The sequence below is a fragment of the Streptomyces sp. NPDC107765 genome, assembly GCF_055657085.1.
Window position 1 is genome coordinate 56,445 of sequence record NZ_JBVKBL010000011.1, and the last position, 57,671, is coordinate 114,115.

The 57,671-nt window shown below is 72.4% G+C and carries 42 protein-coding genes and 3 pseudogenes (1 of these 45 only partly in view); 26 read left to right on the plus strand and 19 right to left on the minus strand.

Annotation, left to right across the window (positions count from 1 at the left end; translation table 11 throughout):
- Positions 1 to 179: 179 nt before the first annotated feature.
- Together ACZ7MX_RS25330 and ACZ7MX_RS25335 are read right to left on the minus strand one after the other, a co-directional pair.
- On the minus strand, positions 180 to 1,385 hold the full coding sequence (locus ACZ7MX_RS25330; RefSeq protein WP_472135522.1) for a cytochrome P450: 1,206 nt from the start codon (positions 1,383 to 1,385) through the stop codon (positions 180 to 182).
- Between the two features lie 215 nt (positions 1,386 to 1,600).
- A complete protein-coding gene (locus tag ACZ7MX_RS25335; protein WP_472135523.1) occupies positions 1,601 to 3,547 on the minus strand; it encodes a B12-binding domain-containing radical SAM protein in 1,947 nt (648 codons plus the stop codon).
- Between the two features lie 246 nt (positions 3,548 to 3,793).
- Here ACZ7MX_RS25335 and ACZ7MX_RS25340 point away from each other — a divergent pair, with 246 nt between their 5' ends.
- Entirely contained in the window at positions 3,794 to 4,990 is a 1,197-nt protein-coding gene (locus ACZ7MX_RS25340) for an MFS transporter (protein WP_472135524.1), read from the plus strand.
- A gap of 58 nt (positions 4,991 to 5,048) precedes the next feature.
- On the opposite strand, the gene ACZ7MX_RS25345 is transcribed toward ACZ7MX_RS25340, so the two are convergent.
- The 5 genes from ACZ7MX_RS25345 to ACZ7MX_RS25365 form a co-directional block, all read right to left on the minus strand.
- On the minus strand, positions 5,049 to 5,801 hold the full coding sequence (locus ACZ7MX_RS25345; protein WP_472135525.1) for a thioesterase II family protein: 753 nt from the start codon (positions 5,799 to 5,801) through the stop codon (positions 5,049 to 5,051).
- Between the two features lie 76 nt (positions 5,802 to 5,877).
- Positions 5,878 to 7,677, minus strand: a complete 1,800-nt coding sequence (locus tag ACZ7MX_RS25350; RefSeq protein WP_472135526.1) for a non-ribosomal peptide synthetase — start codon at positions 7,675 to 7,677, stop codon at positions 5,878 to 5,880.
- A gap of 92 nt (positions 7,678 to 7,769) precedes the next feature.
- Positions 7,770 to 8,795, minus strand: a complete 1,026-nt coding sequence (locus ACZ7MX_RS25355) for a TauD/TfdA family dioxygenase (protein ID WP_472135527.1) — start codon at positions 8,793 to 8,795, stop codon at positions 7,770 to 7,772.
- Positions 8,796 to 8,852: 57 nt separating this feature from the next.
- Complete coding sequence (locus ACZ7MX_RS25360) at positions 8,853 to 9,521, minus strand: LmbU family transcriptional regulator (RefSeq protein WP_472135528.1); 669 nt, start codon at positions 9,519 to 9,521, stop codon at positions 8,853 to 8,855.
- Between the two features lie 113 nt (positions 9,522 to 9,634).
- Complete coding sequence (locus tag ACZ7MX_RS25365; RefSeq protein WP_472135529.1) at positions 9,635 to 9,817, minus strand: hypothetical protein; 183 nt, start codon at positions 9,815 to 9,817, stop codon at positions 9,635 to 9,637.
- Between the two features lie 109 nt (positions 9,818 to 9,926).
- On the opposite strand from ACZ7MX_RS25365, the gene ACZ7MX_RS25370 reads away from it, so the two are divergent.
- Positions 9,927 to 10,955: a LuxR C-terminal-related transcriptional regulator gene (locus tag ACZ7MX_RS25370; RefSeq protein ID WP_472135530.1), complete on the plus strand. Its 1,029-nt coding sequence runs from the start codon at positions 9,927 to 9,929 to the stop codon at positions 10,953 to 10,955.
- Between the two features lie 42 nt (positions 10,956 to 10,997).
- Here ACZ7MX_RS25370 and hppD read toward each other — a convergent pair whose 3' ends face one another.
- From hppD to ACZ7MX_RS25385, 3 genes are read right to left on the minus strand one after another with little or no spacing between them, the layout of a single operon-like run.
- Entirely contained in the window at positions 10,998 to 12,068 is a 1,071-nt protein-coding gene (gene hppD, locus ACZ7MX_RS25375; protein ID WP_472135531.1) for a 4-hydroxyphenylpyruvate dioxygenase, read from the minus strand.
- A gap of 6 nt (positions 12,069 to 12,074) precedes the next feature.
- Entirely contained in the window at positions 12,075 to 12,299 is a 225-nt protein-coding gene (locus tag ACZ7MX_RS25380; RefSeq protein WP_030412366.1) for an MbtH family protein, read from the minus strand.
- Positions 12,296 to 15,490, minus strand: a complete 3,195-nt coding sequence (locus ACZ7MX_RS25385) for an amino acid adenylation domain-containing protein (RefSeq protein WP_472135532.1) — start codon at positions 15,488 to 15,490, stop codon at positions 12,296 to 12,298. The genes ACZ7MX_RS25380 and ACZ7MX_RS25385 overlap by 4 nt, the downstream gene beginning before the upstream one ends.
- 249 nt (positions 15,491 to 15,739) lie before the next feature.
- Here ACZ7MX_RS25385 and ACZ7MX_RS25390 point away from each other — a divergent pair, with 249 nt between their 5' ends.
- The 6 genes from ACZ7MX_RS25390 to ACZ7MX_RS25415 all read left to right on the plus strand — a co-directional run bounded on the left by ACZ7MX_RS25390 (position 15,740) and on the right by ACZ7MX_RS25415 (position 25,505).
- Entirely contained in the window at positions 15,740 to 19,966 is a 4,227-nt protein-coding gene (locus ACZ7MX_RS25390; RefSeq protein WP_472135533.1) for a non-ribosomal peptide synthetase, read from the plus strand.
- 164 nt (positions 19,967 to 20,130) lie between these two features.
- Positions 20,131 to 21,846: an S-methyl-5-thioribose-1-phosphate isomerase gene (gene mtnA / locus ACZ7MX_RS25395; protein ID WP_472135534.1), complete on the plus strand. Its 1,716-nt coding sequence runs from the start codon at positions 20,131 to 20,133 to the stop codon at positions 21,844 to 21,846.
- On the plus strand, positions 21,843 to 22,433 hold the full coding sequence (locus tag ACZ7MX_RS25400; protein ID WP_472135535.1) for a 1,2-dihydroxy-3-keto-5-methylthiopentene dioxygenase: 591 nt from the start codon (positions 21,843 to 21,845) through the stop codon (positions 22,431 to 22,433). Before mtnA ends, ACZ7MX_RS25400 begins: the two co-directional genes overlap by 4 nt.
- A complete protein-coding gene (gene mtnC / locus ACZ7MX_RS25405) occupies positions 22,430 to 23,197 on the plus strand; it encodes an acireductone synthase (RefSeq protein WP_472135536.1) in 768 nt (255 codons plus the stop codon). Before ACZ7MX_RS25400 ends, mtnC begins: the two co-directional genes overlap by 4 nt.
- 34 nt (positions 23,198 to 23,231) lie before the next feature.
- Positions 23,232 to 24,077: an S-methyl-5'-thioadenosine phosphorylase gene (locus tag ACZ7MX_RS25410; protein ID WP_472135537.1), complete on the plus strand. Its 846-nt coding sequence runs from the start codon at positions 23,232 to 23,234 to the stop codon at positions 24,075 to 24,077.
- Positions 24,078 to 24,275: 198 nt separating this feature from the next.
- Complete coding sequence (locus ACZ7MX_RS25415) at positions 24,276 to 25,505, plus strand: PP2C family protein-serine/threonine phosphatase (RefSeq protein ID WP_472135538.1); 1,230 nt, start codon at positions 24,276 to 24,278, stop codon at positions 25,503 to 25,505.
- Between the two features lie 110 nt (positions 25,506 to 25,615).
- Here ACZ7MX_RS25415 and ACZ7MX_RS25420 read toward each other — a convergent pair whose 3' ends face one another.
- Positions 25,616 to 26,413 (minus strand): TetR/AcrR family transcriptional regulator, encoded by a 798-nt coding sequence (locus tag ACZ7MX_RS25420; protein WP_472135539.1) that lies wholly within the window; start codon positions 26,411 to 26,413, stop codon positions 25,616 to 25,618.
- A gap of 390 nt (positions 26,414 to 26,803) precedes the next feature.
- On the opposite strand from ACZ7MX_RS25420, the gene speB reads away from it, so the two are divergent.
- Positions 26,804 to 27,856: an agmatinase gene (gene speB, locus ACZ7MX_RS25425; RefSeq protein WP_472135540.1), complete on the plus strand. Its 1,053-nt coding sequence runs from the start codon at positions 26,804 to 26,806 to the stop codon at positions 27,854 to 27,856.
- Between the two features lie 494 nt (positions 27,857 to 28,350).
- On the opposite strand, the gene ACZ7MX_RS25430 is transcribed toward speB, so the two are convergent.
- On the minus strand, positions 28,351 to 28,905 hold the full coding sequence (locus tag ACZ7MX_RS25430) for a hypothetical protein (protein WP_472135541.1): 555 nt from the start codon (positions 28,903 to 28,905) through the stop codon (positions 28,351 to 28,353).
- Between the two features lie 96 nt (positions 28,906 to 29,001).
- A complete protein-coding gene (locus ACZ7MX_RS25435) occupies positions 29,002 to 29,934 on the minus strand; it encodes a hypothetical protein (RefSeq protein WP_472135542.1) in 933 nt (310 codons plus the stop codon).
- A gap of 667 nt (positions 29,935 to 30,601) precedes the next feature.
- Here ACZ7MX_RS25435 and ACZ7MX_RS25440 point away from each other — a divergent pair.
- From ACZ7MX_RS25440 to ACZ7MX_RS25455, 4 genes and pseudogenes are all read left to right on the plus strand, one after another.
- Positions 30,602 to 31,690, plus strand: a pseudogene (locus ACZ7MX_RS25440) (PTS transporter subunit IIC); the annotation flags it as partial.
- 138 nt (positions 31,691 to 31,828) lie between these two features.
- Entirely contained in the window at positions 31,829 to 32,281 is a 453-nt protein-coding gene (locus ACZ7MX_RS25445) for a MarR family winged helix-turn-helix transcriptional regulator (protein WP_472135543.1), read from the plus strand.
- Complete coding sequence (locus ACZ7MX_RS25450; protein ID WP_472135544.1) at positions 32,281 to 33,369, plus strand: ATP-binding cassette domain-containing protein; 1,089 nt, start codon at positions 32,281 to 32,283, stop codon at positions 33,367 to 33,369. The genes ACZ7MX_RS25445 and ACZ7MX_RS25450 overlap by 1 nt, the downstream gene beginning before the upstream one ends.
- Entirely contained in the window at positions 33,329 to 34,192 is an 864-nt protein-coding gene (locus tag ACZ7MX_RS25455; protein WP_472135545.1) for an ABC transporter permease, read from the plus strand. The genes ACZ7MX_RS25450 and ACZ7MX_RS25455 overlap by 41 nt, the downstream gene beginning before the upstream one ends.
- 154 nt (positions 34,193 to 34,346) lie before the next feature.
- Here ACZ7MX_RS25455 and ACZ7MX_RS25460 read toward each other — a convergent pair whose 3' ends face one another.
- The gene (locus ACZ7MX_RS25460) at positions 34,347 to 35,081 is read right to left on the minus strand and encodes an SMI1/KNR4 family protein (protein ID WP_472135546.1); all 735 of its coding nucleotides are present in this window, start codon (positions 35,079 to 35,081) and stop codon (positions 34,347 to 34,349) included.
- A 94-nt stretch (positions 35,082 to 35,175) separates the two neighbouring features.
- Entirely contained in the window at positions 35,176 to 36,333 is a 1,158-nt protein-coding gene (gene corA, locus ACZ7MX_RS25465) for a magnesium/cobalt transporter CorA (protein WP_472135547.1), read from the minus strand.
- Between the two features lie 221 nt (positions 36,334 to 36,554).
- Between corA and ACZ7MX_RS25470 the strand changes: the two genes are divergently transcribed.
- The 7 genes from ACZ7MX_RS25470 (at position 36,555) to ACZ7MX_RS25500 (ending at position 45,628) form a co-directional block, all read left to right on the plus strand.
- Entirely contained in the window at positions 36,555 to 36,944 is a 390-nt protein-coding gene (locus ACZ7MX_RS25470; protein WP_472135548.1) for a cell division protein SepF, read from the plus strand.
- A 55-nt stretch (positions 36,945 to 36,999) separates the two neighbouring features.
- Complete coding sequence (locus tag ACZ7MX_RS25475) at positions 37,000 to 38,442, plus strand: biotin transporter BioY (protein ID WP_472135549.1); 1,443 nt, start codon at positions 37,000 to 37,002, stop codon at positions 38,440 to 38,442.
- A complete protein-coding gene (locus tag ACZ7MX_RS25480; protein WP_472135550.1) occupies positions 38,439 to 38,798 on the plus strand; it encodes a nucleotide pyrophosphohydrolase in 360 nt (119 codons plus the stop codon). The genes ACZ7MX_RS25475 and ACZ7MX_RS25480 overlap by 4 nt, the downstream gene beginning before the upstream one ends.
- A gap of 302 nt (positions 38,799 to 39,100) precedes the next feature.
- Positions 39,101 to 39,556 carry a DUF6099 family protein gene (locus ACZ7MX_RS25485; RefSeq protein ID WP_472135551.1) on the plus strand — a complete coding sequence of 152 codons (456 nt, stop codon included), beginning with the start codon at positions 39,101 to 39,103 and terminating at the stop codon, positions 39,554 to 39,556.
- A 640-nt stretch (positions 39,557 to 40,196) separates the two neighbouring features.
- Positions 40,197 to 41,120, plus strand: a complete 924-nt coding sequence (locus tag ACZ7MX_RS25490; protein ID WP_472135552.1) for an LLM class F420-dependent oxidoreductase — start codon at positions 40,197 to 40,199, stop codon at positions 41,118 to 41,120.
- Between the two features lie 168 nt (positions 41,121 to 41,288).
- Positions 41,289 to 42,914, plus strand: a complete 1,626-nt coding sequence (locus ACZ7MX_RS25495; protein WP_472135553.1) for a 3' terminal RNA ribose 2'-O-methyltransferase Hen1 — start codon at positions 41,289 to 41,291, stop codon at positions 42,912 to 42,914.
- A complete protein-coding gene (locus tag ACZ7MX_RS25500; RefSeq protein ID WP_472135554.1) occupies positions 42,911 to 45,628 on the plus strand; it encodes a polynucleotide kinase-phosphatase in 2,718 nt (905 codons plus the stop codon). The genes ACZ7MX_RS25495 and ACZ7MX_RS25500 overlap by 4 nt, the downstream gene beginning before the upstream one ends.
- Before the next feature lie 116 nt (positions 45,629 to 45,744).
- Here ACZ7MX_RS25500 and ACZ7MX_RS25505 read toward each other — a convergent pair whose 3' ends face one another.
- Positions 45,745 to 46,716, minus strand: a complete 972-nt coding sequence (locus ACZ7MX_RS25505; protein WP_472135555.1) for a helix-turn-helix domain-containing protein — start codon at positions 46,714 to 46,716, stop codon at positions 45,745 to 45,747.
- A gap of 94 nt (positions 46,717 to 46,810) precedes the next feature.
- Between ACZ7MX_RS25505 and ACZ7MX_RS25510 the strand changes: the two genes are divergently transcribed.
- The 4 genes from ACZ7MX_RS25510 to ACZ7MX_RS25525 all read left to right on the plus strand — a co-directional run bounded on the left by ACZ7MX_RS25510 (position 46,811) and on the right by ACZ7MX_RS25525 (position 52,959).
- Complete coding sequence (locus tag ACZ7MX_RS25510; RefSeq protein ID WP_472135556.1) at positions 46,811 to 48,436, plus strand: MFS transporter; 1,626 nt, start codon at positions 46,811 to 46,813, stop codon at positions 48,434 to 48,436.
- Between the two features lie 250 nt (positions 48,437 to 48,686).
- Positions 48,687 to 49,922, plus strand: coding sequence for an arginine deiminase (locus ACZ7MX_RS25515; protein ID WP_472135557.1), 1,236 nt, complete (start codon positions 48,687 to 48,689; stop codon positions 49,920 to 49,922).
- 223 nt (positions 49,923 to 50,145) lie between these two features.
- Positions 50,146 to 51,150, plus strand: a complete 1,005-nt coding sequence (gene argF / locus ACZ7MX_RS25520; RefSeq protein ID WP_472135558.1) for an ornithine carbamoyltransferase — start codon at positions 50,146 to 50,148, stop codon at positions 51,148 to 51,150.
- Between the two features lie 213 nt (positions 51,151 to 51,363).
- The gene (locus tag ACZ7MX_RS25525) at positions 51,364 to 52,959 is read left to right on the plus strand and encodes an amino acid permease (protein WP_472135559.1); all 1,596 of its coding nucleotides are present in this window, start codon (positions 51,364 to 51,366) and stop codon (positions 52,957 to 52,959) included.
- Here ACZ7MX_RS25525 and ACZ7MX_RS25530 read toward each other — a convergent pair.
- Together ACZ7MX_RS25530 and ACZ7MX_RS25535 are read right to left on the minus strand one after the other, a co-directional pair.
- Positions 52,922 to 53,035 (minus strand): annotated as a pseudogene (locus tag ACZ7MX_RS25530) (ATP-binding protein); the annotation flags it as partial. The gene ACZ7MX_RS25525 and the pseudogene ACZ7MX_RS25530 sit on opposite strands and share 38 nt — an antisense overlap.
- 333 nt (positions 53,036 to 53,368) lie before the next feature.
- Positions 53,369 to 53,620: pseudogene (locus ACZ7MX_RS25535) on the minus strand (ATP-binding protein); the annotation flags it as partial.
- 608 nt (positions 53,621 to 54,228) lie between these two features.
- On the opposite strand from ACZ7MX_RS25535, the gene ACZ7MX_RS25540 reads away from it, so the two are divergent.
- Positions 54,229 to 55,056 carry an enoyl-CoA hydratase family protein gene (locus tag ACZ7MX_RS25540; RefSeq protein WP_472135560.1) on the plus strand — a complete coding sequence of 276 codons (828 nt, stop codon included), beginning with the start codon at positions 54,229 to 54,231 and terminating at the stop codon, positions 55,054 to 55,056.
- 2 nt (positions 55,057 to 55,058) lie between these two features.
- Complete coding sequence (locus ACZ7MX_RS25545; RefSeq protein WP_472135738.1) at positions 55,059 to 57,506, plus strand: oxidoreductase; 2,448 nt, start codon at positions 55,059 to 55,061, stop codon at positions 57,504 to 57,506.
- Between the two features lie 49 nt (positions 57,507 to 57,555).
- Here the strand turns inward: ACZ7MX_RS25545 and ACZ7MX_RS25550 are convergent, their stop codons facing one another.
- Positions 57,556 to 57,671, minus strand: the end of a protein-coding gene (locus ACZ7MX_RS25550; protein ID WP_472135561.1) for a ScbA/BarX family gamma-butyrolactone biosynthesis protein. Its footprint extends 862 nt past the window's final position; 116 of the gene's 978 nt are visible here — the last part of the coding sequence; the start codon falls outside the window, past its right edge; its stop codon occupies positions 57,556 to 57,558.

The window sequence follows — 57,671 nt, forward strand, 5'->3', positions numbered from 1 at the left end:
AACCAGTCGTCGAAGAATGAACTCTCCCGATAGGAACTCTCCCGATCTCCCCGTGATTTCGAAGTGGGACGGAACGGCCTTTCTGCGGCCGAGCCGTTCGAGTTAGATACGGTACGCCGGGTGGTTGATCGCCGCATGTTGCGGCCGGTTCCCGGCGCCCGTCGGCACCTCTGCCGGACTCACCACACCACCGGCAATTCCAGCGGATAACGCCAGATGGAACTCTGGTTCCAGCGGATTTCCTCGGGCGGCTTCGCCAGCGCCAGCTCGGGGAAGCGCTCCAGCAGTGAACCGAGCGCGACCTCCAGCTCCGTGATGGCGAGCGGGGCGCCCAGGCAGTGGTGCCCGCCCCAGCCGAACGTCATGTGGTTCGGGCCCTCACGGTCGAGGTCCAGCTCGTCGGGCCGGTCGAACCTGCTGCCGTCCCGGTTGGCCGTCAGGTACGAGACATGCACGATGTCGCCGGCCCGGATGGTCACCCCGCTCAGCTCCACGTCCTCCAGGGCGACGCGGGGGATGCCCACGCCCTTGCGGAACGGGATGAACCGCAGCATCTCCTGGATCGCCTGCGGCAGCAGATCGGGGCGGGAGCGCACCCTCGCCAGCACCTCCGGCCGCGAGAGCATCAGGCAGGAGAGGTTGGCGATCTCGTAGGTGGTGGTGTCCTGGCCGGTGATGAGCAGGACCATGGCCATCACGGTGAGTTCCTGCTCGCCGAGCATCTCGTCCCCGTCGCGGGCCGTCGCCAGGACGCTGATCAGGTCGTCCCCCGGATTGCGGCGCCGCTCGGCGGTGAGCTTGCGGAAGTACTCCCGCATCTCGGCCTTGGACCGGACGGCGTTGTCCTTGTTGTCGACGCGGAGGTTCATCATCGTCCGGGCGTGGGCGCGCAGTTGCGCCTGGTCGCCCTCGGGGATGTCGAGGACCTCGCAGATCGTGATCAGGGGCAGCGGCCCCGCGAGGTGCTCCATCAGGTCGGCCGGTGGACCGTGCCCGGCCATCCGCGTCAGCAGGTCGTCGACGACGTGGTGGGTGCGTTCCCGCATCCGCTCGACGTGCCGCGGTGCGAACGCCTTGGACACCAGGCTCCGCAGCCGGCTGCTGGCGGGCGGGTCCATCACGTTGATCGCCTCGTCCTGGACGATCGGCTCGGGCGTCATCCGCGGGAAGTCGCGGCCGACGATCGCGTGGCGGCTGAAGCGCCGGTCGGTCGTCACGGTCCGTACGTCGTCGTAGCGCGTGACGAGCCAGGCCCAGCCCTCGCCGTGCGGCAGCTGGATGCGGGCGACCGGTTCCTCGGTCAGCAGGCGCTTGAGCGTCGGATCGAACTCCAGGGCCTCGGCGTAGTCGAAGGGACAGTTCCAGACGGTGGAGTCGGACTCCATGCTGACCTCCCGGAAGGGCGGAGACAGGCCTTGACATCCCGATCAGCGTAGAAGCGGCGCGACGGGTCGGCCCGGCTGCCGAGGGGTCCGGGGACGGCGGGAGCGGGCCCCTGGCCGCCGTCCCCCAAGGCCGAGCGGGGTCTCGCGCCGGTCCGTTTCCGCGTTCGTCCGAACGGGTGACGGGGAGCGGCGGCCGGTAACGGTGCGATACCCCCTCAGCCGGCCGCCTCGACCTTCCTGACCTCGGGTTCTGCGGAATTTCGGATGGCGCCCCAGCGGGTGGCGGTCTGCTCGTGGATGAACCAGATGTCGTCCTCGGTCAGGCGCCGGGAGACGACGCCGGGGAACGCCTCCTCGAAGAAGATGTACGGCGGCCGGTTCTCGATGTCGGGGGAGTGGTAGTCGAGCCGGTCGTGCATGCCGTGTGCCCGGGTGATCCTGGTGGCCGGGTGGTAGGTGAGGATGTTCGGGCTGGCCAGCATGATCAGCCCGTCGTCGACCAGCCGGCCGACCTCGTAGACGGTCTCCTCGATGGTCTTGCGGGTCTCGCCCTCCAGGCCGAACAGCACCGAGCTGCCGACCGGGATGCCGGCGTCCCGGATGCGCTCCAGGGCCGTACGGACCTTCGCCTTCCACGGGAAGTCGGTGATCCGCCGGATGTTCTTGTGCACGTGTTGCATGACGTCCGTCGACATGCTTTCGATGCCCATGTAGAGGTAGGTGCAGCCGGCGTCGCGCAGCGCCACCAGCAGGTCGCGCACCTCGTCCTCCTTGTGCAGGGTGGTGAGCAGGTCGGCGGTGACCTGGCAGCCGAACTGCAGCTGCCGCAGCCGCTGCCAGTCGCCCTCGTCGGTGATCCACCGCCGGCAGCCCTCCGGCAGTTTCTCCGGTCCCGCGGCGGTACGGGCCGCGTGCAGCAGGGCGCAGAATTCCCGCATCAGGGGGAAGGAACCGGTCCAGAAAATGGAGTCGTCGAAGAAGACCGCCTCGGCGCCGTAGCTGACGTATTCGCAGAGCCGCTCCAGCGCGGTCTCGGCCGGCGAACCCCGGAACCGCTTCAGACCGCCGACCACCAGCGCCGATTCGGAACAGAAATCGCAGTGGTACGGGCAGGCGTTGGACACCGTCATATGGGCCGTACGGGCCGGCGAGCCGTCCGGCAGGGGAAAGACCGGGAAACGCGACCGGATGGCGAAGCCCTGATAGGGGGAGGGGAGCGCGGCCAGATCGAGCTTTTCCCCGGCTATCGGAAAGGCATGCACGGTGTCCAGCTCCAGCGCGCACACCAGGGAACTGCCCGGCACCCGTATGCCGGCGGCGCCGAAGAGCCGCAGGATCCGGACCACGTCACCGACCGTGGCCCGGGTCCGGTCCAGGTCCATGGCCAGGGCGATCGCCTTCATCAGCAGGTCGAGGGCGAACTGCCCCTCACCGCTGACGCAGAAGTCCACCACCGCCTCCGCCCGGCGGTCGTCGATGGCCCGGAGGGTCGAGCTGTATTCCAGAATGACGGACCGCTTCGCCGGGACGTACCGCATCGTCTCGTCCATGTGGCGGCCGCCGAACACCACCAGGCAGTCCGGCAGTTCCTGCTTGACGATGCGCGCCATTTCCAGCGCGTACCGGTGACCGGGGGAGACCGTACTGACGAGGAACACCCGCGGCCGGTGCCGGCGGAGTTCGGCCCGCAATTCCGCCCGGGCCTCCGCATCCCATACCCGCGGGTCGAAGACCGTGGCGTCGGACGTCCCGGTACTCGCCCGCTGCGACGGCAGTCCGTGTTCCGCGCTCAGCCGGTGCACTTTCGACGGCGGTCTTCCCCAGCTGGGGCAGAGATCGCTGAACGGGACATCCGCTCCGGCGCCGAGCCGGGCGGAACGCAGAGCACTGTCGACCGGAACGCTCAACGCCGCATAAAGGCACATCGGATCGCCCGGATACGTGATTTCGCCTTCCGGTGACGTCATGACCGGGGCGAGCGCCGAGAGCACCGGAAAACTCCGGGCGTGCCAGGGCACCTCGGCGGGCCCGGCGCAGTCCGCCCGCGCGACCAGTTCGGCGATCCGCGACTCGCGCAGCAACGTCAATTCCCGGGCGGAATCCGCAGCCATGTCCGCGGCGGTGCGGAAGTCATCGTGAACGACCGTCTGGCATATGAGCATGCGTAACTCCTGATCGGTGGTCAACTCGGAGGAGGAAGCTGAAGGAGTTCTCGGGGCACTCGGTGCGCCGGGCCCGGCGGTGGGGGGAGGCCGGCGGTGTGCCGGGGCGCGCGAGGGTGAAACGTAATGCCGTGCCCCCGAGGGGGAGCAAGACTTTCGGGGTACGGCCCGGCCGACCGGTTCTTTATGCGCGGGCGGCACCCGTCCGCCTTGTCCGCCATTTCCGGCCCGCCCTACAGTCCGGGGATGGCAGCCCACACCTATCGCGCGCTGGTGACCCGGCACGTGCTGAGCTGGGCCGCGGTCACCGCCGCGGCGCGCATGCCGGTGGCGATGGCCCCGCTGGCGCTCGTCTTCCTCGTCCGGGAACGGCCCGGCGGATATGTGCTGGGTGCCGAACTCGCGGCCGTCTACGTGGTGGGTGAGGTTATCGGCGCCGCGCTGCTCGGGGCGAGACTGCGGCCCGACCGAGCCCGGCGGCACCTCGCGGGCGGACTCGGCGCGGGCGCCGCGGCGTTCGCCGGCCTGGGACTGCTGCCCGGCGCCCCCGACCTCCTGCTCGGCGCCTTCGCCCTGGTCGCCGGGGCCGCCCCGGCCGCGTCCCCGGGCGGCCTGCGCACCCTGCTGACCGAGCACGTCGACCCCGGCCTGGTCACCAAGGCGCTCAGCGCGGAGGCCACCCTGTCGTACGCGGTCTGGGCCGTCGCGCCCGCCGCGGCCGGCGCCCTGGCCTTCGGGGTGGCCCCCTTCGCCCCGCTGCTGCTGGCGGCCGGCCTGATGGCGCTGTCCGCCGCCGGACTGTGGGCGCTGCCGCCCGGCTGGCGAGCGGACCCCGCCGACCGTGCCGGCGTCCCGATGCTCCGCACCCTCGCCGCGGCCTGGCCGGTCTACGTGTCGGGCGCCGCGGCCATGTCGCTGCTCGCGCTGGCCGAACTCGTACTGCCCGCCCTGCTGGAACAGCGCCACCTCGCGGTCGGCTGGTCCGGTCCGCTGCTGGCCGGGTACGCCCTCGCCTCCGCGGCCGGCTCGCTGCTGTACGGGCTGCGCAGCTGGCCCGGCCGCCTCGGCACCCAGAGCCTGGTCCTGCTGCTCGCCGTCGCCGCCTGTGTGGCCGCCGCCGGCGTGGTCCCGCTGCTCGGCGTCATCGCGGCGGCCCTGTGCCTGGCCGGGCTGCTGCAGGCCGGGTTGCAGCTGACCCGGGCGCTCGGGCTGCGTGCCGTACTGCCGGGAAGTGCCCTGGCCGCGGGCTACTCGATGATGTACTCCGTGGTCGGCGTCGGATACGCCGCCAGCGCCTCGCTCTCCGGGGTGGTGCTGGGGCTGGCCACGCCCAGCACCGCGATCCTTGCCGGGGTGCTGCTCACCCTGGTCCTCACCGCGGTCGCCGCGGCCGGTGAACTCCGGCTGGTCCGGGCCGCGGAGTGCGCACCGGCCGAGCGCTGAAGCCCGCGCCACCGCCCCCACCGCCCCCACCGTCCCCCCGTCCCCCCGGCCCGGGCCGTCAGGCCGCCGGTGTCCCCAGCGCGGCGATCCGGGACGGCAGGTTCTGCCACACCTCGGGGGTGTAGAAGTGCCCGCCCGGCAGCTCGTCGTGGCGGAACGGGCCGGCCGCCAGCTTCCGCCACTGCCGCGCCGTCTGCGGATCGATCACCTCGTCGACCGCCCCGGTCAGCACCTGCAGCGGCGCCCGCACCGTCGCGCCCGCCCGGTGGTAGAAGGAGTCGCGCACCCGGAGGTCGGCCCGCATCAGCTCCACGGCGATCTCGCACAGGTCCGGGTCGCCCAGCACATGCCCCGGAAGCAGGCCGAACTCCCGCATCCAGTCCATGAGTTCACCGTCCGACTGGTGCTGCGCCGGGAACATGTCCTGCGGGGTGAGCCCCCGGCTGGGCGCGTTGGCGGAGGACACCACGACCGCCGCCGGGGCCGGCCCGCCGCGCTCCTCGATCCGTGCCGCGACGTCGAAGGCCATCCAGCCGCCCATGCTGTGCCCGAAGAGCACATAGGGCAGGCCGGCGGCGGACAGCACCGCGGTGACCGCGTCCTCGGCCAGCTCGTCCCAGTCCCGGGCGCAGTCCTCGGCGAACCGGCCCTCCCGGCCCGGATAACAGACCGCCGCCAGCTCCGTGCCGGGCGGCATCGCGTCCGTCCAGGCGAGGTACGAGCCGGCCCCGCCGCCGCAGAAGCCGAGGCAGATCAGCCGCTGTGCGGCGTCCGGGACCGGCTGGGGGCGGACCACGATGGTGTCCTGCATGGGTCGTCTCTCTTCTCGGGAAGGAAGCGCTGCTCGGCGGTGTCCGGCCGTACCCGGACGGGCGGGGCGGCGGCGCTCAGCCGGCCGGTGCGGAGGCGTCGTGGTGGCGCTGCACCTGCTGGGCGAGGTCCCGCAGCCGCGGATGGCGGTAGACCTCCTTGACCGAGATCACCACGCCGAGGTTCCGCTTCAGCCGCCCCACGACCCGCAGCGCCATCAGCGAGTGCCCACCCAGGGCGAAGAAGTCGTCGTCCGCGCCGACCCGCTGCCGGCCCAGCACCTCCGACCAGACCTCGGCGATCAGCTTCTCGTAGGGGCCGTCCGGCTCGGCGGCCGCCGGGTCCGCCCCCGGGCCGTCCGGCGGCTCCGGCAGCGCGGCCACGTCCAGCTTCCCGTTGGCCGTCAGCGGCAGCGCGTCGAGCAGTACGCAGTCCGACGGCACCATGAAGTCCGGCAGCACCGAGGCGAGATGGTCCCGGAGCCGGCCGGGGTCGGGCGCCGCCCCGCCGGACGGCACCGCGTACGCCACCAGCCGCTCACCGGCCGGCCCGTCGTCGCGGACCACGACGGTGGCGCTGCCGACGCCCTCGCACGAGACCAGTGCGTGCTCGATCTCGCCCGGCTCGATCCGGAAGCCGCGGAACTTCAGCTGGCGGTCGGCCCGGCCCAGGAAGACGAGGAGGCCCTCGGCGGTGCGCCGGACCCGGTCGCCGGTGCGGTACATCCGCTCGCCGGGCCCGCCGAACGGATCGGCGACGAACCGCTCCGCGGTCAGCGCCGGGCGGCCGGCGTAGCCGTGGGCCAGCCGCGGTCCCGCGACGTACAGCTCGCCCTCGGCGCCCTCGGGCACCGGGCGCAGCGCCTCGTCGAGCACGTACAGCCGGCCGCCCGGGAGGGCGTCCCCCAGGTGCGGGGTGCCGCCGGTCATCCAGGTGGCCGTGGCGTCGACCGTGCATTCGGTCGGGCCGTAGAGGTTCAGGGATTCCGGGCCGCCCGCGCCGGCGGCCTCCGCGAGCTCCCGCCAGGTCCGTGCCGGCACCGGTTCGCCGCCCATGAACAGCCGGAGCGTCCGCCCGTCGGTCCGCGGCGCGGTCAGCGTCCCGCGCAGCAACTCCCAGTGGGACGGGGTGAGATCGAGATCGGTGACCGCGTGCGCGTCGAGCACGGCGGCCAGCCTGGCCGGGTCCTTGCGGTCCTCCTCGGTCAGCACGACCACGGTGTCGCCCCGGCAGACCCGCGCCCACTGCTGCACCGACGCGTCGAAGGACACGCTGGCGTTCCAGGCGACCACCCGGGGTCGGTCGGCGTACGCACCGGCCTCCTCCAGCCCCGCCAACAGGGCGGCCACCCCGCCGCGGGACGCCTCCACGCCCTTGGGGCGGCCGGTCGAACCGGAGGTGTAGATCAGGTAGGCGGGGTCGAGCGGAGTGCTGTCCGCCGGATCCACGGCGAGGCCGCCCGCCGGCGCAGGGGCCTCGCCCGGGACGTCGGGATCGAGGACCACGGCCCCGGCCGCCGTCCCGAGCGGGGTGTCCCCCTCGGCGAGCAGTGCCGCGATGCCGGCGTCCCGCGCCATGAACGCGAGCCGCTCCCGCGGATAGCCCGGGTCGAGCGGTACGTACGCGGCGCCCGCCCGCCACACCGCCAGCAGCGCCACGACGAGCCGGGCCGTACGGGGCAGCGCCACGCCGACCCGGGCGCCGCGGCCGACGCCGCGGGCGGTCAGCGCGCGGGCCAAGCGGGCGGTGCGGCGGTCGAGTTCGGCGAAGGTCAGGGATCCCTCGCCGTCCCGTACCGCGATCCGCTCCGGGTGGTCGCGCACCACCCGGGCGAAGCGCCGGACGGCGTCGACCGGCTCCGGACGGAGGTCAGCCATGAACAGACTCCTTGTGCCGCGCGGGGCGTCCCGCGAAGAGGGAGGTGAAGGGAAGTGAGGGGGCGCGGTCCGGCGGGCCGTGCGGCAGCCGGTCAGCCGAACGCGGCGGCCGGCGGCACGGTGGGCCGGCAGTCGGCCAGTTCGACCGGCGCGCCCATCGACACCGCGATCCGGCGGTCGCCGCGGAACGGGTCGCGGCCGTGCGCGGTGAGGATGTTGTCGACCAGCAGCAGATCGCCCGGCTGCCAGGGCTCACGGACCGTCGCCGCGTCGTACGCCGCCTGGACGGCCGCCAGGTCCTCCTCGCTCAGCGGGCTGCCGTCGCCGAAGGCCGTACGGAAGGGCAGTCCGTCCGGTCCGAACTCGTCGAGCAGGATCTCCCGCAGTTCCTCGTCCAGCGACCACTCGTTCCAGAAGACCAGGTGGTTGAACCAGACCTCGTCCCCGGTCACCGGGTGGGTGAGGATGCCGGGCCGCACCTGGCCGGTGCGCAGGTTGCCGTCCTCCTGCCAGGCGTGCGCGATCAGGTTGTCCGCGCAGTAACGTTCCACCGCCGCCCGGTCGTCGGAGCCGAACGCGCTTCGCCAGTCGGTGGAGATGTGGTCGGAGTAGCTGCGGCGGAGCAGCCAGCCGGTCTGCCGCATCTTCGCCACCAGGGGCGCGGGGATGCCGGCGAGCACCTTGCGGCAGTCGGCGACCGGGGTGGCGCCGCCCTCCTCGGGCGCGGTCAGGCAGGCGAACAGCAGCAGGCCGGGGAAGGTCAGGGTGTAGCTGTTCTCGTTGTGCATGCGGATGCGCTGGGACGCCGGCAGGTCCGTGGACGAGTAGACGCCCTGGCCGAAGTCGCTGCGAGGGGTGGCCTTTTCGCGGTACGGCGTGGACTCGGGGATGAGCACGTCGCGGACCGCGGCGACATCACCGACCTCCGTCAGCGGCAGGCCGCGCAGGTAGACGGCCCCGTGGGTGTGCAGCGCCCGGGTCAGCTCCGGGCGGGCGGCGGCGAGCCAGGCACGGGCCGCGGCCATGTCGGCCAGGCCGGGTATCCGGGCCAGTGCGGGCTTTCCCGGGGCGAGTTCCCAGGCGAGCGACCGGGAATCCGGCAGGTTTGCAGGACGCACGTTCAGCACCTTTCACTCAGCGCCTTTTCGGGTACGGCATTCCGGGGCACCTTCAGGTCAGCCGCTGTAACTGCCGAGCGCATTGCTGGCCGCGAGGTCCAGCCGGTCCACCATCCAGGTTTCCAGGCTGCTGTCGCTGCGTTCCGCGGCCGCGCGGTACCGGGCGATGCGTTCCGGGGTGAGCTGAATTCCGACGGATGCGGTTTTGCGGGTGGCGGACGGTTCGGTTTCCCGGGCGGCCCGGACGTTCGCCCGTAATTGATTGCGCGACCAGCCCAGTTCCTCGGCCCGGTTGAGCCAGTAGTCTTGCTCATGGGGCGGCAGCGACGCCACCTCCGCGTGGTGGTGGAAGCTGAGGCTGTCCCGCCGGCGGGACACCTCGAACCGCCGCGCCACCCAGGCGTAGTTGCGCAGGGTCTGGTAGTCGAGGCCGACCGCGTCGACCGCCCTGCGGTAGCGGTCGGTGTAGCGCCACTGGCCGTAGATCAGCCAGTCGCCCAGGCACCAGGCCGACGAGTTGGCGACGGCCGAGATCCGCCGGCCCGCGCTCTTCCAGGTGTCGTAGCTGACCGCGGCCGGTATCTGGAGGCCGACGCGGGTGACGAAGACGCCCCGCGCGGCGTCGTCCGGCGTGGTCTGCCGGGGCCGTACGGCGGGGAGTTCGGTGATTTCCTTGCCCGACCCGGCGCGCGGAGCGGTGCCCAGGGCTGCGGACGATGTGCTCAAAGCTTCTCCTCGGTGCGGTTGCTTCGAACCGGACGGGTTCCGCGCACCGGCCGGACCGCGCCTACGGTCCGGGTGCGACGGCCGCCCGTCGGAAAATGCTCGGCCCAGGGCGCTCAGAACGGCCCGGTGTGCGGGGCGGGAACGCGGCCCCAGGCCGAGTCGCCGAGGACGGCGCCGGAGGCGCCGGAGGTGAGGTGGCCCGCGCGCTCGACGGACGGAGCGGAATGGTCAATTCCATATCCGACGGCGGTGGCCAGAACGGCGGCGATGGTGAAAACGCGCAGGATGCGAGGCATCGTGGTCCCCCATTGTGCGGCCAAGGATGTGGCTGGCGCCGCTCATCCTCTTCGGCCCGCCAAGATCATTGGACTGCGGACGGGGTGCACAAATGTAACCTGCATAGTTGTGAACGATGAAGAACTGGGTCTATGTCGGTGCAATGGGGGTGAATTACCCTCAGGTCGGGTATGCGGCGATGCGCTGAGCTACTACCGGCGCATTCTCCGTGACGGAACGGCGGGCCGCGAGACCGCCCCGCCGTGCCTGCGCGCGCTCGGTCTCGTCACCGACGACCCACAAACACCCGGCGCCACCACCCCGGTCCCGCCCGAGGCCGCGGCGATCGCCGCGCTGCGCCCCATAGAAGAGGCGATCGCCGACCAGCAGCGCACCTACCGCTCCGTCCAGGCCACCCTCTCCGTCTTCACCCGGACCTACGACGACGCCAGGAAACGCGAACAGCCCACACTCACCGTCCTCAACGGCGCCACGGTCATCAGCAACGCCCTGGAGGCCGCCGTGAGCGGCTGCCGCGAGGAACTGCTGACCACCCAGCCGGGCGGCGGACGCCCGGAACACCTGCTGAGCGAGGCGCTCGACCGGGACCTGCGGATGCTCGAACGCGGCGTCCGGCAGCGGACCATCTACCAGCACACCGTCCGCTCGCACGCACCCACGCTGGCCTACATCGAGACGGTCACCGCTGCCGGGGCCGAAGTGCACACCCTGGTCGAGGTGTTCGAGCGGATGATCATCTGCGACCGGCAGGTGGCCTTCATCCCCACCACCGAGGAGCGCAGCGACAGCGCCCTGCAGATCCGGCACCCCGCACTGCTGCGCTTCCTCGTCGCGCTCTTCGACAGCGCCTGGTCCCGTTCGGTGCCGGTCGGACCGGGCGGGGTACCGGCCCGCTCCCCGCTGATCACCTCCGACGTCCAGCGGGCCATACTGCAGGCCGTGGTGTCCGGCGAGACCGACGACTCCATCGCCCGGCGGATGGGCATGAGCCGCCGCAGCGTCGCCAAGCACATCAGCCGGGTCTCCCAGCAGCTCGGCAGCAACAGCCGCGCCCAGCTCGGCTATCTGCTGGCCACCTCCGGCCTGCTGTGGCTGCCGGAGCCGCCCGGCGGCCCTCCGCCGGAACGGACCTTCTGACCGGCCCGGCCGCGGACCGGACGGGCGCACCGGACGGCGTCCTCACCGGGTCGCGTCCGACCTGTTCTCCTGCAACTCCACCGCCTCGTACAGCGCCTTGATGTTGCCGCTGCCGAACGTCCGGGCGCCGAGCCGCTCGATGACCTCGAAGAACAGCGTGCCGCGCGGGTGCCCGGACCGGGTGAAGATCTGCAGCAGCTGGCCGTCCTGGTCCTGGTCGGCCAGCACGTTCAGGTCCCGCAGCTCGTCGACGGAGTGCCGGGAGAGCGTCAGCCGGCCCGGGATCAGGTCGTAATAGGTGCCGGGGGTGTCCAGGAAACCGATGCCGCGCGCCGCCAGCAGCTGCACCGAGCGCACGATGTCGTCCGACGCGAACGCGACGTGCTGCACCCCGGCGCCGCCGTGGGAGGCCAGGAACCGGTCGATCTGGCCCGGCGCGCGGCCGGTGTCCGGCTCGATCAGCGTCAGCGTGACGGTCCCGGCGTCGTTCTGCACCACGACCGAGTCCATCGCCTGCGCGCCGACGACGATGCGCTCGGTGAACACCGCGGCGAAGCCCAGCGCGCGTTCGTAGTACTCCACGGTCGGTCCCAGCCGCCCCGGCTCCAGACACACCGCCAGGTGGTCGATCCCGTGCAACCCGGTGGCCGCCGGGCCGGGGGCACCGGCCGCCGGTACCGGCCGCTGTACGAAGGTGTGCACCACGTCCCCGAAGCCGACGACCGAGGCGGTGACCACCCCGTCCCGCCCGGCCGGACCGGCCACCGGTTCGGCGCCCCGCCGCACCGCCTCGGCGAACGCGGCCGTCGCGTCCGGTGTCCCGAGCGCGATGTCCCGGACCCCGTCGCCGTGGCGCGCGACGTACCGGGCGGCCGGATGCCCGGCGTCCTGCGCGGCGGTCAGCACCAGCCGGATGCCGCCGGCACCCACCGCCACCGTACGGACCCCGTCCCCCGGGGCACCGGAGACACCGGGGGACCGGTCCAGGACGCCGAAGCCGTAGCACGCGGTGAACGGCTCCGCGGCGGCCGCCAGATCACCGACCGCGAAGCCGAGGTGGTCGAGGCGGAGGTGGCGGAGCGGTCCGGCGGGGACCGAGGTCGGCGCGGACATCCCGGGTCAGCCCCTGCCGTCCTGCGCCGCAGCCATCGCCGCGACCAGGGAGGCCGGCCGCAGATCCGTCCAGTGCTCCTCGATGTACGCGGTGCACTCCGCCCGCCCGCGGTCGTCCAGCCGCACCTCCCAGCCCGGCGGGACCTCGGCGAACGCGGGCCACAGGGAGTACTGGCCCTCGGCGTTGACCAGGACCTTGAACGTGCCGTCCGTGTCGTCGAAGGGATTCATGACGATGACCTTTCAGGAGGATCGAGGGGGAGTGCGCCAAGCCGCCGGTCGGGATCGGCGGCCACCTCGCGCAGCAGCCGGACGTAACGGTCCGCCAGCCGCTGCACGGTGGCACGGTCGAACAACTCGGTCGCGTATTCCAGGCTGACGTCCAGCGCCCCCGGCGCGCCGTCCGGCGCCGTCCGGCTCACCAGGTCGAAGGCCAGGTCGAAGCGGGCCGCACCGGAGCCGGCCAGCCGCCACTCATGGGCGGTGCCGTCCAGCACCAGCGCCGACCCGGCGGTGTTCAGCAGCCCGAACGCGATCTGGAACACCGGGTGGTGGGCCAGGCTCCGCGGCGGGTTGACCGCCTCCACCAGCAGGTCGAACGGGACGTCCTGATGGGCGTAGGCGGGGATCCACGCCTGCCGCACCCGGTGCAGCAGCTCGCCGAACGGCGGATCGCCGGAGGTGTCGGTGCGCAGCACCACGGTGTTCACGAAGAAGCCCACGAGATCGTCCAGCGCCTCGTCCGCGCGGCCCGCGGTCGGGGTCCCCACCACGATGTCCTCACCACCGCCCAGCCGGGTCAGCAGCCCGGCCAGCGCGGCCTGCAGCACCACGAACAGCGTGCAGCCGCTGGTCCGGGCCAGCTCGTCCAGCGCCCGGCGCAGCTCCGCGGGGATCACGAACTCCACCACGTCGCCCGCACCGCCGGCCACCTCCGGACGCGGCCGGTCACCGGGCAGCGGTGTGCACTGCGGGATCCCGGCCAGCGCGGCTCGCCAGTGGGCCAGCGCCTGCGCGAGCGGGCTGTCCGGATCGTCGCGGTCGCCGAGGACTTGGTGCTGCCAGGCGGCGTAGTCCCGGTACTGGACCGGCAGCGGGGGAAAATCGGGCGCCGTGCCCGCGCGCCGGGCGGCGTACGCCCGGGACAGATCGCGGAAGAACGGGGTGAAGGACCAGCCGTCGGCGGCGATGTGGTGCCACACCACCAGCAGCACGTCCTCCTCGCCGGTGCGGAACAGCGCCAGCCGCAGCGGCAGCTCGCATTCCAGGTCGAACGGGGCACGGACGGCGCGGGACAGCAGCCCGTCCACCTCGGCCGGCCGGCAGTCGGTGACGGTCAGTTCCGGCCGGGCGTCGGCCGGGTCGAGGACCACCTGGTGGGACGTCTCACCGTCGGCGGGGAAGACCGTCCGCAGGCTTTCATGACGGGCCGTCACATCCGCCAGTGCGGCACGCAGCGCGTCGGTATCCACCGGGCCGGGCAGCCGGAGGACCAGCGGGATGTGGTAGCCCGGGTCGGCGTCCCCCATCAGCTGGTACAGCAGCCACAACCGCCGCTGCGCGTGCGACAGTTCGGCGCGGCCCTCGCGCGGGCCGGGCACCAGCGGGACGCGGGCCGCCGGCCCGGCCTCCTTGCGGTGCTCCAGCCGCGCCGCCAGCCCGGCCACCGTCGGCGCCGCGAACAGATCCTCCAGGCCCGGCCGGACGCCGAGCGCGGCGCCGATGCCCGCCGCCGCGCGGGTCGCGGTCAGCGAGTGCCCGCCCAGCGCGAAGAAGCTGTCGTCGATGCCGACCCGGTCCACGCCCAGCACGTCCGCGAAGACCCGGCACAGCAGCCGCTCGGTCTCGTTGCGCGGGGCCCGCCCGGCACCCTCGAACACCGGCGCCGGCAGCGCCCGCACATCCAGCTTGCCGTTGTTGGTCAGCGGCAGCCGGTCCACCACCACACAGGCGGCGGGGACCATGTGCCCGGGCAGGGCCAGCCGCAGCGCGTCCAGCAGCCGGGCCGGCCAGTCCTCCCCGACGGTCGCCGCGGTGGCGGGCGCGGCCGGGACGACGTACCCGACCAGGTTCTTGCCGCCGTGGTGGTCGGGCAGCGGAACGACCGCCGCCCGGGCCACGTCGTCCCGGCGGGTCAGCTGGTGCTCGATCTCCCCGAGCTCGATGCGGAAACCGCGCAGCTTGATCTGGTTGTCCTCACGGCCGAAGTACTCCAGCAGTCCGTCCGCGCGGCACCGCACCAGATCGCCGGTGCGGTACATCCGGCTGCCGTCCCCCGCGAACGGGTCCGCCACGAACCGGCCGGCGGTCAGCTCCGGCCGCCCCCAGTAGCCACGGGCCACGCCCCGCCCGGCGAGATAGAGCTCGCCCACCTCGCCCGGGCCGACCGGCTGCAGCTGCTCGTCCAGCACATGGGTGCGCACGCCGGCCAGCGCCGAGCCGATCGGGACCGGCCCGTCACCCACCTCCGTGACCAGGTGCCGGGTGGCGAAGACGGTCACCTCGGTCGGCCCGTACACATTGACCACCGACCCCGGGCCGGAGGCCGCCAGCGTCCGCGCGACCGCGCTGGGCGACGCCACCTCGCCGCCCATCCACACCTGGCAGCCGTGCCCGAAGGCGTCCGGGGACTCCTCCGTCATCAGGTTGAACATCGACGGGGTGATGAACGTGGAGGTGATCCGCTCCGCGGCGAGGGTCCGCACCAGCGTGGCCGGATCCAGCCGCCCCGGCGGCGCGACGACCACGGTCCCGCCGCGCAGCAGCGGCACCAGGATCTGGTACACCGACGCGTCGAACTCCAGCGGCGACTGCAGCAGCACCCGCGCGTCGATACCGGCCCAGCAGTCGTCGGCCGCGAACTCCACCACGTCCCGGTGGCTGATCGCCACGCCCTTCGGGCGGCCGGTCGAGCCCGAGGTGTGGATGACGTAGGCGAGTTGCTGCGGCAGCACGGGCGGCGGCGGAGCCACCGCGTCCGCCGGCGCGCGGTCCAGCAGCTCCCCGACGACCCGGACCGCCACCCCGGCGAGAGCGCCGGTGGGGTCCTCGGCGCAGCTCGCGCGCAGCGCCGCGGCCCGCTCCGCGGTGTCTACCAGCACCAGGTGGGTACCGCACTCGCCGAGCACCGTCCGCAGCCGGGCGGCGGGGGAGCGGACGTCCAGCGGGGCGTAGGCACCGCCGGCCTTCAGCGTGCCGAGCAGGGCGACCACGACGTCCGGGCCGCGCTCCATCAGGATGCCGATGCGGTCCTCGGGCCGGACGCCGCAGCCGGCCAGGGCGCGGGCGAGGGCATCACTGCGTTCGTCGAGCGCGCCGTAGGACAGTGCGGCACCGCCGCCGTGCCCGACCGCGGGCGCGTCCTTCTTCTCGCCCACCCGGGCGGCGAATACCGATGTGATGGTGCTCGGCGCTTCCGGCAAGCCGAATCCCCTTTCGGCACGGATGAGTTGACCCGGATCGGCATTCGGCTTCCACCGCGGTCCGGCGACGGCGCTCGGCAACGTAGGTCGGTGCCGGAAGGGGTGTCAAGGAACCCGCGGTGTCCCGCCGGCGGGACACCGGACCTTGCTTGTGCGGATTCCCGGCGGCCGGTTGAATGACCGCCGCATCGCCTTTCCACACATTCCTTTTGCAATTCCCCAAGAGCGCAATGGGATGAGGTCCTCCCGATGACACTGGACGGCACCGGCACCGGCGCCGCACCGCACGGTCCGCGCGGCGCGCGCGAGGAGATCCTCCGGGGTCTGTTCGCCGAGATCCTCGACGCCCCCGACATCACGGCCGACGACAACTTCTTCGCGCGCGGTGGGACCTCGATGCTCGCCGTCCGGCTGATCAACCGGATCCGGGCGGTGCTCGGCGTCAAGATCGGGGTGCGGGCGCTCTTCGGCGCACAGACGGTCGCCAAGCTCGCCGCCCACCTCGCCGCCGACGACCCCGTGCACCACCCCGTGACCCGCGTGACGCCCCGCCCGGACCCCGTACCGCTCTCCTCCGGCCAGCGCGGACTGTGGTTCCTCGACCGCCTCGCCGGCCCCGGCGCCACCTACAACATCCCGGTCGTCACCCGGATCACCGGCACCCTCGACGACCGCGCACTGGCCGCCGCACTCGGCGACGTCGTCACCCGCCACGAGGCACTGCGGACCCTCTACGGCGAGCGGGACGGCGAGCCGACCCAGCGGGTGCTGCCCGCCGACGAGGTGCGCATCGACCTGCCGGTGACCGACCACACCGCGGACACCCTGCCCATCGCGGTGGCCGCCGCGAGCGCCCACGTCTTCGACCTCACCGCCGAGATCCCGCTGCACGCCGAGCTGCTGCGGTCCGCGCCGGACCGGTGGGTGCTCGTCCTCGCGCTGCACCACATCGCCTGCGACGGCTGGTCGGTGAGCCGGCTCGGCCGCGACCTGTCCGCCGCGTACGCCGCCCGGCTGCACGGCCGGGCACCCGACTGGCAGCCGCTGCCCGTCCAGTACGCCGACTTCGCGCTGTGGCAGCGCGCCGCACTCGACGAGGAGTCCGTGCCCGGCTCCCCGGTCGCCCGCGGGCTGGCCCACTGGCGCACCGCCCTGCGCGACCTGCCCGAGGAACTGCCGCTGCCCGCCGACCGCCCCCGCCCGGCGGAGGCCGGCACCGCCCACGGCACCCTGCGCCTCCCCGTCGACGCCACCACCCGCGCCGGCATCCGGCACCTCGCCCGCACCGGCCACGCCACCGAACTCATGGTGGCCCAGGCCGCGTTGGCCGCCCTGCTGACCCGGATGGGCGCGGGCACCGACATCCCGCTGGGCACCGTCGTGTCCGGCCGCACCGACGACACCCTCGACGAACTGATCGGCTTCTTCGTCAACACGCTGGTGCTGCGCACCGACACCTCCGGCGATCCCACCTTCGGCGACCTGCTGGCGCGGGTAAGGGACACCGACCTCGCGGCCTTCAGCCACCAGGACCTGCCCTTCGACCGGCTCGTCGAGGAACTCCAGCCACCCCGCTCGCTCTCCCGGCACCCGCTGTTCCAGGTGATGCTCTCCTGGGCGTACGGCGGCGACCTCGGACTGGAACTGGCCGGCGCGACCTGCGTCACGGACCGCGCGCAGGCCCAGGGCGCCAAGTTCGACCTGGAGTTCGCCTTCGACGAGCGGCCCGGCCAGGACCTGCTGGAACTCTCGCTCACCTACAGCACCGCCCTCTTCGACGAGCCCACCGCCAAGGCCCTCGGCGAGCGGCTGCTCCGGCTGCTCGACCGGGCCGCGGCCGATCCGCAGGCGCACATCGGCGCACTCGACCTGCTCTCCGCCACCGAACACGAGCAGATCACCCGCGACTGGCAGGGCCCCCTCCGGCCGTCCGCACCCGGCACCGTCGTCGAGGCCTTCGACGCCCGGGCCGCCGCCGCACCCGACGCCCCCGCCGTGGTCCACGGCGGCACCGCCCTGACCTACGCCGAACTCGCCCACCGGGCAGAGCAGTTGGCGCAGGAACTGATCCATGCCGGAGTGACCCCCGACACCGCCGTCCCGCTGCTCATGGAGCGGTCCGCCGACCTCCTGGTGGCCCAGCTCGCCGTCCTCAAGGCCGGCGCCGCCTACCTGCCGCTGCACCCCGCCCACCCGGAAGCCCGCCTCCGGGCGGCCCTGGCGGAGGCCGGCAGCCCGGTGCTGCTCGCGGACCCCGCCCACCGGGACCACCCGGCGGCCACCGGACACACCGTCCTGACCCCCGGCGCCCGCCCCACGACGGACCGCGGCCGGCCCGCCGCACCGCCCGCCGTCCACCCCGACCACCTCGCCTACGTGATGTACACCTCCGGCTCGACCGGCGAGCCGAAGGGCATCGGCACCACCCACCAGGGCGTCCTCGACCTGGCCCGCGACTCCTGCTGGGGCCTCGGCCCCGGCGACCGGGTGCTCTTCCACGCCCCGCACGCCTTCGACGCCGCCACGTACGAGATCTGGGTGACGCTCCTGAACGGCGGCTGCGTGGTCGTCGCACCCCCCGGCGCACCCGACGGACCGGCCCTGACCCGGCTGATCACCCGCCACCAGATCACCCACGTCCACCTGACCGCCGGGCTGTTCCGCACCGTCGCCGAGGACCACGCGCACTGCTTCGCACCCGTCCGCGAGGTGCTGACCGGCGGCGACGCGGTGTCCGGACAGGCCGTCGCCCGGGTCCTGGCCGCCTGCCCCGACACCGCCGTCCGCGCCCTGTACGGCCCGACCGAGACCACCCTGTGCGTCACCCAGACGTCCTGGCAGCCCGGTGAACGCGCCGACGGGCCCGTCCCGTTGGGCCGCCCGATGGACAACACCCGCGCCCACGTCCTGGACGAGGCGCTCCGCCCGGTCCCCGCCGGCGTCGTGGGCGAGCTGTACCTGTCCGGCGCGGGCCTGGCCCGCGGCTACACCGGCCGCGCCGCCCTGACCGCCGAACGCTTCGTGGCCTGCCCCTACGGCGCCCCCGGCGAGCGGATGTACCGCACCGGCGACCTCGTCCGCCGGGACACCCGCGGCCGGCTGTTCTTCCTCGGCCGCGCCGACGACCAGGTCAAGATCCGCGGCTACCGGATCGAACCGGCCGAGGTCGAGACGGCGCTCGCCGCCCTGCCCGGCGTCCGCCAGGCCACCGTCACCGTCCGCACTGACCCCGCCGGCGAGAAACTGCTGGCCGGCTACGTCGTACCCGAACCGGACGGCCCCGCCCCCGACCCCGCCGTCCTGCGCGCCCAACTGGCCGCCCGGCTGCCCGACTACATGGTGCCCGCCGCGCTCCTCACCCTGGACGCCCTCCCGCTGACGCCCCACGGCAAACTCGACCGCCGTGCGCTGCCCGCCCCGCGCTTCGCCGCGGCCCCCCACGGCCGGGCCCCGCGCGGCCCCCGCGAGGTCGTACTGTGCCGCCTCTTCGGGGAGGTCCTCGGCCTGCCCCCGGTCGGCATCGACGACGGCTTCTTCGAACTCGGCGGGCACTCCCTGCTCGCCACCCGCCTGGTCCACCGGATCCGCTCGGTGCTCGGCGTGGAACTCGGCGTCCAGGACCTCTTCCGGGCCCCGACCGTGGCCGGACTGAGCGCCCTCGCGGCCGCCGGCAGCACCGGCACCGAGCTGGGCGAGGTGCTCACCCTCCGCGCCGACGGCGACCTCCCCCCGGTCTTCCTGATCCCCGCCGCCAACGGTCTGAGTTGGGCCTACGCCCCGCTGCTGCGGCACGTCCCGGCCGGCCACCCGGTGCACGCCCTCCAGGACCCCCGGCTCACCGAAGGCAACGTCGGCCCGCGCACCGTCGCCGACCTCGCGACCGGCTACCTCGCCCGGATCCGCGCCCTGCGCCCGCACGGCCCGTACGTCCTCGCCGGCTGGTCGTTCGGCGGCACGGTCGCCCAGCAGATCGCCACCGACCTGGCGGCACAGGGCGAACCGCCCGCCCTGCTGGTCCTCCTCGACGCCTACCCCGGCGATGTCCTCGGCTGGGGCACCACCCTCGACCCGCGCACCCTGGTGCCGCTCGCCCTGGACGGCATCACCGCCGAAGCACCGGACGGCGACCTGCCCCCGGCCGCCGCCCTGCACGACGCGCTGCGCACCGCCGGCAGCGCCCTCGGCTCCCTCGGCGAACGGACCGTCGGCCGGCTCGTCGAGGTCGCCCGGCACAACGTCCGGGCCCTGGCCGAACACCGGCCGGGCCGCTACTCCGGACCGGTGCTCTGCTTCGACGCGGCGGCCGGCCACCACCCCGCCGGCCCCGCCTCGCAGGCCTGGCAGCCGCTCCTCGACGGCCGGGTGGACACCGTCGCCGTCCGCGCCGACCACACCGGCATCGTCACCGCCGCGGCCATGCCCGAGGTCGGCCCGGTCGTCGAGGCCGCCCTCAAGGCGGCGGCCCCACCGGCCTGACCCGTGCCACGGCCCCGCCCACCCGCCGCAAGGAGGAGCATGTCCCGCCGCCGACGCCCCACGGAGACCGGACCGCGGAAATACCCCGGCAATACCGCCGCCATCCCGCCCAACTACCTTGTCCACCAAGGAAATCCGGCCCGCACAAAGGCGGTGACAGGCCCGTGAACGCCAGCCAGCCCTCCCTGTACTGGGAAGACGGCGCCCTCGTCACCGTCGACCAGCGCGTCCTGCCGCACACCCACCGGCAACTACGGCTGCGCACCGTCGACGAGACCATCGAGGCCATCACCACCCTCGCCGTCCGCGGCGCCCCGGCCATCGGCCTGGCCGGCGCCCTCGGCGTGGCCCTCTCCGCACACCGCCACCGCCGCCCCGACGGCACCCTGGACGAACCGGCCGTACGCGCCGACGCCCAGCGGCTGGCCGCCGCCCGCCCCACCGCGGTCAACCTCGAATGGGCCGTCCACCGGGTCCTGACCCGGCTCGGCGAGGGCCCCCAGGCCGTCCTCGACGAGGGCCTGGCCATGCTCCGCGAGGACGCCGAGGTGAACGGTGCGATGGTCCGGCGCGCAGGGGACCTCCTCGACGACCTGCTCCCGGACCGCCCGCTGCGACTGCTCACCCACTGCAACACCGGCCGGCTGGCCACCACCGCGGTCGGCACCGCCCTCGGCGTGATCCTCGAACTCGCCGACCGCGGCCGGGTCGCCGAGGTCCTCGTCGACGAGACCCGCCCGCTGCTCCAGGGCGCCCGGCTCACCGCCTGGGAACTACGCGAGGCGGGTGTGCCGCACCGGGTGTGCGTCGACTCCGCGGCCGCCGCCGCGATCGCCGCCGGCCTGGTCGACTGCGTCCTGGTCGGCGCCGACCGGATAGCCGTCAACGGCGACGTCGCGAACAAGATAGGCACCTACGGCCTCGCGGTCGCCGCGGACCGCAGCCAGGTGCCCTTCCTCGTCATCGCCCCCGAATCCACCCGCGACCCCGCACTGCCCACCGGCGCCGGCATCACCATCGAGGAACGCGCCGCGGCCGAGGTCACCGAGTTCGCCGGCACCCCGGTCGCACCGGCCGGCACCGCCGTCTTCAACCCGGCCTTCGACGTCACCCCCGGCGAGCTGATCACCGCGATCGTCTCCGAGAGCCGGGTGCACCGCCCCCGCGAGGCCGCCGCACCCCCTCCCGGCGCGGACCTCCCCGACGACGGGCAACTCGCCGCCGCGGTCGCCGCGCTGTCCCGGACGCTGTACGAACGGGACTGGATGCCCGGCACCTCCGGCAACATCTCGGTCCGCTCCGCCACCGACCCCAAGACCGCGCTGATCACCGCCAGCGGCCGGGACAAGGGCGAACTGACGGCCCGTGACCTGGTCGCCGTGCACGCCGAGACCGCCGACCCGCTCGCCTCCGACGGCCCCCGGCCGTCCGCCGAAACCGCCGTCCATGCGGCCGTCTACCGCACCACCGACGCCCGCGCCGTCATCCACGTCCACGCCCCCCACGCCACCGCGGTGGCCGGCCGCTGGGCCCGCGAGACCGCCGCCCCCGGCACCGGACCGGCCCCGCTCCCGCTGCGCGCCTTCGAACTCCTCAAGGGCCTCGGACTGGCCGACCCGGCGGCCACCCACGTGCCCGTCTTCCCCAACCACCCGGATGTCGGGAGGATAGCCACCGAGGTGGCGGACCACCTCCAGGACCGGCCGGAGGCACCGCCCGCGCTGCTCATCGCCGACCACGGCATCACCGTCTGGGGCCGGGACCTGGCCCAGGCCCGCAACCGGCTGGAGTGCCTGGAGGCGATCTGCCGGCTCCTCCTGCTCGACGACGGCAACTGGCCGGCCCGGCCCGCCCCGACACCGGAAGGAAACCCCGCATGACGCTCCTTCAGCTGATGCCGGACGACGCACCGGACACCGTGCTGCTGCGCACCACCGACACCACGGTCATCGCCAAGACCCTCGCCGGCCACGGCGTCGAGCTGCGTCACTGGCCGGTCCGCGGCCCGGTCACGCCCCAGGACGACAGCGACGAGATCCTTGAGCGCTACCGCGCCGAGGTCGACGCACTCAGCGCCCGCGAGGGCTTCCGCCTCGTCGACGTGGCACGCCTGCACCCCAGCGACGACCCCGCCTGGGCCGAGCAGGCCGCCAAGGCCCGCACCACCTTCCTGGAGGAACACCGCCACGCCGAGAACGAGGTCCGCTTCTTCGCCCACGGCCGGGGCTGCTTCTACCTCCACCTCGACGGCCAGGTCCTCGCCACGGTCTGCGAAGCGGGCGACCTGCTCTCCGTACCGGCCGGCACCCGCCACTGGTTCGACATGGGCACCCGCCCCGACTTCACCGCCATCCGCTTCTTCGAGGAGGAGGACGGCTGGGTCGGCGACTTCACCGGCGATCCGCTCGCCCGCTCCTTCCCCACCCTCGACGCACTCGTCGGCACGCCCCAACCGGCGGCCCCGTGACCGACCGGCCCGCCCCCGGCACCCCGCCCCGCGCCCCCGTCAGTGCCCCCGTCAGCGCCGTCGTCCTGGACATCGAGGGCACCACCGGCTCGGCCGACCACGTCCACACCGTGCTCTTCCCGTACGCCCGCAAGCGGATCGCCGGCTGGCTCGCCACCCACCGCGGCGAGCCCCGCTGGACGGACATCCTCGACGGCGTGCGCACCGCGACCGGCACCCCCGACCTCGACGAGGCGGGCGCCGCCGAAGCCCTGCACGCCTGGGCCGACGCCGACGTCAAGGCCGCCCCGCTCAAGGCCCTCCAGGGCGAGATCTGGGCGGCCGGCTACGCCGACGGCACCCTGCACGGCCACGTCTACGACGACGTACCCGAGGCGCTCACCCGCTGGCGGGCGGCCGGCATCGCCCGCCACATCTACTCCTCAGGTTCGGTGGCGGCCCAGCGCGACTGGTTCGCCCACAGCAACCACGGTGACCTGACCGGCCTGATCGACGGATACTTCGACCTGACCACCGCCGGACCCAAACGCGCACCGGACTCCTACCGCACCATCAGCCGCACCCTGGCCGTCCCGCCCGGACGCACGCTCTTCCTCAGCGACGTCCGCGAGGAACTCGACGCCGCGGCCGCGGCCGGCTGGCAGACCGCGGCGGTCCGCCGCCCGGACGACCCCCGCGGCCGGTCCGTCGAAGGCCACCCCGTCCACGGCGACCTCACCGGGCTCCACCACCTCCCGCCCGCACCGCCACCCCCGGCCGCCTGAGCGCCCTCCCGGCCCACCCATTGAGACAGGACACATGACCACCACCGCCACCCCCGCCGGACCCGCGACCGGCCCCGCCACCCCCGCCGCCGAACTCGCCGTCATCGGCGGCAGCGGCTTCTACGAACTCCTCGCCGACGCCGAACGGATCACCGTCGACACCCCCTATGGCGAACCGTCCGACGCGATCACCCTCAGCGAGATCGGCGGCCGCCGCGTCGCCTTCCTGCCCCGCCACGGCCGCGGCCACGCCGTACCCCCGCACCGCATCAACTACCGCGCCAACCTGTGGGCGCTGCGCTCCCTGGGCGTCCGCCAGATCCTCGCCCCCTGCGCGGTCGGCTCACTCCGCCCCGAACTGGGCCCCGGCGCCGTCGTCGTCCCCGACCAGCTCGTGGACCGCACGAGCGGCCGCATCCAGACCTACTACGAGCGGGGCGCGGTCCACGTCTCGTTCGCCGACCCGTACTGCGCGCACGGCCGGGAAGCGGTCCTGGAGGCGGCCGCCGCCACCGGCACCGAGGCCACCGACGGCGGCACCATGGTCGTCATCCAGGGACCCCGCTTCTCCACCCGCGCCGAATCCCAGTGGTACGCCGCGGCCGGCTGGTCCCTGGTCAACATGACCGGCCACCCCGAAGCGGTCCTCGCCCGCGAACTCGCCCTCTGCTACACCGCCGTGGCCCTGGTCACCGACCACGACGCGGGCATCGACGCCCACCAGAGCGTCTCCCAGGAAGAGGTCTTCAAGGTCTTCGCCCAGAACACCGAGCGACTGCGCGCCCTCGTCCTGGAAACCCTCGACCGCCTCCCCAAGGAACGCACCTGTGGCTGCACCGCCACCCTCGCGGGCCTGGAGCTGCCGTTCGAACTGCCGTGACGGGCGGGCCCCAGACCCGTCCGCCGTGACGGGCGGGCGACCGCCCCGTTTCCGGCTGTTCCGTCCGCCAGGTGCGTCCGTGCGGTGTGACATGCCGCAGGTGGCGTAATGGCCGGGCCGGGCCGTTCGGGCACGCGACGCTGAAGGGCCTTGAGCACGGTCGCAGGACCGTGCTCACGGTCGTGTCAGGAGCCCGCGGTGGACAGGTCGGGGACGGACGGTTCGGGGCCCGACGGGTCGCCCCGGCCGGTCAGGGAACGGATCCGCGGCGACCGCCGGCCGGGCCGCGGCCGGTCGGCACCCCGCCGCGCCGCGATCGTGGAGAACAGCGGCTTCGAGGTCCCCCGCCCGCCGGCCTGGATGCGCTGGCTGCCGGTCGCCTACGTCGCCCTGGTCCTGCTGCTCGAAACCGTCACCCCCACCGAATGGGCGGTCAGTTTCCTGCTCATCGCCCTCCCCGTGGTCGCCGCCTACACCCTGGGACCCCTCAGCGTCGCTGCGGTCACCGCCTTCACCCTCGTACTCGAAGGCGTGATCGCCGGCACCCCCTGCTGCACCGGCCACAACATCCACCAGCTCTGGGAGAACCACCACGTCGCCGCCTACATCGCCACCGCCCTCGTCGGCATCCTCGGCGTCGCGCTGGCCGCCCACCGCCGCCGCCAGGAGCAGTCCCTGGTCCGCGCCAACTCGGTGGCCGAGGCCCTGATGCGCACCCTGCTCCGGCCGGTCCCGCACCAGGTCGGACACGTGCTCGCGGCCGGCCTCTACCGCTCGGGCGAGATCGGCACCATGGTCGGCGGCGACCTCTACGACATCCGCGCCACCAAGACCTGCGAACGCGCCATCATCGGCGACGTCCGCGGCAAGGGCCTGCGGGCCGTCCGCACCGTCGCCGACATCCTCGGCAGCTTCCGCGAGGCCGCCTACGACCAGGGGGACCTGCTCGGCGTCGCGGCCCGGATGGAACGCCGGCTGGCCCGCGAGGCCGCCGAACTGCACGACGACGAACTCTTCGTCACCGCCGTCCTGGTCGAGTACGACGCGGTGGCGGGCGAGGTGACGATCGTCAACCACGGCCACATCGAACCGGTGCTGCTCTCCGACGGCCAGGTGACCCCCCTCCTCGGGCCCCCTGCCCTCCCGCTCGGCCTGGGCGCCCTCGCCGAGGTGACCGCCACCGCCTACACCCACCGCTTCGCCCCCGGCGACGTCCTGCTGCTCTGCACCGACGGCCTGATCGAGGCCCGCGACCACGACGGCGCCTTCTACCCCCTCCTCGACCGGCTCCGCCACCACTTCACCGGCCGCCCCGCCCCCGGCCCCGCCGACGTCGTCGACTTCCTCAACACCGACCTGCCCCGCCACACCCGGACCTTCCACGACGACGTAGCCATCCTGGCGATCGCGCCACGGGGGGTGCTGTAGCGGCTGGTGGGAAGGGGGGAGGGGGAGGGCTTGGAGTGGGGGAGGGGGCTGGTGCGCGGGGAGGGCTGGAGTGGGGGAGGGGCCGTCGCGCCAGGGATCCGTGGTTGGGCTCAGTGCCCGGCGGCCGGTCTTCGGGCGGCGCGCCGCCGCCGCCCCACCGCGGCCCGCCCGGCGCCCGTCGACTCCCCCCGCTCCGTCACGCTGTCGGTGCTGGTGCTGGTGCTGGTGCTGGTGCTGGTGTCGGTTGCGGTACCGGTGGTGGCGGCGGTACCGGTGCTGCTGGCGGTACCGGTGCCGGTGCCGGACTCCGGTAGCACCGCCGACAACGGACGGAACGGCAGCACCCCCGCGTACCCCACCAGCCGGGAGAGCTGACGCCCCGCCAGCTCCCGCACCCCGGCCAGGTCCAGTCCCGGGTCATGAGCGGTGAGCCGTACCGACAGCCCCGCCAGCAGCGCCTGCGCCGCGGTGGCCACCTCGCCCGGGACACAGTCGTGGAAGATCCCTTCGGCCAGCCCCGCGGCCACCGCATCGGCGACCGGTTGTTCCGTACGCCGGTTGAGCCGCGCCAGCGCCTCGGCGAGCTCCGGCGAGCCGGCCGCCCGCGACTCCAGCTCCGCCCACAGCCGCGCCTCCCGCACATCGTCATCGGTGAACGGCAGCGCGAAGTCGATCAGATCCGCCAACCGCCGGTCCGCACCGACCCGTTCCACCTCATCGGCGCTACGGGCCAGCCGCTGCTCGGCCCGGCTCAGCGAATGCGTCAGCGCCTCGGTCAGCAGCTGCGCCCGATTGGCGAAGTGGTAGTGCACCAGTGCCGTCGAGACCCCCGCCTGCCGCGCGACGTCCGCGATCCGCACCCCGTCGAAACCGTCCCGGGCGATCAACTCGACAGCGGCATCCAACACCCGCCCCCGCCGGTCCCCCTCCGCACCCCGAGCCCCCTGCCCGTGACCCTCGCCCTCTGCACCCCGGGCCACGTGTGCCTGACGATCCACCTCTGCGCGACGGTCCGTGGAACCCATGGCTCGATCCTTCCACACCGGGTATTGCCCACCCCCGTCCCCTGACGTTAACGTCAGGCCCGATCACCGGCTGACTTTAACGTCAGCCAGCCAGCCAGCCAGCCAGCCAGCCAGCCAACCCAACCTCACCCAACCCAACCCGTCCCGACCGCCGGCCCCGCCGGTGCCCGCCGCTCCCAGTCAGTCCCCGCCAGCGCCCACTGGTCCCCACGGGCCCCACTGGTTCCCACTCATCCCCACTGGTTCTCGCCGGTTGCCCCCTCCAAGGAATGGATGGATGCCATGCCCCGCTACGGCTCGATGTTCGGCCCCGACATCACCTTCTTGGGGGTGGAGCGATGCACCCTCGACGAGCCGGAGACCTACCGCGACGCCGACGTGGTGATCGTCGGCGCACCGTTCGACGGCGGGGTGAGCCACCGCCCCGGCACCCGCTTCGGCCCCCAGGCCATGCGGGCCACCGACTACAACGCCCATGACGGCTCCCGGCCCTCCCTCGCCATGCGGGTGGACGCACTCGCCGACCTCCGCGTCCTCGACGCCGGGGACGTCGAAATGTTCGCCGGCGACATCGAGGGCAGCATCCAAGCCATCGAGGACGCGGTGGCCACCATCGCGGCGAGCGGCGCGATACCCGTCGTCCTCGGCGGCGACCACACCATCGCGCTCCCCGACGTGACCGGCGTCGCCCGCACCCACGGCTTCGGCCGGGTGTCGATCATCCACTTCGACGCCCACGCCGACACCGGCGACACCGAGTTCGGGCATCTGCACGGGCACGGCCAGCCCATGCGCCGCCTCATCGAATCCGGCGCCGCCCGTGGCGACCGCTTCCTCCAGATCGGCCTGCGCGGCTACTGGCCGGGCCCGGAAACCCTCGACTGGATGGCCGATCAGCACATGCGCTCGTACGAGATGAGCGAGATCACCGCCCGCGGCCTCGACGCCTGCCTGGAGGAGGCGATGGCCCTCGCCCTGGACGACTGCGACGCGGTCTTCCTCTCCGTCGATGTCGATGTCGTCGACCCTGGCATGGCCCCCGGCACCGGGACCCCCGAGCCGGGCGGCCTCACCTCCCGTCAACTCCTGGACGCCGTACGCCGCCTGGCCCTCGAACTCCCCCTGGCCGGCATGGACGTGGTCGAGGTCTCCCCGCCCTACGACCATGCCGACATCACGGCCTACCTCGGCAACCGCATCGTCCTGGAAGCCCTCTCCGGCCTGGCAGCCCGCCGCCGCGGCGACACCTGGAACCCCTCCCGACCCCTCCTCGACGGCCGCGGCACCCGCCCCACCCGCGACCGCCACGCACCGACCGGCCCCTGACACTGCGAAGTTGCCCGCCCGTGGGCCCGCTGCAAACGACGGTTTGTTTCATGGGTGCTCGGCATGCCCCGGGTGCGCCAAGGCGTGTCCGGACGAGTCCGGGCGCGGTCGTGCCCAGCGTCGCGCCCATGCCTTTCCGGGCAAGTCCCGGCGCGGGCGTCTCCAGGGACCCCGGCGTGGGCGTACTGAGGGGCCCCGGGGCCGTCAGCGGCCGCTGCCTCCCACCGTCTCCTGCTGTCTCCCGCCTCACCCTCCCCACCCACCCACCAAGCCCCGCCAGGCTGCCGCCGATCCACCACCAGCCCACCACCAGCCCACCGCCAGGCCACGCCAGGTCGCCTCAACGCTCCCGGCGCATCCCTCGCGGAGGTGCAACCCTGGCCGCGCCTCCATTAGCGCCGCTCCCGGTAGCGCCCTCGGGGAGCGCCCTCCGCGCCCCGGAGCATCACCTCAGGCGTGCCCCGGCCCCCAGCAGTCGCCTCCGCGCCCATCCCCTAAGCGCCCCCTGCCCGAGTCTCCGCCCGCTGGTGTGCGTCGCGGGCCGCGTCCACGAAGTTCTCCAGGGCCGCCCAGAACGGGCGGTAGGCGGCATCGAACGCGTCACGGCCGTCGTCCTCACCGGCCAGCTCCTGCTTGACGGCCGCGTAGAACGGGCCCGTCGCTTTCTGGATCGACAGTGCCGCGGCTGCGGCCGACGGCGGGCCCTCCAACTCGACGACACGCGCACAGCGACGGATCTTGGCGTACTCGGCCACCTCCCTGTCGTGCAGCTCCGTCAGCGTCGCCGTCCGGTCATCGGAACCGGGAAGCCGCAGCGTCGCCGAAATCTCCCAGTACAACTCGCCCATGCGGTGCGTCTGTTCGATCAGCTCCAGGTACGCGGTGCGCCGGCTCTCACGCAGCCGCTCGGCGCGTTGCGAGCGAGCGGCGATCTCCGCCTGGATCCGCGCCGCCTGCGCGCTGCCACGGCTGGTGACCCAACTGGCCAGCACCGCCGTGCCACCGGTTACCGCCGCGATTGCCAAGGTCCACAAGCTGCTGTCACCCACCCGGCGCACAATACCCAGCCGCAGTGGCAGCCCCGGCGGCTGCCTGACGCCCACGTTCCGCGCCGGCTCGCCACCTGCTCGCCGCCGACCGAACCCTTACGACGGGAACTCGCCCGGTGGCACCTGACTCGTGGTCGCATTGCCACCGATCACCTTGTTCAAGGTGAACGTCAGCACCGTGTACTGCGTCCCGCCGGAAACCTGGACGGTCCGGAAATTCGCCTTGTCGTCGAACTTCTCGAAGCTGCACTCCCGGGTGAAGGAGCTCTTCCGGCTGTTCCAGTCCTCCCCGGTCGTGAAGTAAACGGTGTACGAACCGCTGTTGACGCTACGTATGGTGGTGTCGGACCCCTTACGTATGTAGACGGAGAAGGCCGTCCGCGTGCCTCGGGTCAACGTCACCACGGCGTCGCTGCTCGTACCGTTCCGCACCGTCAGCCGACCCAGTCCGCCCCGGCTGCTGTCGCGTATGAACGCGCCATTGGCCAGCCGCCGGTGCTGCGCCTTTTCCGTACGGGGCAGCCGTAGTGTGGCGTCGTACCCCAGGCTCGTGAGCGCGCGGCCGGCCTCTCTCACGCTCTTCGGGCTTTCCGCCGTATCGAGCGTCACGCGTGGCGAGTCGGCACACCGGCCGCCACGTCCGCGTGCACTTCTGAGGTCCTGCCCCAGTGCCCGTAGCGAGGTGACGAGTTGTCCGTTGCCCGCGGTGGCGTTCTCCGGCGTCCGGGCGGTTTCCAGGGCATCCGCCGCCGCCTCGGCCTTACTGGCCGCCGAGTCCAGCGCTCGGTTCAGCGACCCTCCCTCCTCTGCCCGATCGACAGCGTGAAGCGCGCTGTTGAGCGGACCCAGGGCGTTGGTGAGGGCGTGACGATAGGACTCCGGATCGATGCTCGGAGTGGGGGAGGAACTGGGCGACGACGCCGCATCGGCCGTCGACGAACCACCGGATCCGCTTGCCCCACTCGATCCACCGGCCTCGCTTCCCCCGTCCGATGAACAGGCCGACAGCGGGAGCGAGAGAGCGAGCACCGCCGCTCCGAGAACGACCCCCCGGCGCATCCGCGCCCGTGCCCCCGACCTGCCCCGAAGAGACGGCGTACGCCGCACGCACACGTATCTGTTCATGATCCCCCCTGGTCCCCCTGATTCCCCCGGTTTCCCGGTAACCCGGGCCCCCAATTCCGCTTGCGTTCTTCTGCATTGCTGTACTGCTGTATTGCTCGGAACCCTCAGGCCCTCCGAATCGGAATCCCTGGAACCCCTTGGCGTCCCTCAGGCTCAGACGAATCCCTTGGTCTCCATCGGTGCCCCCAGAGCCCCCTGCTTTCGCCCGTTTCCCCTCAAGTCCCGCAAGTACCCCAAGCCTCTTGAGCCCCCGGGCTTCCTGGAGCACCCGAACTTCCGGCAACTGTCGAAAAGAACCGGATGCAGAACTAAGGCTTCTCCCACCCGAGTTGACTGTCAAGGTTGCTCGTCCGGGCTGTGGATAACTTCATCACTCGCCGGAATTTCTACTTCCGCACGGGTACGCCGGCCACCGATGCGTAGATAGAGTCCGCTGGCCTGGCAGGCTGAGTGATCTTCTCCCCCTTGCCGCTGTACGCCGGGAAGTCCAGGTGGCGGACCAGCAGGAAGCGATCCGAACGGCGGGCGGATTGCTGAGGAGACGGGGCGCACAACCGACGGGTACACCGCCGAGAAGTCCGGCGGGCAGATCGTCGGCGGCACGATCAAGGCGCCGCCGGGCTTCCTGCTGATCGGCACAGATGCCGGACTCGTCGTCAGCGCGATCGCTCCGTTGGGCGGCATGACCCAGGGTGCGACCGGCGCGACCGGCGCGACCGGCGCGACCGGCGCGCACGGCGTCATCCCCACCAACGAGGTGATCATAGGCATCATCCAGGCGAAGTTCGGCGCCCGGGTCGCCTGGCTGACGATCCTCGGCTTCGCGGTCGCTCGCCCCCTCCTGGCCCGCTTCACGCCTCTGCGCTACGTCTTCCTAACCGGCCACCACATCCTCTCTTCGGGGTGCGCACGATCCTGGCCGAGCTGGTCCCCGCACTCCAGGACATCGCTGGCCGGCTCGTGCCCGGCCCGGTGCCGGCGCCAGACGCGCCCATCGTCTTCCCGTGCGCGGAGAACGCCGTGCTCATCGGCTTCCTCGCCGGCTTCGTCGGCGGCTTGGTCGGCGGCCTGGTCGGTCTCGGCGTGCTCACCTGGGCGTTCCACCCGGCGTTCGTCCTCGCACTGGTCCTGCCGGGACTCGTACCGCACTTCTTCACGGGCGGCGCGGCCGGCGTCTACGGCAACGCCACCGGTGGGCGGCGCGGAGCGGCCGTGGGCGCCTTCCTCAACGGCCTCCTGATCACCTTCCTGCCGCGCTGCTGCTCAAGGTGCTGGGCGCGTTCGGCAAGGAGAATCCCGACCTTCGGCGATGCCTACTTCGGCTGGTTCGGCACCTTGATCGGCAACGCAGCCAAGGCGGGCGCCACCGGGGGTCTCGTGCTGATGCTGGTGATCAGCAGGGTGCTGCTGGGGGCCGCGATCTTCTCCCAGAAGCGCGTCGTAAACACCGGCTGGACCCGGGCGCCGCCCGCGACGCGGCCGCGACGCCGACGTGCCGCCCGAGGCGTCCTCCGGACGGATCTCCCCGGAGCGGTCCGGTCTGGAGCGGTCCGGTCCGGAAACGGCGTCGGCAGCGTTCCGTACCTACGGAAAGATCACCCCCCGCCCCCAGGCGCCGACCCCGACCCCGCCTCCGCCTCCGCCCCCGGAGGCCGGCTGAACGGCACCGGAGCGGCTGCGACTCCATGCCCCGGGCTCGGGCTGTCCGCGGGGCGGGGTGGTCTGGCGGGAGGCGAAATGCTGCGGTCCGGGCGCGCGGCCCCATCCTCTAGCTCGCACTCAGAGCTAAAATTGGGGCATGGCCATGGGGGAGTTCCCCGATTCGCTCGCCGACGTCTTGGCCGGTGTCCAACGGCTGATCCGGCGCCGCCTGCGGGCCGGCCTCACCGCGCCCCCACTGCGCGGCGCCGAGGTGGAACTGCTGCGTCTGGTCGTGGCCCGCCCCGGCATCCGCGTCTCGGCCGCCGCGAAGGAGCTCTACCTCGCCGGCAATTCCGTCTCCACCCTCGTCAACCGGCTCAGCCGGACCGGCTACCTACGCCGTGAGACCGCGCCGGAGGACCGCCGCTCGGCCCTGCTGTATCCCACCCCGGCCGCCTGCGCGCGGCTGCACGACTGGGAAGTCCGCCGGAGCGCCCTCGTACGCAAGCAGGTGGCACGGCTCTCCGAGGCCGACCAGGCCGCCCTGGCCTCGGCTCTTCCGGCACTGCGAAGACTCGCCCACAACCTGCACGAGGAGGCGGAGGGCTGATGACTCCCGACGAGATCCCCGACGAGATCCCCGAGGAGAGCTGCGAGGAGGCCGCCGACGAAACCCTCGGCGGCGCATCGCGCGCCGATGCGCCGGGCCCCGTGCCCGCCCCGGGCGCCTCCGACGCCGTGCTCTGCCGTGGTCTGCGCTACGCCTTCGGCGAGACCCGGGCCGTCGACGGCGTCGACCTCTCCGTACGTGCCGGCGAGGTCTTCGGCCTGCTCGGGCCCAACGGTGCCGGGAAAACCACCGCGATCCGCTGCATCACCACCCTCCTGCCCGTCCCGGCCGGCATGGTGCGGGTCTTCGGGCACGACGCGGCCAAGGAGCGGATGGCGGTCCGTCGGCTGCTCGGGTACGTCCCCCAGCAGCTGTCCGCCGACGCCGGCCTGACCGGCCGCGAGAACGTCACACTCTTCGCCCGGGTCTTCGACGTCTCCCGCCGTGAGCGCGCCGCACGCGTCGACCAAGCACTGGCGGCGGTCGGCCTCACCGACGCGGCCGGCCGCCTCGCCAAGACGTACTCGGGAGGCATGATCCGCCGCCTCGAACTCGCTCAGGCGCTGGTCAGCGCGCCCCGTCTGCTGATGCTCGACGAGCCGACGATCGGCCTCGACCCGATCGCCCGCACCAGCGTCTGGGACCACATCAACGCGGTACGGGCCGCCACCGGCATGACCGTCCTCGTGACCACCCACTACATGGACGAGGCCGACCAGTACTGCGACCGTGTCGCCCTGATGCACCACGGCCGGATCCGCGCCCTCGGCACACCGGACGAGCTCAAGTCCGCCCTCCGGGCCCGGCGGCGGACAGCCCCCGCCCCGGCCGCGACGGGCACATCGGCCCACCCGTCCCCGGTCTCGACGTCACACCCCCACTTCCCCGCTTCACCGCTCTCCTCATCCCCGCTCTCTTCCTCCCCGCTCTCCTCCCCGCCCTCCTCAGCGGCACCGTCGCGCTCGTCCGATGCCGCGCCGACGCTGGAGGACGTCTTCCGGGACGTCGCCGGCAGCGGCCTCGACGAGCAGTCAGGAGACTTCCGCGATGTCCGAAGCACCCGCCGCACCGCCCACCGCGTCGGCTGACGCCCGCCACGGCACCGGACAGCTGGACCTGCTGCTGGCCCCGCCCCGCGCCCGTACCGGATGGCGGGTGCTGCCCGCCCGGGTCGTGGCGATGTGCGTGGTCGAGCTGCAGAAGCTGCGGCACGACCGGACCGAGCTGTACACCCGCGCCGTCCAGCCCGCCCTCTGGCTTCTCGTCTTCGGGGAGACCTTCACCCGCATCAAGGCCATCCCCACCGGCGGCACCCCGTACATCGACTATCTCGCGCCCGGCATCATCGCTCAGTCGGCCATGTTCATCGCGATCTTCTACGGCATCATGATCATCTGGGAGCGGGACGCCGGCATCCTCACCAAGCTGCTGGTCACCCCGACCCCACGCGCCGCCCTGATCGCCGGCAAGGCGTTTGCCGCCGGAGTGAAAGCACTGGTCCAGGCCGTAGTGGTGATCGTCATCGCCGCACTGCTGGGTGTGGCCATGACCTGGAACCCGCTGCGGCTCCTCGGTGTGGTCGTGGCGGTGGTGCTCGGCTCGGCCTTCTTCTCCTGCCTGTCGATGACCATCGCCGGCATCGTGCTCACCCGCGACCGTCTGATGGGTATCGGTCAGGCCATCACCATGCCGCTCTTCTTCGCCTCCAATGCGCTGTACCCGGTGGCGATCATGCCTGGCTGGCTCCAGACGGTCAGCAAGATCAATCCGCTGAGCTATCAGGTCGATGCCCTACGCGGTCTCCTCCTGGGCACTCACGCCCATCTCGCCCTGGACTACGCCGTGCTGATCGCGGCCGCCGTGGCCGGTATCGCCGCCGCCTCCTCCCTTCTGGGGCGATTGGCCCGCTGACCTCGCCCCCATAAGGCCCGCCGGTCCTGAGTCCCGCCGGTCATTGGCCCGCCGGTCATGTGGGCCGGCGGTCATGTGGGCCGGCGTCATCGCGCCGGTCACCTGGGCGCCCACGGTGTTGCCGGTCATGCCCTGCCTTTCGGTCGGCATACGCTCATCCGGCCATCGCAGCCCCGTCCGTCGCCGCCCCCTCAGCCGTACGCGCGGCGCCCGCCGTCGTACGCTCGGCCTGCTCCAGCCACTCCAGGTACCAACTCCGGAACGTGGCCGGCGTGCCGCCGTCCGGGCCCAGCCGCAGGGGCTGCATGTCGACGCCGTCGCAGCGGGCGTCCGCCCATATCCGGCCCCGCTCCGGCCCGCTCACCACCAGCCACCGGCGCTCGGCACACCCGATGTGGCACAGACATATCGCCCCGACGGTGCGGTCCTCGGACCACATCAGCGCCTCCCACCGGTCCCACCAGGCCTCTTCCGCTTCCTCGTACTCCTCCGCACTCCCGAAGTCGGCCTCGTCGGGCCGTTCCGCCTCCAACGCGTCGAGCAGCTCGGCATCGAGGCCGGCCTGGGGAAACGGCTCCAGCAAACGGGCGGGGGTCGTCATATTGCCTCCGTCGCCTACCCACTCCCATCCGCCGCCCGCAGCTCTGCGTATGGGGAAGACGCCGTAGGCCGGGCCCGCCCCGCCCGCGCCCACCTCTCGGAGGAACTCCCGGTACGCCTCGGGCAGGCGCACACCCAACCAGCGCTCAAGGTCGGCCAGTTCGTCCGCCGTGAGCGGGTCGGCCAGTGCGAACCGATGGCCGTGGTACCCGAATACCTTCTCCGCACCCGGTGCCGAGCACAGCCGCAGCACCCGCTCGCGGACCCCCGTCCATGTCTGCTCAGTCATGCTCCCACCGTACGAGGCACCACTGACAACGCCCGCCGCGCAGCCGGCTCGCGGCGGCCGGTGCCGCGGCGGTGGGCCGGGCCCGCGGCACGTCTCAGAGCCAGTCCCGCCGCTTGAAAATGAAGTACAGACTCACGCACACCACCACCATCAGCCCGATGGCGAAGGGATATCCGAACGCCCAGTGCAGCTCCGGCATGTTCTGGAAATTCATGCCGTAGATGGTCCCGACCAGCGTCGGCGCGAACAGGATCGCCGCCCACGACGAGATCTTCTTGACCTCTTCGTTCTGCTCGAAGCCTGCCTCGGCCAGGGCCCGCATCTCGGCGTTCTGCTGCTGGTTCACCAGGGTGGCGTTGACGGTGAGGATGTCCTGGAGGGCCTGCCGGAAGCCGTCCACCCGCTCCGTGGTGTGCAGCACGTGGTCCGCCACGTCACGCAGATAGCGGCGCAGTTCCTCATCGATCGCATACTTCTCGAAGCCCGCGGTCAGACTCTCCAGGATGCCGTTCAGCGGACGGGTCGCGCGCTGGAACTCCACGACCTCCCGGGAGAGTTCGTAAATACGGCGGGAAACGCGCGGGTCGCCGCCGAACACCTCGGTCTCGATCTCGTCGATGTCGGTCTGTACCCCGGCCACGACCGGCGCATAGCCGTCGACGACCGCGTCGAGGATGGCGTAGAGCACGGCCTCCGGGCCGCGCTTGAGCAGCTCCGGGGCGTCCTCCATACGGCGGCGCACGGCCGTGAGGTCCGGTGCGCCCCCGTGCCGCACGGTGATGACGAAGTCCCGCCCGACGAAGAGGTGCAGCTCGCCGAAGTCGACCTCTTCGGCGTCGTCCAGATAGCGCGCGGCGCGCAGCACGACGAACAGGGTGCCGCCGTAGCGTTCCAGTTTGGGGCGCTGGTGAGCCTCCAGGGCGTCTTCGACGGCGAGCGGATGGAGATCGAACTCCGAGGCCAGGGTGACCAGTTCGGAGGGTGTGGGGCGGTGCAGCCCGATCCAGGCGAGGGTGTCCGTAGTGGCGCGCTGCTGCCGGAACGCGTCGGCAAGTGTGTCGTGGGTACTGACGCGGTGTCCGTCGCGATACAGGGCGGCGGTGATGACGCTGCTGGCGTTCTCGGCGGGTGGTTCCTGCGGCTGGGAGCCGTCTGCGTTCTCGGCGGGCGGGGGCCCGGCGGGCCGCTTCTTCGCGGTTTTGCGCAGGCTACGCAGGCCACGCGGCCGACGGCCGGGAGGTTCAGAGCTCACGACAGAACCGACCTCCGTCACAAGGGGGGATGAACAGGCACACAGAATCTCGACGCAGGATAACTGCCGCAGATGTCAGCACAGGTCAGGGGCCATGGTGCAGGATGGAACGGGACGTGACGCGGCGTGTGTCGCGTCCGGCGAGCTTTGTATGTTTATCCCTAGAATTGCGCGATGCAGATACCGCAGACAGCCATTGCTCCTCTGGGTGAGGTGATTCGGTGAACGGCCCCGATGCCACCGACGAACAGTGGGAAGGGCTCGCCGAGGTCGTCCCGCTCCGCGGCAGCAGCGAATGGCCCTCCTGGCCCGACCACCGCGCTCTCCCCGAGGACGAACCGGCCGAGGAACAGCGGCGGTTCATGGTCATCCGGGTCCAGACCTTCGCGGACGCCCGTGAGGTCGCCGAGTACCTGATGGCACAGATCCCGGTCCTGTTGGACCTCAGCAGCGCCGACACCGACGTCGCCAAGCGCATCCTGGACTTCTCCAGTGGTGTCGTCTTCGGACTCGGCAGCGGTATGCACCGCGTTGACACCAACGTCTTCCTTCTGGCGCCGGTCGGCACCGAGGTCGCGGAGGCGGCGACGGGCGGCATCCCCCGTTCGTAGGAAGGATGATCGGGCGGAACGGTTCTCCGGTCGCGCCACTGCATAGCGTCCGCATATGGATACCGGCAGTGTGCGACCGGCGGTCACCGAGTTACGGCTGTCCGCCTTCAAGACCCATCGCGGCATCACCTTGCCGCTCGGCCCGCTCACCCTGTTGAGCGGCGAGAGCGGAAGCGGCAAATCCAGTGCGCTGCAGGCGTACGAGATCCTCGCCCGCCTGGGAAGCGGGGAGCCCCTGGCACGGGCCGTACGGGACGTCGCGGGCAGCGCCTCGGCGTGTGTGCCGGCGGGGTCGCGCCCCGACGAACAGGGCAGACGCGGCTTCCGCATCGGCTGCACGGTCGACGGCCCGGCCGGTCCGGTCGACCTCGATCTCGCCGTACAGGCCGAGCCCGAACTCCGGATCGTCGGCGAGCGGTTGACCGGCGGCGGCGAAACCCTGCTGACCACCGCCCTCACCGACCCGGCGCGCCCCGCGGTGCAGGCGGCCTGGCACACCGCGGGTATGGCGCCGGTCACCCGCGCCCCGCTGCCCGACGACCGTCTCGGCACGTCGCTGCTGCCGTTGCGCGTCGCCGGTAAGACGGAGGGTCAGCGGCTGGTGCTGGCGGCCGCCGAGCAGGTCGTGGTGGCACTGCGCTCGGCGTTCGTCTGCGATCCCCGGCCGGAGGTCATGCGGGGGACCAGGGCCGCCATGGCGGCCGGAGCCGTAGGCGCGGGCGGAACGGGGGGCCGGGCCAAGAAGGCGGGCACGGGCAAGACCGCGGGAAAAGGGGCGTCTACGACGGCAGCCGCCGGTAGCTGGGGCACGCGGGCCCGCAACGGGAGCGGAGGCGGTGACGAGGCCGGACGCTGGGGCCGCGACGCCGACGATGTGCATGACGAAGGGCGGCTGCGGACCTCCTGCGACAACCTGCCCGCCGTACTGGAGCGGACGAGCAAGGAGTGCGCACGACGGCACGCGGTGCTGGTCGCGGCAGTACGGGAGGCCTGCGCCGGCCCGGTCGACGGACTGCGCGCCGTTCCGAGGCAGCAAGATCAGACGGCGGAGGCGGCGGCCGCAGTCCCCTCACCAGCGGCGCCGGGGGCAGCGGCGGGCGGCGGACGCAGCGCTTCCGGTGCTCAGCGGACCGGGCAGGGAGCGGTGGCGGAGCAACGGCGTCTGCAGGCCGTGGTCGACCGGGGCACACTCGGCGAGATGCCGATCGAGCAGCTCGGCGACGGTGAGCTGCGGTTCGTCGCCCTGGCGCTGGTGCTGCTGACCGGGCCGGGCGTACTGGCCATGGATCCGGCCGGAGAGATCCCCTCGGCACAACAGCAGATGACCGTCATGGCCGACGGAATGGACCGCTGCATGGACCGCAGACAGGCGCGCGAGCTGGTGTCGCTGGCCGTGCGCATGGCGGAACGCGGGCACGTCCGGCTGCTGGGCACGGTACGGGACCCCTCGGTCGCCGACGGACTGCCCGGCGTACAGGTGCTACACCTAGGAGCATGAGCGAGGATCTTCATGCGCTGCAGCGACGACTGGCCGAATTCGCGGCCGCGCGGGACTGGCAGCAGTACCACACCCCCAAGAACCTGGCTGCGGCGCTGAGCGTCGAGGCCGCGGAACTCGTCGAGATCTTCCAGTGGTTGACCCCGGAGGAATCGGCGGAGGTGATGTCCGATCCGCGGGTGGCCGGCCGGGTCGAGGACGAGGTCGCGGACGTGCTGGCGTATCTGCTGCAGTTCTGCCAGGCGCTGGGGATCGACGCCTTGGCGGCGCTGGCCGCGAAGATCGAACGCAACGAAACGCGCTTCCCGGCGGTCCGGCAGGCCCGGCCGGACCGGCCCCGGGAGGGCGGGGAGTAGCAAAGGGGAGGGGGCGACTCCGCAAGCGGGGGCGCCCCCTTGATGCCGAATTTTCCGGTCATTGCAGGTTTTTCTGGCGCCCCGAGTCGATCGTGTGACGGGTGGGGGTTATGCGACGCGAGGGGGGCGGGGCGCGCACAAATCGGACTCTCGTCACTCTCTGGAGTTATGGATCTATCCACAGCGCCTTGGTTGTCCACAGATTTGCGAATTCCCCTGGCTTTTTTGGCTGTTGACCCTCACTCTGGGTAGTGAAAGGAGTGCGGGGTGCATGCGAAGGAAGAAGGAAGGAGGGGGAGAGGATGGACGCGGTGCGGATCATCGCGGCCAGCCGGCGCGGCCTGGCGGAGTCGACCACGGTGCAGGACGTGATCGTCGAGGCGTGGCAGGCGCAGGCCTTGGCGGAGGCGATAGGTAGCCATCTCGCGATATGCGGACCGTACGAGGTGCGGTCCCGGGCCCGAGGCCTGGGCAATGCGAGCGGGCGGTTCAGCGGGGGACTGCCGCGCTCGACGCCGGCCAGAGGCGGGCTGCGGGCAGCACAACTCTCCGAGGTGCGTGACGTCAGAGCTGCCTTGTCGGGGCTGTGCCAACTGCTACGCGACGTATGCGAAGCACTGGTCGCAGTGGTGCTGCTCGCCGATGAGGAAGGAACGTACTGGACCTGCGTGGAGGCGATGGACACGCTCGACGAATCGAGAGACCGCGCTACCGGAATACTGGAGAAGCTGGAGGTGCGTGACCCGAATCCTGCCTGAGAACGACCGCAGAAGAAGCCTGACGACAGCAGACGAAGCCTGACGACAGCGCTGACCCTGACACGCCAGACTCCCTGACGCCAGCGCCGGCGGTCACATGCAGCGCCGCCACGCCTTCCGACGGAATGTCCTGCGCACCTGTGCACCCTGCGCGCCGGCCACTTCGCCTGCTGCTGAGAATCGCCCTGCATTGCGAGAGCGGTCTGCCAGTTGCGGCCCACCTATCGCTGACCGGCGCACCTGCCACCACAGCGCACCTGGCCCTGTGCTCTCGCCACCGCCCGACCTCACCGGACGCCGTCCGTCGGCCGTTGCCCACCGGCACAGGTCCGGCCCGCCACCCATAGTCCGTCGCCCGTCGCTTTCGTGCCCTTTGAAGCCCGCTCACGGGCGGGGCCGCCCCCGACGGGCCTGAAGTCCCCGCTCATCGGCGCCCCGTCCGCAGCCGAGGTATGCCAGAGCTACGTCCCCATGTCGCTCTGTCCCTATGCCCATCGACCGCCCGCGCGGTCGGGCAGCCGGTAGCGGTGAAGGAGCAGGGTCCGGCCGGAGTCGGGCGGGTCCGATCGGTACCTGAAGCAACGCCATGCAACGACGCACTGCCGCGGTTGGTCCGCCGTAAGAAGTGCAGGATGGAGGTATGGACCTACGAATCTTCACCGAGCCCCAGCAGGGGGCTTCCTACGACACGCTTCTGAGGGTCGCCAAGGCCACGGAGGATCTCGGCTTCGATGCATTCTTCCGCTCCGACCATTACCTGAGCATGGGCAACGGCGACGGGCTGCCCGGTCCGACGGATGCCTGGATCACCCTGGCGGGCCTGGCTCGTGAGACGAAGCGCATCCGGCTCGGCACGCTGATGACGGCGGGCACCTTCCGGCTGCCGGGTGTGCTGGCCATTCAGGTGGCGCAGGTCGACCAGATGTCGGGCGGCCGGGTGGAACTCGGCCTCGGGGCAGGGTGGTTCGAGGAGGAGCACAAGGCGTACGGCATTCCGTTCCCCAAGGAGAAGTTCGCGCGGCTGGAGGAGCAGCTGGCGATCATCACGGGCCTGTGGGCCACTGAGAAAGGAAAGGAGTTCACCTACGACGGGACCTACTACCAGCTGGAGAAGTCGCCTGCGCTGCCCAAGCCCGCACAGGCCAAGGTGCCGGTGCTGATCGGTGGGCACGGTGCGACCCGTACGCCGCGGCTGGCCGCGCAGTACGCCGATGAGTTCAACATCCCTTTCGCCTCGCTCGAAGACAGTGAGCGCCAGTTCGGACGGGTGCGGGCGGCCGCCGAAGCCGCCGGGCGGAAGGGCGATGAGCTGGTGTACTCCAACGCCTTGGTGGCCTGCGTCGGCAAGGACGATGCGGAGGTGGCGCGGCGAGCCGCGGCCATCGGGCGGGACGTGGACGAACTGAAGGCCAACGGCCTTGCGGGTTCCCCCGCGGAGGTCGTCGACAAGATCGGGCGCTATGCCGCCATCGGCACCTCCCGCGTCTACCTGCAGATCCTGGACCTCGATGATCTGGACCACCTGCAGCTGATCTCGGACCAGGTGCAGTCGCAGCTGGACTGAGGCGGTCAGGGGTGGCGCCGGGGCGATCCCATGCGTTGCTGAGTCGAATCAACCGCGTAGCCGAGTCGAACCCACTGCGTTGAGCCGGCTGGGCCGAGGTACTGCAGGGAGCGGGGCTGCTGGAAAAACTGGTGGGGATCGGGGAGCGGTGCCGTAATACTCGGACGGGTGTTCCTGACGATAACCACCACCGGCAGCGCCGACCGTCCCGCGACCGACCTCGGATTCCTGCTGCACAAGCATCCCGACAAGGCGCAGCAGTTCTCGACGGCGCATGGCACCGCACATGTCCTCTACCCGGAGGCGGATACGGAACGGTGCACCGCGGCGCTGCTGCTGGAGGTCGATCCCATCGCCCTGGTTCGCCGGAGCCGTGGCAAGGGCCGTGGCGGTGCTCCGGACTCGGCGCTCGGGCAGTACGTGAACGACCGTCCGTATGCGGCGTCCTCGCTGCTGGCGGTGGCGTTGCGGAGCGTCTTCTCCAGCGCGATGAAGGGGCAGTGTGCGGCGCGGCCGGAGCTGGTGGCGCGGGCGATGCCGTTGCGCATCGAGGTGCCCGTGCTGCCGGCCCGGGGCGGTGCGGAGCTGGTGCGCAAGCTGTTCCAGCCGCTGGGGTGGCAGGTGCTGGCCGAGGCGGTGCCACTGGACGAGACGTTCCCGGAGTGGGGTGACTCCCGCTACGTACGGCTCGTACTGGAAGGGGAGTGCACGCTCGCCGAGGCGCTGCGGCATCTGTACGTGCTGCTGCCCGTGCTGGACGACGCCAAGCACTACTGGGTCGCGCCCGACGAGGTCGAGAAGCTCCTGCGGGCCGGTGAGGGCTGGCTGGAGGGGCATCCGGAGCAACGGGTGATCGTCGGCCGTTATCTCGCGCGGCGCTGGGCGCTCACGCGGGAAGCCATGACGCGGCTGGAGCTGGAACGGCTGGCCGAGTCGGACGACGTGGCTGCCGAGGAGATCGACAACGCGGTGGACGAGGAGGCGGACACCGAGGAACGGCCGGTGCCGCTCGCCGTACAGCGGAGGGAGGCGATTCTCGCGGCGCTGCGGTCGGCCGGGGCGGCGCGGGTGCTCGATCTCGGCTGCGGGCAAGGCCAGTTGGTCGGCGCGCTGCTCAAGGACCCGCAGTTCACCGAGATCGTCGGTATGGACGTGTCGATGCGGGCACTGCACGAGGCACGGCGCCGGCTGCGGCTGGACCGGATGCCTGAGCGGCAGGCGGCGCGCGTACGGCTCGTACAGGGGTCGTTGGCGTACACCGACGCGCGGCTGAAGGGGTATGACGCGGCGGTGCTCAGCGAGGTCGTCGAGCACGTCGACCCGGAGCGGCTGCCGGCGCTGGAGTACGCGGTGTTCGGGGCGGCCCGGCCGGGGACGGTCGTGGTGACGACGCCGAACGTCGAGTACAACGTGCGCTGGGAGTCGCTGCCGGCCGGGCATGTACGGCATGCGGACCACCGCTTCGAGTGGACCCGGGAGGAGTTCCGGGGCTGGGCGCGGGAGGTGGCCGCGCGGCATGGTTACGAGGTGGACTTCGGCCCGGTGGGGCCGGACGACCCCGAGGTCGGATCGCCGACACAGCTCGCCCACTTCCGTAGGGCGGAGGAGGGCGGCAGCGGGAAAGCCGCAGTCGCGGTCGCAGGCGTAGCCAACGGTCGTGGCGAAAGCGCCGCCGGAACCGGAACCGGAACCGGAACCGAAACCGGCGCCGGTATCGGGTTCGGTGCCGCTGCCGGTGCCGGCAGGAGTGAGGACGGAAGCGGTTCTGTGAGTGGGGAGGAGGTTGCGGTATGACGGGCGTCGACCGTCGGGAAGTAGCGGGGGAAGCAGCGGTGGAAGTGGATGAGGAAGGGGGCGTGGGGCGCGTGGAGCGGCGGGCGCTCGGGGTGCCGGACCTGTCGCTGGTGGTGTTGGTCGGAGCCACGGGGTCCGGTAAGTCGACCTTCGCGGCCCGGCACTTCAAGGCGACGGAGGTCATCTCCTCCGACTTCTGCCGTGGGCTGGTCAGCGATGACGAGAACGACCAGAGCGCGAGCAGCGATGCGTTCGACGTGCTGCACTTCATCGTGGGGAAGCGGCTGGCGGCCGGGCGGCTGACGGTCGTCGACGCCACCAACGTGCAGTCGGAAGCGCGTACCCAGCTGGTGCGACTGGCGCGGGAGCATGACGTCCTCCCGGTGGCGATCGTGCTGGACGTACCCGAGCAGGTGTGTGCCGAGCGCAACGCGACGCGGGCCGACCGGGCCGGGCTGCCGCGTCGCGTCATCCAGCGCCACCAGCGCGAACTGCGCCGATCCCTGCGCCACTTGGAGCGTGAGGGGTTCCGCAAGGTGCACCACCTCAGAGGCCAGGCGGAGGCCGATGCCGCCGAGGTCGTCAGGGAGCGCAGGTTCAACGACCTGCGGCACCTCACAGGGCCGTTCGACATCATCGGTGACATCCACGGCTGCCGTTCCGAGCTGGAGACGCTGCTCGGCCGGCTGGGGTACGTCCTGGTGCGCGACGGGCTCGGCAGGGCCGTGGACGCGGCGCACCCCCAGGGCCGCACCGCCGTGTTCGTCGGAGACCTGGTCGACCGCGGACCGGACAGCCCCGGGGTGCTGCGGCTGGTGATGGGCATGGTCGCGGCCGGGCACGCGCTCTGCGTACCGGGCAACCACGAGAACAAGCTCGGCCGCTACCTCAAGGGCCGCAAGGTCCAGCACACCCACGGCCTCGCCGAAACCGTCGAACAGCTGGAGCAGGAGGACGCCGCCTTCCGGGACGAGGTGGGGACGTTCCTGCAGGGGCTGGTCAGCCACTACGTCCTCGACGGAGGCGGACTGGTGGTCTGCCACGCCGGGCTGCCGGAGAAGTACCACGGCCGGACGTCCGGCCGGGTGCGGTCCTTCGCGCTGTACGGCGACACGACCGGCGAGACCGATGAGTTCGGCCTGCCGGTGCGCTACCCGTGGTCCGAGGACTACCGCGGCCGCGCCGCCGTCGTCTACGGACACACGCCCACCCCGCGTGCCACCTGGCTGAACAACACCCTCTGCCTGGACACCGGCTGCGTCTTCGGCGGCCGGATGACCGCGCTGCGCTGGCCGGAGCGGGAGCTGGTGGACGTACCGGCGGAGCGGGTCTGGTACGAGCCGACGAAGCCGCTCGCCACAGAGGCGCCGGGCGGTGCGGACGGCCGTCCGCTCGACCTGGGCGACGTCGCCGGCCGGCGGATCGTGGAGACCCGCCACATGGGCCGGCTCGCCGTGAAGGAGGAGAACGCGGCGGCCGCACTGGAGGTCATGAGCCGCTTCGCGATCGACCCGCGGCTGCTGCCGTACCTCCCGCCGACGATGGCGCCCTGCGCGACGTCGCAGGAGGACGGCTACCTGGAGCACCCGGCGGAGGCGTTCGCCGGATACCGGGCGGACGGCGTACGGGAAGTGGTGTGCGAGGAGAAGCACATGGGTTCCCGTGCGGTGGCGCTGGTGTGCCGCGACGAGACGGTGGCCACGGAGCACTTCGGGGCGCCCAAGGGGGTCCCGGGTGCGCTCTACACCCGTACGGGACGGCCGTTCTTCGACGACCCGGAGGCGACCGGAACCCTGCTGCGGCGGGTCGCCGCGTGCGTCGCGGAGGCCGGACTGTGGGAGGAGCTGGAGACCGACTGGCTGCTGCTGGACGCGGAGTTGATGCCGTGGTCGCTCAAGGCGACGGGGTTGCTGCGCAAGCAGTACGCGGCGGTGGGCGCGGCGTCCGGAGCGGCGTTCCCGGGCGTGCTCGGCGCGCTGGAGGCGGCGGCCGGCCGCGGGGTCGAGGTGGGACCGCTGCTCCAGCGGCAGCGGGACCGGGCGGCGGACGCCGCGGCGTTCACGGCGGCGTACCGGCGCTACTGCTGGCGCGTCGGCGAGCGGGCGGCGTCGGACGGGCTCGGGGCGCTGGAGGGAGTGCGGCTGGCACCGTTCCAGATCCTCGCCGTACAGGGGCGCAGCCTCGCCGGGCTGGCACATACGGAGCAACTGGCCCTGATCGACCGGATCGTGGTGGCGGAGAGTGCGGTGACAGGCCGCGACGACGGGGTGTCCGGAGACGGACGTGCCGTCGGCGGGGCCGGGCTGCTGGCCACGACCCGGCGGATCGTCGTCGACACCGAGGACGAGACGTCGGTCGCGGCCGGCATCCGGTGGTGGCTGGAGCTGACCGCGGACGGCGGCGAGGGGATGGTCGTCAAACCGGTGCAGGCGCTGATACGGCAGCCGGACGGACGGCTCATCCAGCCGGGCGTCAAGTGCCGCGGCCGCGAGTACCTGCGGATCATCTACGGGCCGGAGTACACCCGTCCGGACAATCTCGAGCGGCTGCGCATACGCCATCTGGGCCACAAGCGTTCGCTGGCACTGCGGGAATACGCGCTGGGCCTGGAGGCGTTGGACCGGCTGGCGGAGGGCGAGCCACTGTGGCGGGTGCACGAGGCGGTGTTCGGCGTGCTCGCGCTGGAGTCGGAGCCGGTGGACCCGCGGCTGTAGGGGCGGCGGCCTGCTGATTGAGGTGGCGCGCTTGCCCGTCAGGCCCCCTGGGCCGCTCGATCAGTGGGGCGTCGTTGCCGGGGGCGTTCGTCGGGCCGTGGGTGGCGCGCTCGCCGTCAGGCCGTCCTCGTCGCGCTCGCCGCCCGGTAGGACCGACGGTAGTCGTTCGGCGGCACGCCTACCGTGCGGGTGAAGTGGCGACGGAGGTTGGCGGCGCTGCCCAGGCCGGACAGGTCGGCCACTTGGTCGACGGGCAGGTCGGTGCGTTCGAGCAACTCGCGGGCCCGGCCGATGCGTTGGGCCTGGAGCCACTGCATGGGTGTGGTGCCCGTGGCCGCGTGGAAGCGGCGGACGAGGGTGCGCGGGCTGGTGTTGGCGCGGCGGGCGAGATCGGCGACGGTCAGCGGTCGGCGCAGCCGTTCGGTGGCCCAGTGCAGCAGGGGCGCGAGCGAGTCGTCGCGGCGCTCGGGCAGGGGGGTCTCGATGTACTGCGCCTGCCCACCGGGGCGGTGGGCCGGGGCGACCAGCTGGCGAGCCAGCGAGCTGGCCGTCTCGGTGCCGAAGTCCTCCCGTACGAGGTGCAGGCAGACGTCGATGGCCGCGGTCGACCCGGCACCCGTCAGCACATCGCCGTGGTCGACGTAGAGGACCGAGGGGTCGACGGTGACGGCTGGATAGCGCTCCGCCAGCAGTGCCGCGTACATCCAGTGCGTGGCGGCCGTGCGGCCGTCGAGGAGCCCGGTGGCGGCGAGGGTGAAGGCGCCGGAGCACAGGGAGACCAGCCGCGCGCCGCGGCGGTGTGCCTCGCGCAGTGCCGCGACGAGTTCGTCCGGCGGATCACCGTGCACATCCGCCGAGCCCGGTACGAGGACGGTGTCGGCGGTGACCAACTCCTCGATGCCGTAAGGCGTCCGGGCGTGGAACCAGGGGCCGGAGCGGGGCCCGGTGCCGTCCGTGCCGATCGCGCACACCCGCAGGTCGTACCAGCCCGGAGGGGTCTGGATGCGGTCGAAGCCGAAGATGTGGCAGGGGATGGCGAGTTCGAAGAACGGGATGCCGTCGGTGACGGCGACGGCGATGGAGGGCATGGGCCGAGTATGGCAGGGGAGGTGGCAGGAATGTAGCGGGTATTGTCAGGGCTGCCACTCGTGACGGTGGGCGCGGCGTTCGATGCTGATCGGCATGACCAGTTCTGTTTCGAAATGCCGTGGGACGCATGGGCCAGCGGAGGCGCCTGCGGAAGAGCTTGGGGACGGGCCGGCGGCAGCGTCCACGAAGGCGCCCGATGTTGCGGTCCGGGCCGACGCGCCCGCCGACCCCCGCCGCTGGCTGGTGCTGGCGATCGCGTCCGCGGCCCAGTTCCTCGCCGTGCTCGATCTGATCGCCGTCACCATCGCCTTCCCGGCGATCGGCCGTGACTTCGCGCCCGCGTCCCCCTCCGCGGTGTCGTGGGTGCTCAACGGCTACACCGTTGTCCTCGCCGCGCTGCTCGTACCAGCCGGACGGATGGCCGACGAGGCGGGGCGACGGCGCTGCTTCCTGATCGGCATGGTGCTGTTCGGCCTCGCCTCGGCGGCCTGCGGTGCGGCGCCCACCCTGGAACTGCTGGTCGCGGCCCGGGTGGTGCAGGGCGTGGCGGCGGCGGTGCTGATCCCCACTTCGCTCTCCCTTGCGCTGCCCGTCTTTCCACCGCACGAGCGGGCGACCGCGGTCGGAGCGTGGACGGCGGTCAGTGCGGTGGCGGCGAGTTCCGGGCCGGTGATCGGCGGACTGCTGGCGGCCTCCGACTGGCGGCTGGTCTTCCTGATCAACGTGCCGGTCGTGGTCCTCGCGGCCGCGGCAGGCGTGCGGCTGCTGCCGCGCTCCGTGCGCGGTCCCGAGGTCCGGCAGAGGTGGGACCTGCCGGGCGCGGCGCTGGTGCTGGTGTGCATCGGGGCGCTGGTGGCCGCGTGCGTACAGGCCCCCGAGTGGGGGTACACCGCGCCGGCCACACTGGTCGTCCTCGGCGTCGGTGTGGCGGCCGGTGCCCTGGGTGTACGGCATGCGCGGCACGCCGCGGAACCCGTCGTGGACCCGGCCCTCTTCCGGACGCCCGGTTTCGGGGCGGCCACCCTGGGGCTGCTCAGCTATTTCGTCGCGTACTCCGTGATGATGCTGGGCACGACGCTGCTGTTCACCGACGTCTGGCACTACTCGGTCCGGACGGCCGGATTGGCGCTGGCCCCCTGGCCGCTTACGGTCCTGGTGGTCTCCGCGCTCTCCGGCCGGATCGTCCGGGCGGTCGGCGAACGGGCCGCCGGCGTCATCGGGTCGCTCTGCTTCGTCGCGGCCGCGTCGTGGTGGCTGGTGGGCGCGGACGACGGCGGCGCGGGCACGCACTACGCGGTGCACTTCCTGCCGGGTCTGGTCCTCGCGGGAATCGGCACCGGCCTGTACCAGCCGGTGATGTTCGCCGCCGCGGGGCTGCTGCCCGCGCGGAGGCTGTCCGTGGGGTCCGGGGTGCTGATGGTTTCCCGGCAGGTGGGTACGGCACTCGGGGTGGCCGTATTGATCGCCCTCATGGGAGGGCCGGGGGAAGGTCCGCATCAGGGGCAAGGGCACGGCCAACCAGGGCCGGGAATGGGCGCGTTGAGGGCCGGCTGGATCGTCGCGACGGTGACGGGTGCGGTTGCGGTGGGGGCGGCGGTCACGCTGCGGGCGGGCGGCGACGGTGATGCCAAGGCCACACGGAGCCGGCGTGCGCGCCCGGCCAACCGCCGTCGGGACCGTACGGCCGCCGCCGGACAGCGCCGACCCCCCGCCCCCTAGGCAGGCGCCCGGTCCGCCCGGTCCGCCCGGTCCGCCCGGTCCGCCCGGTCCGCCCGACCCCGCCCCGCGCCTTCCGCCCACCCACACCGATGCGTCGCCCGACCCGGCCACACCGGGACCGGCCACTACCGGCCCCTGCCCTCCCGGCCCCTGCCCTCCCGGGCCCAGCCACCCGCCCCGTCGGCCGACCCGTGCACCCCACATCGGCCGACTCCCTCCACCCGGCCCCCGGAGCGGCCAAGATGGGGAGATGGGATTCCAAGTCGACTCCGAGGCCGGGCGGCTGCGCCGGGTCATCCTGCATCGTCCCGATCTGGAGCTGAAGCGGCTCACCCCCACCAACAAGGACGCCTTGCTCTTCGACGACGTGCTGTGGGTACGCCGGGCGCGCGCCGAGCACGACGGGTTCGCGGACGTCCTGCGCGACCGGGGCGTGGAAGTGCACCTCTTCGGGGATCTGCTGGCCGAGAGCCTGCAGATCCCCGCGGCCCGCGAGCTGGTCCTGGACCGGGTCTTCGACGAGAAGCTGTACGGGCCGCTGGCCACCGACCATCTGCGCGCCGCCTTCGACGAACTGCCGGTCCCGGAACTCGTCGAGGCGCTGGTCGGCGGGATGACCAAGCGCGAGTTCCTGGAGCACCATCCCGAACCGACCTCGGTCCGCTTCCACGTGATGGATCTGGACGACTTCCTGCTGGGGCCGCTGCCCAATCACCTCTTCACGCGCGACACCTCCGCCTGGATCTACGACGGGGTGTCGATCAACGCGATGCGCTGGCCGGCCCGGCAGCGCGAGACCGTCCACTACGAGGCGATCTACCGCTACCACCCGCTCTTCCGCGGTGAGGACTTCCACGTCTGGTCGGAGGGGCAGGCGGACTACCCCTCGACGATCGAGGGCGGCGACGTCCTGGTCATGGGCAGCGGTGCGGTGCTGATCGGGATGAGCGAGCGGACCACTCCGCAGGCCGTCGAACTGCTGGCGCGCGGGCTGTTCGCGGCCGGTTCGGCGCGCACGATCGTGGCGCTGGACATGCCCAAACGGCGGGCGTTCATGCATCTGGACACCGTCATGACCATGATCGACGGAGATACCTTCACCCAGTACGAGGGTCTCGGCATGCTCCGCTCGTACACCATCGAGCCCGGCTCGGGCGAGCAGGACCTCAAGGTCACCGATCATCCGCCGGAGCACATGCACCGCGCCATAGCGGCCTCGCTGGGGCTGTCCGACATCCGGGTGCTGACCGCGACCCAGGACGTGCACTCCGCGGAGCGCGAGCAGTGGGACGACGGCTGCAATGTGCTCGCCGTGGAACCCGGCGTGGTGGTGGCGTACGAGCGGAACGTCACCACGAACACCTTTCTGCGCAAGCGCGGCATTGAGGTGATCACGATTCCGGGGAGCGAGCTGGGACGGGGCCGGGGCGGTCCGCGCTGTATGAGCTGTCCGGTGGCGAGGGACGCGGTGCCCGGGGCAGGCTGAGGCGTACGGCGGTGGCGTGCGGCGGTGGCGTGCGGCGGCGGGCGGGGTGCGCGGAGGGCGTGGCAGCCACAGGAGCGAAGCGACAGCCGTAGGTGCGACGCGGCGGCCGCCAGTACGACGCGGCAGCCGCACGGAGGGCGGCCAGTCGTATATAGATACGACGCGTCGTATACACTTCCACTTCCCATCCCGTCCCCGACCGCCGCGAAACAGGAGCCGACCGATGGCGATAGACCTCACGGGCCGCCACTTCCTCAAGGAGCTGGACTTCAGCGCCGAGGAGTTCCGCCGACTGATCGACCTCGCGGCCGAGCTGAAAGCGGCGAAGCGTGCCGGTACCGAGGTCCCCCGCCTCCGCGGCAAGAACATCGCCCTGATCTTCGAGAAGACCTCCACCAGGACCCGCTGTTCCTTCGAGGTCGCGGCCGCGGACCAGGGTGCCTCGACCACCTACCTCGACCCGTCCGGTTCGCAGATCGGGCACAAGGAGTCGGTCAAGGACACCGCGCGGGTGCTGGGCCGGATGTTCGACGGCATCGAGTTCCGCGGCAGCCGCCAGTCCGACGTCGAGGAGCTGGCCGCGTACGCCGGCGTACCGGTCTTCAACGGGCTGACCGACGACTGGCACCCGACCCAGATGCTCGCCGACGTCCTGACCATGGTGGAGCACGGCGGGGGCCGCCCCCTGGAGGAGACCGCCTTCGCCTACCTCGGCGACGCCCGCAACAACATGGGCAACTCCTACCTCGTCACCGGCGCCCTGCTCGGCATGGACGTACGGATCGTGGCGCCGAAGGAGCTCTGGCCCGAGGAGACGGTGATCGCCCGGGCGCATGAGCTCGCCGACGCCAGCGGGGCCCGGATCACGCTCACCGAGGATGTCGCCGACGGTGTGCGCGGTGCGGACTTCGTCGCCACCGACGTCTGGGTGTCCATGGGCGAGCCCAAGGAGGTGTGGGACGAGCGGATCGCGCTGCTGGCGCCGTACGCGGTCACGATGGACGTGCTGCGCGCCACCGGCAAGCCGGACGTGAAGTTCCTGCACTGCCTGCCCGCGTACCACGACCTGGGCACGGCGGTCGGCCGGGAGATCCACGCGCGGCACGGCCTGTCGTCGCTGGAGGTCACCGACGAGGTCTTCGAGTCCGCGCACTCGGTCGTCTTCGACGAGGCGGAGAACCGGATGCACACCATCAAGGCGGTACTGGTCGCGACGCTCGCCGGCTAGGGGAGGGCGGCCTTCGCCGCCCGCCCGGCGTCGGCGATAGCGCACCGCACATATCGGCAATATCACTGCATAGACATACGCCCCAAGGGGCGATCATGCAGCTCCGGCGGCTACCATCGAGCCGCTAGCGGGGTTCGGACCCACCGGTCCGGACCCCGCTCGTGCGTGGCCCACCCGTGCCACGCGCACCGCACCACCAGAGAGAGAACGCCCATGCGTGCCCCAGGTCCCTCCGGACTGCGCATCAAGTCCCCCGACCTCCTCGTCGCCGAATCGGGCGCGGACCGGGAAGGCAACGGCCTCAAGCGCAGCATGGGCCTCTTCCAGCTCGTCTGCTTCGGCATCGGCGCCATCGTCGGCACCGGCATCTTCGTCGGCCTCTCCGACACCGTCGCCGAGGCCGGCCCCGCGGTCATCGTCTCCTTCCTGCTGGCCGCCGTCACCTGCATCTTCACCGCCTTCTCCTTCGGAGAGCTGGGCGGCGCGATCCCGGTGTCCGGCAGCTCGTATTCCTATGCGTACGCCACCCTCGGCGAGCGCACCGCCTTCCTCGTGGGCTGGTGCCTGCTGCTCGAATACGGCGTCTCGGTGTCGGCCGTGGCCGTCGGCTGGGGGCAGTACCTGAACGAACTGCTGGGCAGCCTGACCGGCTGGCAGCTGCCGGCCGCGCTCTCCAACCCGCCCGGCGACGGCGGCATCGTCAACGTCCCGGCCGTCGTCGTGATCCTGCTCGCCGCGCTGCTGCTGGTCCGGGGGATCCGGGAGAGCGCCCGCGCGACCGCCGCCATGGCGGTGCTGAAGCTGGCGATCCTGGTGCTGTTCTGCGCGATCGGCTTCACCGCCTTCCGGGCCGGCCACCTCTCGCCGTTCGCGCCGCAGAGCATCGCCGGGATCACCTCCGGCGCCTCGGTCGCCTTCTTCTCGTACATCGGCTTCGACGCGATCACCACGGCCGGGGAAGAGGTCCGGAACCCGCGGCGGAACATCCCCCTCGCCATCATGATCTGCATCGGCGTGGTCACCGTGCTGTACTGCCTGGTCGCGGTCTCCGCCATCGGCGCGCTCTCCTCCGACCAGGTCGCCGACCAGCCCGCCGCGCTGTCGCTGATCGTCAACCGGGTCACTCACTCCGCGCTCGGCGGCGGGGTCATCGCCTTCGGCGCGGTGGTCGCCATCGCGTCCGTCGTCCTCGCGGTGATGTACGGACAGACCCGCATCCTGATGTCGATGTCGCGGGACGGACTGGTCCCGCGCGTCTTCGAAAAGATCTCGCCGCGTACGTCCACGCCGGTGGCCAACACCTGGATCGTCGCGGCCGTCTTTGCCGTGCCCGCCGCGGTCGTCCCCCTGGACGTGGTGATGAACCTGACCACCATCGGGACGCTGGCGGTCATGGCGGCGGTCAATCTCAGCGTGCTGGTGCTCCGCCGGACCCGGCCCGATCTGCCGCGCCGCTTCCGCGTCCCGATCTTCCCGCTCAGTCCGATCCTCGGCATCGCGTTCTGCGGCTATCTGATCTACGGGACCGGCCCGGCCACCTGGCTGCAGTTCGTGGGCTTCCTGGTGGCCGGCGCGCTGGTCTACGCACTCTACGGGCGCCGCCACTCCCGCCTCGGCCAGGCCGACGGCCCCGGCACGGTCTCCGCGCCGACTGCGGAGGACGGGGAGCACGGGGAGCACGGGGAGGACGAGGAGGACGGCAAGAGGGACAGGGGGAAGGACAACGAGAGGGACGACGAGAAGGGCGACGAGCGGGAGCACGAGGCGGCGGTCAGCGCCGGCGCGCCCGGTGCACTTCGGGAAGGGTGAACCAGACCGCTTTACCGTGCCCGGTACGCCGACAGCCGGAGGCGGAGCTGAGCGAACGCACCAGGAGCAGCCCGCGGTTCCGGATGGCGGGTGCGGGTGCGGGTGCGGGTGGGGGAGCGGGGGCTGGGACGCAGGCGGGGGGCGCGGTTACGGCGACCGGTACGTTCCTTGGTTCGTCTCCTGATTCGCCGCCCGGTTCGCCGTCCCGTTCGTCCCCCGGTCCGGCCAACGGGGACGGTGTGTCCGGCCCGGAGACCGCCAAAGGTGCGCCTGTCCCGGCCATCGGCAGGGGCTTGCCCGGTCCGATCGCCGGCAGCGACGGGGGCTTGCCCCGTCCGACCGCCGGCAGTGGCACCGTTAGCGGCGTCGTCATCGGCAGCGGCTCTCCCAGTCCCTCGAAGAGCACCGTGTCGCCGTCGTGCACCTCCACCTGACACCCGTCCGGCCGCCGCTCCACCACCAGCTCGATGGGGTGACCATCGCTGGTGTGCTTGAGGGCGTTGGCGACCAACTCGGCGGTGAGCAGCTGAGCGGTGGTGCGGTCCGCGGTGGTCCCCAGGTCCTGGAGCGCGCAGCGGACCATCGCCCGAGCTATGGGCACGGCCGTCGTTCCCCGAGGAAGCGCGATGCGCCAGCTCGACGGCGGAGGCGATTCCAGCATGCGCGCGGCGTTCCGTTCGCGAGGGCGGGCTCGGACGGTTCCACCGTAGGAAGCACGGGGGCCGCCCGGGCAGGGCCGGGCGACCGCAAGGGACATGACCCAGGTCATACGCGAGGCGGGACCAAAGTCCCGAACGGGCAGGACCCTCGGCCCAGCGGGGCGGGGCCGGGGCGGGGTGGGCCCGGGCGCGTACAGGACGTAGAGAGCGTACGGCCGGCCGGCCGCGGCGACGGCGCGCGATGGGTGCCCCGGTGGTGCCGTCGCGCTGGTCCGATCAGGGGTGGTCGTGGACGGACCTTAGGGGTCATGGGAACAGATCCCCTAAGGGATGCGAAGGCCCCCTCGGGGCCGACAACGTGAAGACGGGGCGCGGTATTCCCCAAAGTCGGCTCCCCGCAAGGGCCTCGGCGACGCCGCGTCCCCCACCGCGCTCGGCGAATCCCCGCCCCCATCCGCCCCCCGTCCGCCCCCCTCCGCCCCCCATCCGGCCCTCGCCACGGCAGCGCACATATCGCGCCCTCATGACGACAGTCACAGAACAGTGATAGCTTCGAAGGGCATCCGGAAGAGCACCACCGGCCGACCCGCCGAAGGGGGCAGGCAGTCCGATGAGTCCGTTCGCAGGATCCGCCCGTAGTACAGAGACCTGGCAGCACATCCGTGTGACCAGGGAGGACGGGGTCGCCACGGTCACCCTGGCGCGACCGGAGAGGCTCAATGCGCTGACCTTCGAGGCGTACGCCGATCTCCGTGATCTGCTCGCCGAGCTGTCCCGGGAGCGCTCCGTACGCGCCCTCGTGCTGGCAGGGGAGGGGCGCGGGTTCTGCTCGGGGGGTGACGTCGAGGAGATCATCGGGGCCACCCTGGGCATGGACACCGGCCAGTTGCTGGACTTCAACCGGATGACCGGCCAGGTCGTGCGGGCCGTGCGGGAGGCACCGTTCCCGGTGATCGCAGCGGTGCACGGCGTCGCGGCCGGGGCCGGTGCGGTGCTCGCGCTGGCCGCGGACTTCCGGGTCGCCGATCCCTCGGCCCGCTTCGCGTTCCTCTTCACCCGGGTCGGACTGTCCGGCGGCGACATGGGCGCGGCCTATCTGCTGCCGCGGGTCATCGGGCTCGGGCACGCCACCCGACTGCTGATGCTCGGCGACGCGGTCCGGGCGCCGGAGGCCGAACGGCTCGGCTTGATCAGCGAGTTGGCCGACGAGGGGCGGGCCGACGAGGCGGCCGCGGCGCTCGCCCGGCGGCTCGCCGAAGGGCCCGCGCTGGCGCACGCACAGACCAAGGCGCTGCTCACCGCCGAACTCGACATGCCGCTGGCCGCCGCCGTCGAGATGGACGCCGCGACCCAGGCACTGCTGATGAACAGCGCCGACTACGCGGAATTCCACGCCGCGTTCACCGAGAAGCGGACGCCCAAGTGGCAGGGGAAATAGCCGTGCGGGTCGCGGTCATCGGCGGCGGACCGGGCGGACTGTACGCCGCTGCGCTCCTCAAACGGCTCGACCCCACCCGTGAGATCACCGTCTTCGAGCGCAACGCCCCCGACGACACCTTCGGCTTCGGCGTCGTCCTCTCCGACGAGACGCTCGGCGGCATCGAGCACGCCGACCCGGAGGTCTACCGCGCGCTCCAGGCGGAGTTCGTCCGCTGGGACGACATCGACATCGTGCACCGCGGCCGCACCCTCACCTCCGGCGGGCACGGCTTCGCGGCCCTCGGCCGGCGCCGGCTGCTGGCCGTACTGCACCGGCGCTGCCGCGGCCTCGGCGTGGAGCTGCGCTTTTGCACCGAGGCGCCGCCCGCCGCCGTACTGGCCCGGGAGTACGACCTGGTCATCGCCGCCGACGGTGTGCACAGCGCGACCCGCACCGCGCACGCCGACGTCTTCCGGCCGCAGCTGACCACCCACCGCTGCCGCTACATCTGGCTCGCCGCGGACTTCGCCTTCGACGCCTTCCGCTTCGAGATCGCCGAGACCGAGCACGGCGTCGTCCAGCTCCACGCCTACCCCTACGCGGCTCCTGCTCCCGCACCCGTTTCCGCTGACGCCGGCCTCACTGCACCTCACGCCCGTTCTGCCGTCATCCCTGACGCCGGTTCCCGCCCGACGCCCCACGCCCGTTCTGCCGCCGCCCCCGACGCCGGTGCCCCTCCGCTCTCCCCCCGCTCTTCGGCGGAGCCCGCCGGTCCTGGGTCCGCTCTCGGGGCCAGCACCGTCATCGTGGAGATGCGGGAGGAGGTCTGGCGGGCCGCCGGGCTGGACCGGGCCGATGAGCGCACGTCGGTGGAGTGGTGCGGCAAGGTCTTCAACGACGCCCTGCGCGGGCGGGCCCTGCGGTCCAACAACTCCAGCTGGATCGCCTTCCGCACCGTCGTCAACGAGCACTGGTCGCACGGCAACACCGTGCTGCTCGGCGATGCCGCGCACACCGCGCACTTCTCCATCGGCTCCGGCACCAAACTCGCCGTCGAGGACGCCCTGGCGCTGGCCGCCTGCCTCGAAGAGCAACCCGACATCCCCGGCGCCCTCGCCGCCTACGAGGCGGAGCGCCGGCCCGTCGTCGCCTCCACCCAGCGGGCCGCGCGCGCCAGTCTTGCGTGGTTCGAGGAACTCGCCGGGTACGTCGACCAGCCGCCGCGCCAGTTCGCCTTCAACCTGCTCACCCGCAGCCGCCGCGTCACCCACGACAACCTGCGACTGCGCGACCCAGGATTCGTCGCCGCCGTCGAGGACGAGGCGGGCATCCCGGCCGGCACGCCGCCGATGTTCACGCCCTTCCGGCTGCGCGGACTCACCCTGCGCAACCGCGTGGTGGTGTCACCGATGGACATGTACTCCTCCGAGGACGGCGTCCCCGGCGACTTCCACCTCGTACACCTCGGTGCCCGGGCCCTCGGCGGGGCCGGACTCGTGATGACCGAGATGGTGTGCGTCAGCGAACAGGGCCGGATCACCCCGGGCTGCGCCGGTCTCTACACGGCCGAACAGGCGGCGGCCTGGCGCCGCGTCACCGACTTCGTGCACACCCGGGCGCCCGGCACCGCGATCGGCGTGCAGCTCGGCCACTCCGGCCGCAAGGGCTCCACCAAGCTGATGTGGGACGGCATCGACGAACCGCTCGACACCGGCAACTGGCCGCTCGTCGCCGCATCCCCCCTTCCCTACAAACCCGGCAGCCAGCGCCCCCACGAGCTGACCACCGGCGAACTCGCCGATCTCCGGCGGGAGTTCACCGACGCCGCACGGCGCGCCGCCGACTGCGGCTTCGACCTCCTCGAACTGCACTGCGCCCACGGCTATCTGCTGTCCGGATTCCTCTCCCCGCTGACCAATCAACGCACCGACGCCTACGGAGGTTCCCTGGCCGGCCGGCTCCGCTTCCCCCTCGACGTCTTCGACGCGGTGCGCGAGGTGTGGCCGGACGACCGGCCGATGACCGTCCGGATCTCCGCCACCGACTGGGCCGAGGGCGGCACCACCGCCGAGGACGCGGTGGTCATGGCGGGCGCGTTCGCCGAGCACGGCGCCGACGCCATCGACGTCTCCACCGGGCAGGTCGTCTCCGGCGAGCGCCCCGACTTCGGACGCTCGTACCAGACGCCGTTCGCCGACCGGATCCGCAACGCGCTCGGCGTGCCGGTCATCGCGGTCGGCGCGATCTCCTCCTGGGACGACGTGAACTCCCTCGTCCTCGCCGGGCGCGCCGACCTGTGCGCGCTGGCCCGACCGCACCTCTACGACCCGCACTGGACGCTGCACGCCGCCGCCGAGCAGGGCTACACCGGCCCGGGCGCCCCCTGGCCGCTGCCCTACCAGGCAGGCAGCCGCACCCCGCCCACCGGGCGCACCGACGCACCGAAGCCCCGCCTCACGCTGCGGTGACGGGGGAGGCACGGGCAGCGCGGGCGGGGCCGCTCGAGGAGCCGGTCCGTCAGGGCGCCGGCACGCCGGTGATCCGCGCGGCGACCACCGGTCTTCCGTGCTGTTCCACGCCGACCTCGACCCGTCGCGCGCCACCGGGCGTGACCGGGTCCGGGGTGTGCGCCC

Bases quoted from the DNA above. Each gene is read 5' to 3' on its own strand.
- ACZ7MX_RS25330 (WP_472135522.1), bottom strand. From the start codon at position 1,385: ATGGAGTCCGACTCCACCGTCTGGAACTGTCCCTTCGACTACGCCGAG.
- ACZ7MX_RS25335 (WP_472135523.1), bottom strand. From the start codon at position 3,547: ATGCTCATATGCCAGACGGTCGTTCACGATGACTTCCGCACCGCCGCG.
- ACZ7MX_RS25340 (WP_472135524.1), top strand. From the start codon at position 3,794: ATGGCAGCCCACACCTATCGCGCGCTGGTGACCCGGCACGTGCTGAGC.
- ACZ7MX_RS25345 (WP_472135525.1), bottom strand. From the start codon at position 5,801: ATGCAGGACACCATCGTGGTCCGCCCCCAGCCGGTCCCGGACGCCGCA.
- ACZ7MX_RS25350 (WP_472135526.1), bottom strand. From the start codon at position 7,677: ATGGCTGACCTCCGTCCGGAGCCGGTCGACGCCGTCCGGCGCTTCGCC.
- ACZ7MX_RS25365 (WP_472135529.1), bottom strand. From the start codon at position 9,817: ATGCCTCGCATCCTGCGCGTTTTCACCATCGCCGCCGTTCTGGCCACC.
- hppD (WP_472135531.1), bottom strand. From the start codon at position 12,068: ATGTCCGCGCCGACCTCGGTCCCCGCCGGACCGCTCCGCCACCTCCGC.
- ACZ7MX_RS25380 (WP_030412366.1), bottom strand. From the start codon at position 12,299: ATGAATCCCTTCGACGACACGGACGGCACGTTCAAGGTCCTGGTCAAC.
- ACZ7MX_RS25390 (WP_472135533.1), top strand. From the start codon at position 15,740: ATGACACTGGACGGCACCGGCACCGGCGCCGCACCGCACGGTCCGCGC.
- ACZ7MX_RS25400 (WP_472135535.1), top strand. From the start codon at position 21,843: ATGACGCTCCTTCAGCTGATGCCGGACGACGCACCGGACACCGTGCTG.
- ACZ7MX_RS25410 (WP_472135537.1), top strand. From the start codon at position 23,232: ATGACCACCACCGCCACCCCCGCCGGACCCGCGACCGGCCCCGCCACC.
- speB (WP_472135540.1), top strand. From the start codon at position 26,804: ATGGATGCCATGCCCCGCTACGGCTCGATGTTCGGCCCCGACATCACC.
- ACZ7MX_RS25445 (WP_472135543.1), top strand. From the start codon at position 31,829: ATGGCCATGGGGGAGTTCCCCGATTCGCTCGCCGACGTCTTGGCCGGT.
- ACZ7MX_RS25450 (WP_472135544.1), top strand. From the start codon at position 32,281: ATGACTCCCGACGAGATCCCCGACGAGATCCCCGAGGAGAGCTGCGAG.
- ACZ7MX_RS25455 (WP_472135545.1), top strand. From the start codon at position 33,329: ATGTCCGAAGCACCCGCCGCACCGCCCACCGCGTCGGCTGACGCCCGC.
- ACZ7MX_RS25460 (WP_472135546.1), bottom strand. From the start codon at position 35,081: ATGACTGAGCAGACATGGACGGGGGTCCGCGAGCGGGTGCTGCGGCTG.
- ACZ7MX_RS25475 (WP_472135549.1), top strand. From the start codon at position 37,000: ATGGATACCGGCAGTGTGCGACCGGCGGTCACCGAGTTACGGCTGTCC.
- ACZ7MX_RS25480 (WP_472135550.1), top strand. From the start codon at position 38,439: ATGAGCGAGGATCTTCATGCGCTGCAGCGACGACTGGCCGAATTCGCG.
- ACZ7MX_RS25485 (WP_472135551.1), top strand. From the start codon at position 39,101: ATGGACGCGGTGCGGATCATCGCGGCCAGCCGGCGCGGCCTGGCGGAG.
- ACZ7MX_RS25490 (WP_472135552.1), top strand. From the start codon at position 40,197: ATGGACCTACGAATCTTCACCGAGCCCCAGCAGGGGGCTTCCTACGAC.
- ACZ7MX_RS25500 (WP_472135554.1), top strand. From the start codon at position 42,911: ATGACGGGCGTCGACCGTCGGGAAGTAGCGGGGGAAGCAGCGGTGGAA.
- ACZ7MX_RS25505 (WP_472135555.1), bottom strand. From the start codon at position 46,716: ATGCCCTCCATCGCCGTCGCCGTCACCGACGGCATCCCGTTCTTCGAA.
- ACZ7MX_RS25510 (WP_472135556.1), top strand. From the start codon at position 46,811: ATGACCAGTTCTGTTTCGAAATGCCGTGGGACGCATGGGCCAGCGGAG.
- ACZ7MX_RS25515 (WP_472135557.1), top strand. From the start codon at position 48,687: ATGGGATTCCAAGTCGACTCCGAGGCCGGGCGGCTGCGCCGGGTCATC.
- argF (WP_472135558.1), top strand. From the start codon at position 50,146: ATGGCGATAGACCTCACGGGCCGCCACTTCCTCAAGGAGCTGGACTTC.
- ACZ7MX_RS25525 (WP_472135559.1), top strand. From the start codon at position 51,364: ATGCGTGCCCCAGGTCCCTCCGGACTGCGCATCAAGTCCCCCGACCTC.
- ACZ7MX_RS25540 (WP_472135560.1), top strand. From the start codon at position 54,229: ATGAGTCCGTTCGCAGGATCCGCCCGTAGTACAGAGACCTGGCAGCAC.